This is a genomic window from Modestobacter sp. SYSU DS0904, assembly GCF_054051115.1.
In genome coordinates, this window is the sequence record NZ_JBJHAQ010000002.1 from 167,894 (window position 1) to 223,253 (window position 55,360).

Consider the following 55,360-nt stretch of genomic DNA (forward strand, 5'->3'; position numbering starts at 1 on the left):
CCGCCCGGCAGCCGGCCGTCGGCCCACAGCAGCGCCAGGTGCGAGCGGGGCGCGGTGGCCTCCTCGGGGTCGCCGAGTGCCAGTTGCGTCTGCAGCACGGGGCGCTGCCGGTAGAACGCGCGCAGTCCCTGGGTGTCGGCGGCCGGGAGTTCGCCGTCGTCGGAGTGCCACACCCGCAGCACGTCGGTGGGGGTGTGCAGGATCAGCCCGCTCATCGGCAGCCCGAGGTTGTCGGTGCCCAGGTCGAGCAGGTCGAGCTGGCCGCTCAGCGGACCGTCGTCCAGGTGCGCGCCGAAGGGCCGCAGCCGCTCCATCGCCTCCCGGCGGACCAGCTGGTGGTCCAGGTGCCGGTCGGCCGAGGGCTGCCACCCGTGCTCGGCGTGGATGCGCCGGCTGACCGTGATGCCGGCGGAGAGCGCCTCCTGGACCGCGATCAGGAGCGGGCGCAGCCGGGCGACCACGGTGTGCGGCCGGCTGTCGTCCTCGGGCGAACTGGCCGGTGCCGGTGCCGGTGCCGGTGCGGTGGCGTCGGGGGAGGTCTCCACACCCCGAGTCTGCCGTCGGGGGGTGACAGGACCGAGGATCACCGCCGTGAGCGCCCCCGCCGAGTCGTCGTCCCGTCCGGTCACCGTCGTCACCGGGGGAGGGCGCGGCATCGGTGCCGCGGTCGTCGCCCGGCTGGTGCGCGACGGGCACGACGTCGCCGTCGGGTACCGGGCCGACCCGCGCAGCGCCGAGCAGGTGGTCGCCGGTGCACGCTCGGCCGGGGCGCGGGCGGTCGCCGTCCGGGCCGATGTGAGCGACCCGGACGACGTGGACGCGCTGTTCGCCGCGGCGGCCGACGAGCTGGGTCCGGTCACCGGGGTGGTCGCCAATGCCGGGGTGACCGCGCACCTCGGCGACCTGGCCGACACCCCGGTGGACGTCGTCCGGCAGGTCCTGGACGTCAACCTGCTCGGTGTCGTGCTCTGCGCCCGGCGTGCCGCCCAGGTCATGTCCCGGCGGCGGGGCGGGCCGGGTGGCGCGATGGTCGCCGTCTCGTCCAGTGCGGCGACCCTCGGGTCGCCGCACGAGTACGTGCACTACGCCGCGGCGAAGGCCGGGGGGGACGCGCTGGTCGTCGGCTGGCGAAGGAGCTGGCGGACGACGGCGTGCGGGTCAACGCGGTCGCGCCCGGGCTGGTGGAGACCGGCATCCACGCCGGTGCGGGCGATCCCGGCCGGCCCGCACGGGTGGTCGGCCGGGTGCCGCTCGGGCGGGCCGGCCGGCCCGACGAGATCGCCCCGGCGGTCGCCTGGCTGCTCTCGCCGGAGGCGTCCTACTGCACCGGTGCGGTGCTGCGGGTGGCCGGCGGGCTGTAGGTCCGCGGGCAGCGGAGCTGCCCTCGGACAGAACTGTCGTACCCCGTACGTATGTTCGAGTCGTGCCGGAGACGCCGTCCCACCCCCACTCGGGTGACCTGTGCATCGACCTGGTGTGGGAGCCCACCCTGGTCGCTCCGCGGGTGCCGGTGTCGTGGCTGCCGGAGGAGGAGCTGGCCGCGGAGCTGCAGCGGGTGCAGCAGCGTCGGGCTGTCGAGGCCGCGTACGAGGCGGAGCTGATCCTGGCCCTGGCTGCCGATCGTCCCGCGTCAGCGGATCCGCCGCCCGACTCTCGCGGTGCGCGGCGGGCGGGGTGGACCGCACAGCCGGCCGAGGGGGAGGTGAGTGAGTTCTTCACCGCCGAGCTGGCCACCGTGCTCAACGTCGGCCGCGGGACGGCGGCGATCCGGTTGACCCGCGCTGTGGTGTGGCGGGACAAGCTGCCCGCCACCTTCGCCGCCCTGAAAGCCGGAGACCTCGACGAGCGGCGGGCCCAGGAGCTGGCCGATGCGGTGAAGAACACCAGCGCCGACGTCGCCGGCCGCGTCGAGGACGCCCTGCTCGGGGAGGCGACCGACCTGTCGGTGACCAAGGTCGGGAAGCGGGCGGCGGAGCTCGTGCTGCGCTTCGACGCCGCCGCCGCCGACGAAGCTCGGGCGGAGGCGGAGAAGGCCGCCGACGTACACCTCTACCCGTCCCCGGCGGACGGGCGGGCGGTGCTGGCCGTGGACCTGCCCGCCGATGAGGCCGCGGAGTGCCATGACCTGCTCGACCAGCTCGCCCGGATGCTCAAGGCCGACGGCGACGACCGGCCCATCGGCTACCTGCGCACGCTGGTGCACTCGGCGTTGATCCGCCGCCCCGCCGACAACGGGCTGCCTCTGGTGGCCGCCAACCTGACGATCACCGCCGCACTGGAGGCCTTGGAGGGCGGGGCCACGCCGGGTGAGGTGAACGGGCTGCCGATCACCGCCGCGCACCTGCGCGACCTGCTCGCCCGGGTCGGGGCCCTGGGCCTCACCGCGCCGGACGGCGGATCACTGACGTTCGCCATCACCGGCCCGGACGGGGAACTGCTGGCCACCGTCACCCTCGCCGAGCTGGCGCGGCTGGCCAAGCGCGGCTGTGCCGAGCACCCCGACGAGACGTGCGGATGCGCGGTGCTGGGGTCGCCGCCGGCGACCGAGCGCTACGAGCCCACCGCGCGACAGCGTGCCTTCGTCACCACCCGCGACCGGCGCTGCCGGTTCCCCAACTGCGGTCAACGCGTGGGCTGGGCCGACCTCGACCACGTCATCCCGCATTCCTGCGGCGGTGCGACCGACTGCGCCAATCTCTGCTGCCTGTGCCGGTCGCATCACCGGCTCAAGACCCATGCCCCCGGCTGGCGATTCGAGATGGACCCCGACGGCACCCTGCACGTGACCACCCCGTCCGGGGTCACCCGCACCACCCGACCACCCGGCCTCCGTCCAGCCGGCGGACCCGAACCACTCGAGGCCCGACCACCTGACGGCCCCGAACCGGCCTGCGGACCCGAACCACCACCTGCCGACACCGCCGCCGACCCGCCACCGTTCTGACGCGGCGGGGTAGCTGGTCGGCGGGTGCTGGTCAGCGGGCGGTCCGACCGTCCAGTCGGTGTGACTGGCGTGGCGGGAGTGGTGGTTCGGCGATCCGTGGTGCGCTCGAGTCCCGGCACGGTCTGCTCGTGCCGATAAGGGCAGTGTGATCCGTCAGGATGTCCCGCAGGGCTCGCCGCGGAGCCCGCAGTGGTTCGACCCCGAGCACCAGGCCGACATCCTCGCGGCGTTCGATCATCACCTGGCCTCGGGGCTGCACGAGCGCACTCCCTTCTGTCCGCGCCCCGAGCGCGTGCTGGAACTGGGTCAGCTCGCTGCCGCCAGCGCACTCCCTGCCCGCGCCGCTCTCCTCCGGTGGGGCGCCCTGCCCGCGTCGGTGCGCAGCCACCTGCTCACCGGTTGGTACGGCGCCCGCGTCGCTCGCCGCTCCGCCGCCTGACCGATCCGCCGCCTGACCGATCCGCCGCCCGGGGCCATCGGCGCCGCCGTCGCCGCGGATCTGCTCGGCAGGCTCAGCCCTGTTCGGTCGGCGTGAACCGGGCGAGCGCGTCCACCGCCGGGCAGGTGTAGTACGCGCCGGTCAGCGGGGTGAGGAAGCCGGTCAGCCCGTCCCGCACGCCGTCGGTCGCCCCGGCCATCCGGCGCAGCATCTCGTGCAGCCGCCAGCGGTCGCGAGCGAACCCGACGAACGCCGTCCCGTGGTCGGTGACCCCGCCGTAGGCGACGTTGCGGCGGAAGATCTGCTGCTCCGCACCGTCCACCTCGAGGCTCGTGCGGGCGACGTGCGCGCTGGACAGCATCTCGTCGGCGGGCAGCTCCACGCTGTCGGCCTTGGTGCGGCCCATGGTCATCTCCTGGCCGTACGTGCCCAGCGACTCCCAGGCCGCACTGTCGTGCCGCCACAGCTGGTAGAGCACGGTGCTCGCCCCGGCGCCGGGCTCCCCGGCCGGGACGGCGGCGACCTCCGCGGCGGTGAGCAGCGTGGGGTTCTCGGTGCCGTCGATGAACCCGGTGAGGTCGCGGTCGTGCTGGTAGAGCCAGCCGGTGACCTCCCCGGCCACCGTCGCGATGCCCGTCAGCGCGGCGAGCACCGCACGGGCGTTGTCGAACACCGCCGTCCGGTCGCCGCCGGCCACCCACACCCAGGCGTCGTGCTGGGTCGCCGGCATCCGATAGCGCCCGGCCCCCACGATCGGCTCGTCGAACCCCGCGGCGTCGGCCGGTGCATCGGCCGGGGCGACAGCGGCCCACAGCTCGGGCCGGAAGCCGACGACCACGTTCACGCCGCCGGTCGTGGAGAGCGGACCGGTCGACCCGGCCACCCCGCGGACCAGGTCCTCCGCGGGGCAGCCGGGCTCCAGGTCGAGCTCGAGGTAGCAGTACTCGGGGGTGCCGAGCGCGAAGATGCCGGGCTGGGTGGTCACGCGAGGCACCTCCTCGAGCGCGTCAGTCGGTCGGCGGCTCGTCCTTGCCGGCCTCCTCGAGCGCGTCGGCCTCCTCCTTGGTCTTGTGCACGGCCTTGTCGGCGTGCTCCGGCGGCCCGTAGACGGTGTAGAGCACCAGCGGGTTGACCCCGTCGTTGATGAAGTTGTGCTTCTTGCCGGCCGGCACGACGACCAGGTCACCCTGGGCGACCTTCTTCTCCTGGCCGCCGACCTTCGCCTTCGCGGTGCCGCTGACGAAGGTCAGGATCTGGTCGACGTCGTGCACCTCCTCGCCGATCTCCCCGCCCGGCGGGATCGTCATGATCACCAGCTGGGTGTGCTCGCCGGTCCACAGCACGCGGCGGAAGTCGGCACTCTGCTCGGCGACGGTGGCGATGGTGAAGTGCTCCATGGGCGCCGTTCCTCCCTGTCCCTCGATCTGCTGGCCGGCGCGCGCCGGCCTCGATGATCAGTCAAGAGCAGGTCGCCCGACGGCGCGATCCGAAGCACCCGTCCCCGAGCACGCCGTGCCGGAGCCGCCCGTCCCGGAGCCCCGTTCGAGAGGTTCAGGTCACGGCGCCGCCCGGGGGTCACGGAGGAGGCGAGGGCGTCGACGGCGGCTGCCCCGTCCGGGGGATCCAGCGCCGGTGGAGGTGGACCCGGGACCTCCGGCTCTGTGCGACCGGTGGCCCGTAGGCCAGGCTGGGGGCGAGCAGCCCGGTCATCGATGACCGGGCACGGGAAGCACGGGCACGGATCAGGAGGACGCGGTGACGGAGCAGGGCGGCACGAGGGACGCGCTCGCGGCAGAGGTCGACGAGGCGATGGCCGAGGCAGCGGGAGAGGCCGTGCCCGGGGCGGTCGGCGGTGGGGTCGTCGTCGGTCACGACGGCTCCGGGTGCGCCCAGGAGGCGCTGCTGTGGGCGGCCGGCCTGGCCGAGCGGGCCGGGTGGCCGCTGCACGTCGTCCGCGCCTGGCGGATCGCCACCGCACCCCAGCCGGCCAGCTGGTCGCCGGGCTACGTCCCGCCGATGAGCGACTACGAGAAGGCCGTCCAGGCCGACCTGGAGGCCGACGTCGTCTCGGCGCTCGGCCAGGAGCGTGCCGCGGGCGTCACCTGCCACGTCGCGCACACCGCCCCGGTGAAGGCGCTCATCGCCGCCGCCGGGCAGGCCGACGTGCTGGTGGTGGGCGCCCGCGGCCGCGGTGGCTTCGCCGGCCTGCTGCTGGGCTCGACCAGCGACCAGGTCACCCGGCACGCCCCCTGCCCGGTCACCGTGGTCCGGAGCGACAGCAAGAACTGAGCAGCTCACCCCGGCGGCGCGCGGTCGGGCCCCTGGGTGTCCACTGACGGGGTGCCCGCCCCCGACCGCGTCCCGCCGTCCTTCCTGCAGGCCCACACCCGGGTCGAGCGGCCCACCCTGGTGCCCGAGGTGCAGCTGCACGTCGCCGACGACGTGGTCGCCCTGTGGGAGGCGATGGAGACCGAGGCCGGCGGGGCCGGCCAGGACCCACCGTTCTGGGCCGCGGCCTGGCCGGGCGGCCAGGCGCTGGCCCGGCACGTGCTCGACCGCCCGGAGCTCGTGGCCGGCAAGCGGGTGCTGGACCTCGGCGCCGGGAGCGGGCTGGTCGCCGTGGCGGCGCTGCAGGCCGGCGCCGCGCACGTCGTGGCCAGCGACGTCGACCCGTACTCGCACACCGCGATCGCGCTGAACGCCGAGCTCAACGGGGTGACCGGGATCGAGGTGGTGGGCGACGTGCTGGACGACGACGGGCCCGACGTGGACGTCGTCCTGGCCGGCGACGTCTGCTACGACCGCGACATGACCGCCCGGGTGCTGCCGTACCTGGGCGCCCACTGGCTGCGCGGGGCCACCGTGCTGCTCGGGGACCCCGGACGCGCCTACGTGCCGCGCGAGGGGCTGCTGGCGGCCGCCGTCCACGACGTCCCGGACGCCGACGGTGGCGAGGTCCGCCGGACGACGGTCTGGCGCCTGCCCTGACCCCGCCCGGCCCGCGCCCCGTCACGCACCTCATGGGACCGATGGGGCCTGCGGGACGGATCACACGGCGCTGACCAGGGGCCTCGCCGCAGAAGCCGACGAACTGGCCGCCGAGCATTGTCACGAGGTCGTAACGAGCTCTACCGTGGTCGAGTCCGGCCGGACGTCACGTCCCCATCCGGGGAGCCCGCGCCGGGTGCCGCCGAGTCGCTCTCCGCAGCGATCCGGGGACCCACCGCAGCACTGGGGTGAATCCCGCCCGGGCACGCGCCCGGCCGGGTAGGGCGTCTTCCCGCCCGAATCCGTCAGCTAACCCGGTAGGCGGCCACGGAAGAGCCCGGGAGCCCCCTCCTTCATGTCCCCCCGCACCACCCTGCACGACCACGCCGGCCCCGACCTCCCCGCCGACGGCGACCTGCCCACCGCGGTCCTCCCCGTCGGCGGCGAGGAGACCCCCCGCCGGTCCCGCCGCCTGGCGCCCCCGGCCGGCCTGCGTCGTCCGGCGATGTACCTGGCCGCCGCCGCGGTCGGTGCGGTCGTGGTCAACGTCGTCGTGAGCGGGCAGACCGACGCCCAGGCCACCGCGGCGCCCGAGCCGATGAGCATCGCCACCCAGCTCGGCCTCACCGCCCAGCACGCCGGCACCGTCGTCGCCGAGGGTGAGGTCGGCAACCGGCTGGGCGAGCTGGTGGCCGACCGCAGCCAGCGCCAGGAGGCCGAGGCGGCCGCCCAGCAGGCGCAGGCCGCCGCCGACCAGGCGGCGCGTGACGCGATCGCCGCCGAGGAGGCCCGGCTCGCCGAGGAGGCCCGCAAGGCCGAGGAGGCCCGGCTCGCCGAGGAGGCGCGCCTGGCGGAGGAGGCCCGCCAGGCGGCGGCCGCCCGCAAGGCCGAGCAGGCCGCCGCGGCGGCCCCGCGGGCACCGGCCGCCCCGCGTTCCTCGAGCGGTTCCTCGGGTGGGGGAGCCCCTGCCCCGGCCGCCGCCGCGCCGGCCGGCTCGTTCCAGAGCTACGCGCTGTCCAAGCTCGGCGGCGACTCCGGCCAGTTCTCCTGCCTGGAGAAGCTGTGGGGCAAGGAGAGCGGCTGGAACCCCAACGCGCAGAACCCGCGCAGCACCGCCTACGGCATCCCGCAGTTCCTGGACTCCACCTGGAAGGGCACCGGGATCGCCAAGACCTCCGACGGCTACCGGCAGATCGACGCCGGCCTGATCTACATCGAGAACCGGTACGGCTCGCCGTGCGGCGCCTGGTCGCAGTCGCAGTCCGCCGGCTGGTACTGAGCCGACCCGCGCCGGTGGACCCAGCAGTGACCAGCACGGCAGCGATCCGCACCGCACTGGTCTGCACCGCACCGATCTGCACGCCGGCGATCCGTACCGCACACTGATCGACCCGGCACCGACGAGGAGGGGCCGCCCGCACCGGGCGGCCCCTCCTCGCGTGCCGAACACGCCACCCTGCCCCGATGTCACCCCCATCGGTCAGGATCACCGGGTGGACCACCCAGACCAGGAGGGCTGAACCGTGGGCAAGCACCGGGCACCCGAGCCCGCGGCCTCGGACTTCGACGCCGCGACGGCGGCGTTGGCCGACGTCACCGGCGACTACCTCGTCGACACCGCGCACACCCGCATCGGCGTCCGCGCCCGGCACGCGATGGTGACGACGGTGCGCGGCGCGTTCACCGACTTCGCCGGCACCGCGCACCTCGACACCGGCGACCCGACCGCGAGCACCGTCTCGCTGCGCATCCGCACCGCGAGCATCGACACCGGCGCCCCCGACCGTGACGCGCACCTGCGCTCGGCGGACTTCCTGGCCGTCGAGCAGTTCCCGGAGATGCGCTTCGACTCCACCGCGGTGCGGCAGGTCGACGACGACGTCTACCGGGTCACCGGCGACCTGACCATCAAGGACGTCACCCGCTCCGTCGACATCGACTTCACCCTCACCGGCTCGGCGCTGGACCCCTTCGGCAACACCCGGGTCGGCTTCGAGGGCGCGCTGGCGATCAAGCGCAGCGACTGGGAGCTCACCTGGAACGCCGTCCTGGAGACCGGTGGCGTGCTGGTCAGCGACCGGATCCAGGTGGAGTTCGACGTCTCGGCGATCCGGACCGGCTGACCGGCGCGGTCCCGGCTCCCTCGGCGCCCACCCCTCCGGGAGACGGAAGGCGGTGTGTTCCAGACCACTGCCGCCCGCTACGGTGGCACTGAGTGCCAGCGGCAGGGCCGTGGGCACCGGGGGACGACGGCGTCTCCCGGTCCGAGCAGCAGGGGAGTGCGCAGATGGCGAACGCGTGGTTCGAGACGGTGGCCGAGGCGCAGCGCCGGGCGAAGCGACGGTTGCCGAAGGGCGTCTACGGGGCGCTGGTCGCCGGCTCCGAGCGGGGGCTGACGGTCGACGACAACCTGGCTGCCTTCGCCGAGCTGGGCTTCGCCCCGCACACCGCCGGGCTGGCCAACGGCCGGCAGATGGACACCCACGTCATGGGCCAGGACCTCTCCCTGCCGGTGCTCATCAGCCCGACCGGCGTGCAGGCCGTCCACCCCGACGGGGAGGTCGCGGTCGCGCGCGCGGCGGCGGCCCGCGGCACGGCCATCGGGCTGTCCTCGATGGCGAGCAAGCCGATGGAGGAGGTCATCGCCGCCAACCCGAAGACCTTCTTCCAGCTGTACTGGGTCGGCGACCGCGACCTGATGGCCGCCAAGGTCGAGCGGGCACGACGGGCCGGCGCGGCCGGGCTGATCGCCACGCTGGACTGGTCCTTCTCCTACGGTCGCGACTGGGGCAGCCCGTTCATCCCGGAGCGGATCAACCTGGAGGCGGTGCGGCGGTACGCCCCGCAGGTGGCGCTCAAGCCGAGCTGGCTGTGGGACTTCGCCAAGACCAAGCAGCTGCCCGACCTCACCGTGCCCAACATGGTCGCCAACCCCGGCGACCCGGCGCCCACCTTCTTCGAGGCGTACGGCATGTGGATGCAGTCGCCGATGCCGACCTGGGAGGACGTCGCCTGGCTCCGTGAGCTGTGGGGCGACGACCGGCCGTTCATGCTCAAGGGCGTCATGCGCGTCGACGACGCCAAGCGGGCCGTCGACGCCGGTGTCTCCGCCATCTCGGTCTCCAACCACGGCGGCAACAACCTCGACGGCACCCCGGCCTCCATCCGCGCGCTGCCGGCGATCGCCGAGGCGGTCGGCGACCAGGTCGAGGTGCTGCTGGACGGCGGGATCCGGCGCGGTGGCGACGTCGCCAAGGCGCTCGCCCTGGGCGCCAAGGCCGTGATGATCGGCCGTGCCTACCTGTGGGGCCTGGCGGCCAACGGGCAGGCCGGGGTGGAGAACGTGCTCGACGTGCTCCGCGACGGCCTCGGCTCGGCGATGGTCGGCCTCGGCCGGGACTCGGTCGCCGAGCTCTGCCGGGACGACGTCGTCGTCCCGCCCGGCTTCGAGCGGTACCTCGGCGTCGACCAGGTCGCTGATGCGCCGGTGGAGAGCGTTCCCTCGCAGCACCGGCCCACCCGGGGGTGACCCGGGCCGGCGCCCGGCGATGAGTGCCGGGCGCCGGTGACCTGCCGGCGGCATGACCTACCGACGGCGGGGACCTACCGACGGCGGGGACCTGCCGGCGGCGGTGACCTGCCGGCGGCGATGACTTCCGGGCGGCTCGGCGGTCTGGGTGGGCACGAGACCCACCCGGTCGCCGAGGAGGCCGCCCATGTGCCCGCTGTCCCGCTTCGTGACGCTGTGGTCGCTGCTGGAGCGGCGGGTGGCCGACGGCCGGCTGCCCGGGTACTCCGCCGCGGTGCGGTACCGCGGCACCACCGAGCTGCGCGCCGGCGGCTGTCTGGTCCGCGGCGGCAGCGAGCCGGTCGGCCCCGACTCGCTGTTCCGGCTCGCCTCGCTGTCCAAGCCCTACGCCGGTGCGCTGACCCTGGCCCTCGCCGAGGACGGCGTGCTCGGCCCGGCCGACCCGGTGGCCCGGTGGCTGCCCGAGCTGGCCGGCCCCCGGGTGCTGGCCACACCCGGAGGGCCGCTGGCGGAGACGGTGCCGGCGGCCCGGGAGATCACCGTGCGCGACCTGCTCACCAACACCGCCGGGTTCGGCGCGCTGTTCGACGGCAGCCCGCTGGACGTCGCGACGGTCGAGCGCGGGCTCGGCGCCGGGCCGTTCTCGCCGCAGCTGCCGCCCGAGGAGTACCTCGCCCGGCTCGGAGAGCTGCCGTTGGCCGCGCAGCCGGGGGAGCGGTGGCTCTATCAGGCGTGCACCGACGTCCTCTCGGTGCTGCTCGCCCGGGCCACCGGGCGGCCGCTGGGTGCCCTGCTCACCGAGCGGGTCACCGGCCCGCTGGGGCTCGGCTCGACGGGCTTCTGGGCCCGCGATCCCCGGCGGCTCACCGCCGCCTACCTCCCCGAGGGCGACCGGCTCACCCTGCTCGACCCACCCGACGGGATCGCCGCCCGGTCGCCGGTCTTCGAGGGGCTGGCCGCCGGGCTGGTCGCCACCGCCGGGGACGTGCTGGCCTTCCTCGCGGCGCTCGCCGACGGCGGGGGACCGGTGCTGGCCCCCGGCTCGGTCGCGCAGCTGACCACCCCGTCGCTGACCGAGCGGCAGCGGGCGACCGCCGGGGCGTTCCTGCCCGCCGGCGTGTCCTGGGGGCTGCAGACCGGGGTCCGGGTGGACGACGGCGTGCCCGGCGGCTGGGGCTGGGACGGCGGCACCGGGACCACCGGCTGGGCCGACCCCGCCCGGGACCTGGTGGCCGTGCTGCTGACCACCCGCGGCTACGGCGGGCCGGACGACGATCCCGGCTGGTTCTGGCCGGAGCTGCACCGCTGCCTGTGACACCCGCTGACTGTGCCCCCGCTGCCCGTGAGGCCCAGCCCGCCTGTGCCTCAGCCGCGGCGCATCCGGCCCAGCAGGCCACCCGCGCCGCCGAGGGTCCGGGCGGCCAGCTGCAGCAGCGGGCCGCCCGGGATGCCGGGCGCGGACTCGACGATCGGGGCCAGCCGCATCAGCCCGGGCAGCTGGTGCACCCGCAGCCGCCGGCGGGCCAGCGCCGTCACCGGGTTCGCCCGGCCGGAGGCGGCGTCCAGCAGCAGGTCCGCCGGCGCCTCGACCGCGGTGCCGGTCACCCGTCCCGGGGGCAGGCGCGTCACGGTCCAGCCGTCGCCGGCCGCGGTGAACCGCCAGCCGCCGTCCGGCGTGGCCAGCGTGGCGCCGGCGGTGATGCCCCCGGCCGCGGCGAGCGCGCCGGTGACGTCGGCGAGCGCGGCCAGGCCGGTCTGCAGGGTCTCCGGCGGCGGGGCGGGCGCGCCGGCGGAGGCGAGGTCCAGGCCGTGCACGGCCAGCTCGTAGGCCTGCCCGAGGACGACGCTGAGCAGCGGCAGCCGCCCCACGGTGGAGACCGTCGGGGCGGTGTCCAGCTCGGCCGGCTCCTCGGCCAGGTAGCGCACCGTCGCCGCCCGGGCCGCCTGGAGCGCGGCGAGCACCTCGGCCCGGTCCGCGTCCCGGTGCACGGTGGTCACCCGGGCGTTGACCAGGTCCGGGTCCGCCGGGGTGCCCGCGGCGCCGGACCGGGCGCCGGCGACCAGGTCGTCCAGCGCGGTGTGGTCCGCCCACACGCCCAGGTGCGTGCAGACCTCCTGGGCGCGCCAGCCCGGCAACCGGGTGCGGCGGTGCAGGTCGACGGACCCGGCCTGGGCCAGGAAGCCGTCCCAGGCGCCCAGCACCAGCCGGCCGACCTCGTCCCGTCCGGCGTCGGCCATCCCGTGCGCAGCGGTCATGGCCGGCCCCTACCCGGGGGTCCCGCGGTCCAGGCGCCGGTCAGGCGGGCCGGAACCGGGCCGACAGCGGCTCGACGAACCGCGCCAGCAGCGGGCCGGCGACCGCCAGCACGAGCACGTACCCGGTGGCCAGCGGCCCGACGTCGGTCAGCCCGGCGGTCACCGCCAGCCCGGCGATCACCACCGAGAACTCCCCGCGCGCCACCAGCGCCGCCCCGGCGCGCAACCGGCCGGGCGCCGCCACGCCGTCGCGGCGGGCGGCGAACCAGCCGGTGCCCAGCTTGGTGGCCGTGCTGACCAGGGCCAGCAACAGCACCGCGGGCAGCACGGGCAGGACGGCGCCCGGGTCGGTCGACAGCCCGAAGGCGACGAAGAAGGTCGCGGCGAACAGGTCCCGCAGTGGGGAGAGCACCGCGCGGGCCCGTTCGGCCAGCGAGGCCGGGATGGCGATGCCCACCAGGAACGCGCCGACCGCGGCCGAGGCGCCCAGCGCCTGCGCGGCCCCGGCGACCAGCAGGGTCAGGCCGAACAGCCGCAGCAGCACCTGCTCGTCGTCCGGGTGGTCGAGCACCCGGCCCAGCCGGTGCCCGTGCCGGCTGGCGGCCAGCAGCACCAGCAGCACGGCGCCGCCGGCCAGCGCGATCCCGGCGACGGCCTGCAGCGGGCCGCCGCCGGCCAGCGCCACCACCAGCAGCGGGAGGAACAGCGCCATCGCGACGTCCTCCAGGACCAGCACCGACAGCACCGCGGGGGTCTCCCGGTTGCCGAGCCGGCCCAGGTCGCCCAGCAGCCGGGCGACGATCCCCGACGAGGAGATCCAGGTGACGCCGGCCATCGCCAGCGCCCCCTGCCAGGGCAGCCCGAGCAGCAGGCCGGCGATGAAGCCCGGCGGCGCGTTGAGCAGCAGGTCGACCAGGCCGGAGGGTCCGTGCCGGCGCAGCGAGCCGAACAGCTCGGTGGCCGAGAACTCCAGCCCGAGCGCCAGCAGCAGCAGGACGACGCCGATCTCGGCGGCCGCCTCCAGGAACGGCTCGGCGGTGGTCAGCGGGGCGACCCCGCCCTCCCCGAGGGCGAGCGAGGCCAGCAGCACGAACGGGATGGGCGAGAGCCCGAGCCGGCGGGCGAGCAGCCCCAGCACCGACAACCCGAGGAACAGCAGGCCGAGCTCGACCAGCAGCGCCGCGACGTGCTCCACCGGCGGCTACGAGGACTGGCCGGTGAGCAGCGCGGCGAACGTGGCCAGGCCGGCCCCCGAGCCGATCGCCACCAGCACGTCGCCCACCTGCAGCAGCTGCTCCGGCCCGGGCGCGGTGACCACGTCACTGCCGCGGACCAGCGCCACGATCGAGCAGCCGGTCCGCGTGCGGGCGCGGGTGTCGCCCATCGGCCGGCCGGCGAACGGCGACCCGGCGGGCAGGGTGACCCGGGTGGACTCCAGCCCGGGCACCTCCCGGGAGAGGTCGGCGAAGCGCTGGGTCACCCGGGGCGCGCCGAGCACCTCGGCGACCGCGGCCACCTCGTCGGCCTCCAGCTGGAGCACCTCGCGGGCCTGGTCGGGGTCGCGCCGGTCGTAGAAGACCAGCTCCACCGAGCCCTCGCGGCGGACCACGATGCCGACCGGCTGGCCGGCCCGGGTGGTCAGCTCGTACCGGACACCGACGCCGGGCAGCAGCGTCTCGACGAACTCCACAGGGCTCACCGTCACCGCCCCATCGTGGCAGCCGGGGGTCAGCGCCCGGCGGAGGGCTGCAGCGCCAGCACGGTGCGCAGCGCCGCCACCAGGGCCAGCGGCTGGTCGAGCATCGGGTGGTGCCCGGCGTCGGGCAGCTCGACCACCGGCAGCGGCCCCGGGGTGAGCCCGGCCATCTCGGTGCTCATCGCCGGGGTGACCAGCCCGTGCGCGCAGCGCAGCAGGGTGGCCGGTCGGTGCAGCCGGGGGAGCAGGTCGCGCAGCCGCAGCCGGGTGCCGAAGAAGTCCGGGTCGAAGGCCCAGGTCCACCCGCCGTCGACGGGGCGCAGCGAGCCGCGGGCGACGTGGTCGCGGACCCAGGGCAGGTACACCTCCTGCGGCGGGAGGGTGCGGAACCGCGCCATCGCCTCGTCCAGCGTGGGGTGCACCTTGTGCGGACGGCGCCGCTCGCGCAACCGGGTCTCGTCCGGGGGTGCGTCGTTGAGCGGGGAGTCGACGATCACGACCCCGCCCACCTCGGCCGGGTGCTCGACCGCGGCGGTGACCGCGACCCAGCCGCCCATGCTGTGCCCGATCACCACCGGTCGGTCCAGCCCGGCGCTCGCGGCGACCGCCACCACCTCGCGGGCCCACACCAGCGGGTCGTAGTCGGTGCGGTGGTCGCTGTCGCCGTGCCCGGTGAGGTCGAGGGCGACCACCCGGTGCCCGGTCGGCTGCGGGGTGACCAGCTGGGGGGCGATGTGGTCCCACCAGCCCGAGTGGGCGGCGCCGCCGTGCACCAGCGCCACACCCGGGGCGCCGACCGGGCCCCAGGTCCGGTAGTGCACCCGGGCGCCGGCGACGACGACGTCCCGGTGCTCCGGCTGCTGGGCGAGGGCCTGGGTGAACCACGTCGGCGGGGTCATCCCCGGATCCTGCCCGACGGCGGCAGCTCGTGGAGAACGGGCTGGGAGCTGCCTCCGGCGCGCGGAGACAGCTCCCAGCCCGATGTCGAGCCGCGGTGACGGGCTCAGCGGCCCTTCAGCAGCTCTTCGAACGACGTCGTCGGGTCGGCGAACGGGTCGGCCGGGCGGGTGGCCACCGGGCGGCCGGCGACCAGGCCGGCGAGCTCGCCGGCGGCCCGCTCGACCCGCTCGGCCAGCGACCGGTCGATGCCGCCGCCGGCCCAGTCCTCCGACGCGGCGAAGACGCCGGTGGGCGCCGGGACCGCCCGCAGGTAGGCGAACAGCGGCCGCAGCGCGTACTCCACGACCAGCGAGTGCCGCGCCGTGCCGGCGGTCGCCCCGAGCAGCACCGGCTTCCCGGTCAGCGCGTCCTTGTCCAGCACGTCGAAGAACGTCTTGAACAGCCCGGAGTAGCTGGCCGAGAAGACCGGGGTGACCGCGATCAGCCCGTCGGCGCCGGTGACGGTGTCGACCGCCGCCTGCAGCTCGCGGTTGGCGAAGCCGGTGGTCAGGTTGTCGGCCAGGTCGCGGGCGTGGCCGCGCAGCTCGACGAGCTCCACGGTGGCGTCGTCGCCGCGGGCGCGCAGCGCCTCGACCGTGGCGGTGGTCAGCCGGTCGGCCAGCAGCCGGGTCGAGCTGGGGGTGCTCAGCCCGGCGCTGACGACGGCGATGGTGCGGGTGGTCATCGTGCCGGCACCTCCTGGACCTGGCCGGTGACGTCGTCGCCGGCGGACACCGTCGCGTCGGTGCCCCCGCCGGCGGCGGCGACCAGCGAGGCGTGGGTCGGCGCGTCCGGCACGTGCGCCGGCTTCAGCGCGGCGAACTCGCGCCGCAGCACCGGCACGACCTCCTCGCCCAGGATGTCCAGCTGCTCGAGCACCGTCTTCAGCGGCAGCCCGGCGTGGTCGATGAGGAACAGCTGGCGCTGGTAGTCACCGACGTAGTCGCGGAAGCCGAGGGTCCGCTCGATCACCTGCTCCGGGGAGCCGACGGTCAGCGGGGTCTGCGAGCTGAACTCCTCCAGCGACGGGCCACCGCCGTAGACCGGGGCCTTGTCGAAGTAGGGGCGGAACTCCCGGACGGCGTCCTGGCTGTTCCGGCGCATGAACACCTGCCCGCCCAGCCCGACGATCGCCTGGTCGGCGCTGCCGTGGCCGTAGTGCTCGAACCGGCGGCGGTAGAACTCCACCATCTGCTGGGTGTGGGACGCCGGCCAGAAGATGTGGTTGTGGAAGAAGCCGTCGCCGTAGAACGCGGCCTGCTCGGCGATCTGCGGGCTTCGGATCGACCCGTGCCACACGAACGGCGGGACGCCGTCCAGCGGGCGCGGGGTGGCGGTGAAGCCCTGCAGCGGGGTGCGGAACCGGCCCTCCCAGTTGACGACGTCCTCGCGCCACAGCCGGCGCAGCAGCTGGTAGTTCTCCACCGCCAGCGGGATGCCGTCCCGGATGTCCTTGCCGAACCACGGGTACACCGGGCCGGTGTTGCCCCGGCCCATCATCAGGTCGACGCGGCCGTCGGCGACGTGCTGCAGGGTGGCGAAGTCCTCGGCGATCTTCACCGGGTCGGTGGTGGTGATCAGCGTCGTGGACGTCGACAGGACCAGCTTCTCGGTCTTCGCCGCGATGTAACCCAGCGTGGTGGTGGGGGAGGAGACCACGAACGGCGGGTTGTGGTGCTGACCCTGGGCGAAGACGTCGAGCCCGACCTCCTCCGCCTTGAGCGCGATCGCGATCAGCGACTTGACCCGCTCGGCCTCGGTGGGTGTGCGACCCGTCGTCGGGTCGGGCGTGACGTCGCCGACCGTGAAGACCCCGAACTGCATGGCGTGCTCCCCTCGTCTGAGCCGCACTGGTTGAGAGTGCAACTACTGGCCGGTGGAACCGTACCCGGGCACCGGGCATTCCCGTCGGGCCCGGGACCAAGGACCCTCCTGCGGGGGACCTGTCGCACCCCGAGCCGGCGGCCGACCTGGGACCGTGGAGGGATGCCGACTCTCCTCTGGGTGCTGATCGTCCTCGTGGTGTGGATCGCCGCCGGTGTCGCCGCGGTGGTGGTGCTCGGCCGGCAGGGGCATCGGACGGGGCGCTGGTGGCTGCTGGGCGTGGTCCTCGGCCCGCTGTTCCTCCCGATCGCCGCCGAGCGGGGGAAGCACGGCGTGGTCGTGCTGGACCGCCGGAGCGCCCGCGGGGGTGACCCGGGGAGCCGGGGCGACGGGCGGACCGTCCTGGTCGCGGTCGACGGGTCGCCGGAGTCCGACCAGGCGGTCCGGGACGCGGCCCGGCTGCTCGGCGGCGCGGAGACCCGGTTCGTGCTGGTCACCGTCGTCGACCCCGATGCCGCGGAGTTCGACGACGCCGACGTCCGCGCCGCCGCGCACGACCTGCTGGCCGAGCGGGCCCGCTGGCTGGGCACCGACACCGAGCCGGTGCTCGAGATCGGCTGCGGCCAGCCGAGCCGGGTGCTGGTCGACGTGGCCCGGACCGAGGGCGCGGACCTGCTCATGCTCGGCCGCCGGGGCCGCGGCCTGTCGCAGCGGGTGCTCGGCAGCGTGGCCGAGCAGGTCGCCCGGCAGGCGACGACGCCGGTGCTGCTGGCCGGCCCCCCGGCCGCGGGACCGCGGCCGGGGGGCGACCACGAGGCTCGGGCCGGCCGGTCGGCGGCCCGGTAGCCGGGTGGATCAGGCCAGCGGGTCGACCGTGGGGTGCTCGTCGACGGTGCGGGCGAGCCGGGACAGCGCCCAGTCGCCGTCGCCGAGCAGGTGGTCGATCGCGGTGAGCCGGCTGGTGTAGTGGCCCACCGTGTACTCGGCGGTGACGCCGATCCCGCCGTGCAGCTGGATCGCCTCCTTGCCGATGTGCCGGGAGGCCCGGCTGGTCTGCAGCCGGGCCCGGTCGGCCGCGGCCACCACGTCGCCGTCGGCGTCCACCACCAGCGTCGCCCACATGACCGTGCTGCGGGCCAGCTCCAGGGAGACGTACATGTCCGCCGCCCGGAAGGTCAGCGCCTGGAACTTGCTCAGCGGGACGCCGAACTGCCGGCGCGTCCTGAGGTACTCCGCGGTCGTGGTCAGCGCGGTCTCCATGGCACCGAGCGCCTCGTGGCCGTAGGCCACCCGGGCCCGGGCCAGCGCCTTCGCCACGACGGCGGACGAGTCGCCGGCGCCCTCGCCCAGCGGCTGGGCCGGGGTGCCGGCGAAGGCGACCCTGGCCGAGCGGGTGCCGTCGTGGTTGCGGTGGGCGGTGCGGGTCAGGCCCTCGGCGTCGCCCTGGACCAGGAACAGCCGGGTGTCGCCGGGGGCGTCCCCTGACGAGACCAGGGCGCTGACCACCAGCAGGTCGGCGCGTGCGCCGTTCGGCACCGGCTCCTTCACCCCCGACAGCGTCCAGGCGCCGCCGGCCTCGGTCGCGGTGACCGACCGGGCCACCGGCTCCCAGCGGGTCCCGATCTCGGCGTGGGCGAAGGCGGGGACCAGGGCACCCTCGGCGAGCGCGCCGAGCACCGCGGCGCGCTGGGCGTCGGTGCCGAGGTCGGCCACCAGTCCGCCGGCGAGGACGACGGCCTCCACGAAGGGCTCGGGGGCGAGCACCCGGCCGATCTCCTCGGCGACGATCGACACCTCGACCGGGCCGGCGCCCATCCCGCCGTCGGCCTCGGCGAACGGGAGCCCGAGGACACCCATCTCCGCCAGCCGGCTCCAGGTCTTCTCGTCGAAGCCGGGTTCGCCGGCGACCGCGGCACGGCGCTGCTCGCCGTCGCCGTACGCGCGGGCCAGCAGTGCGCGCACCGCCTCGCGGAGGCCGTCCTGCTCGTCGTCGTAGCTGAAGTCCATCTCTCAGATCACAACCCCAGGATCGAGCCGGCGATGATGGTGCGCTGCACTTCGTTCGAGCCCCCGTAGATGGAGACCTTGCGGTTGTTCAGGTAGCTCGGCGTGGCCACCTGCGCCCACTCGGGGACGTCGGAGTCCGCGCCGGGGAACGAGGCGACCGACAGCGGGCCGGCGACGTCCACCAGGAGCTCGGTGGCCGCCTGCTGCAGCTCCGAACCGCGCAACTTGAGCACCGAGGACGCCGGGTGCGGGCGGCCGTCGGCGGAGTTGGCCACCACCCGCAGCGCGGTCAGCTCCAGCGCCAGCAGCTCGTTCTCCAGCTCGGCGATCCGGGCCCGGAACCAGGGGTCGTCCGCGAGCGGGGCGCCGTGCGCGGTGATCTGCCGGGCGTGCTGCTTGGCCTCGACCAGCATCCGCTTGGTCGAGCCGATCCGGGCGATGCCGACCCGCTCGTTGCCGAGCAGGAACTTGGCGTAGTCCCAGCCGCGGTTCTCCTCGCCGACCAGGTTCTCCGCGGGCACCCGGACGTCTTCGAAGAAGACCTCGTTGACCTCGAACCCGCCGTCGAGCAGCTCGATCGGCCGGAGCGTCACGCCGGGGGTGTCCATCGGGAACAGCAGCAGCGAGATGCCGCGCTGCTTCCTCTCGGCGGTGGGGTCGGTGCGCACCAGGCAGAAGATCCAGTCGGCGTGCTGCCCGAACGTCGTCCAGGTCTTCTGGCCGTTCACCACCCAGTCGTCGCCGTCGCGGACGGCGGTGGTGCGCAGCGAGGCCAGGTCGGAGCCCGCGTCGGGCTCGGAGAAGCCCTGGCACCACCAGATGTCCAGGTTGGCCGTGGCGGGCAGGAACCGCTCCTTCTGCGCCTGCGACCCGAAGGTGGCGATGACCGGGCCGATCATGCTGGCGTTGAAGGCCAGCGGCTCGGGCACGTTGGCCAGCTGCATCTCCTCCCGCCAGATGTGGCGCTGCAGCGGCGTCCAGTCCCGGCCGCCCCACTCCACCGGCCAGTGCGGCACGGCCAGCCCCGCGGCGTTGAGGACCTGCTGGGCCTCGACGAACTGGTCCTTGGTCAGCTCGTGGTGGGCCGCGACCGCGTCCCGGATCGGCTGCGGCACCGAGGTGGTGAAGAAGGTCCGCAGCTGGTCCCGGAAGGCCACGTCCTCCGGCGACAGGTGCAAGCGCATGGGGGCCCCATTCCCGACGGCGGCTCTGCCGTCTGTGACGTGGCTCCCAACATCCCACACCGGCTACCGGTCGGTAACCCGGGGTCTCCCGGTGCGCTCCGGGTGGGCGACCGCGCGTCCGCCGGTGGCGGTGACGGCCCGTGCACGGGCGCCCGGGCACCCCGCCCGAAGGGGGGAACCGGCCCCGCATCCGCTGGAGCACGGGCCGCGGGTGGTCGACGGTGAGGGGAGGACGCGGTACCGCGTCCGGGGGCGGAGCAGGGGGACCACGTGGCAGCCAGAGCAGCGGTGGCGGGGGAGCAGCCCTCACCGGAGGTGGTCGCCGCCGTCTTCCACGGGGTGTCGGTCAGCTCCTCCAGCGCCATCCTGGTCGTGGAGCGCACCGGCGGCGTCGCCCGCGTGGCCTGGAGCAACGAGAAGGCCGTCGCGATCCTCGGCTACGCCCAGGAGGACCTGCGGGCGCTCCCGGTCGACCAGCTGCTGCCCACCCTCCGCGGCGGCGAGCTCCGCCTGCTGCTGCGCCGGGAACGCGCCGTCGTCATGACCCTGTCGGTGCGCTGCGCCAGCGGCGAGTCGCTGGACTGCTCGGTCTCCACCGTGCCGGCACCCGGCGGACGGCGCTGGACCCTGCGGCTGGCGGCCACCACCAACGAGCAGGAACGGGCGCTGCGGGCCACGGCCGATGCCCACGAGCGACGCTTCGCCACCCTCACCGAGCGCTCCCCGATCCCCACCCTCCTCTCCGAGCAGGGCATGCGGCTGGCCCACGTCAACGACGCGTTCTGCGCGCTGGCCGGTCACCAGGCCGAGGAGCTGCTGGGCACCGGCTGGCTGGACGTCGTCCACCCCGAGGACCTCGACGAGGTGATCGAGCAGGCCACCACGGTGCTGCTCGGTGGCGACGGGAGCGAGGGGGACGGCATCGAGGGGGAGGCGCAGGCCCGGCTGGTCCGCCCGGACGGCACCGAGCTCACCACCGTCATCCGCTTCGCGCACCTGTTCACCCCCGGGGTGGGCGCGGGTTTCGTCGGCACCATCGAGGACATCACCGAGCGGCTGGCCTTCGAGGCCCGGCTGGCCCACCAGGCCAACCACGACCCGCTGACCGGGCTGCCCAACCGGACCCTGCTCGCCGACCACGTGAGCACCTGGTTCGTGCCCGGCGCCGGTGGCCTGGCCTGCATCTTCCTCGACCTGGACAACTTCAAGGTCGTCAACGACTCCCTCGGCCACGCCGCCGGCGACGAGCTGCTGGTCGAGGTCGCCTCCCGGCTGCGGGCCACCGTGCGCCCCGGGGACCTGGTCGCCCGCTTCGGGGGCGACGAGTTCGTCATCGTCTGCCAGCAGGTCAGCGAGGCCGATGCGGTCGCCCTGGCCGAGCGCATCGGGGCGCAGCTGCGCCGGCCGGTCCGCCTGGGCGGGGTGGACCTGCGGCCGCAGGCCAGCGTCGGGGTGACCGTGCAGACCGCCGAGCACCAGGCGGCCGAGGAGCTGATCCGCGACTGCGACATCGCCATGTACCAGGCGAAGTCCTCGGGCAAGGGCCGGATCACCGTGCTGGACTCCGACGCCCGCGCGCAGGCGCGGGACAAGCTGCGGCTGGTCGCCGAGCTGCGGTCGGCGATCGAACGGCGCGAGATCACCCTGATGTACCAGCCGATCTTCGACGCCGTCGTCGGCACCGCGACGTCGGTCGAGTCGCTGGCCCGGTGGCAGCACGCCGAGCGCGGGGCGATCAGCCCCGGCGTCTTCGTGTCGCTGGCCGAGGAGAGCGGCCTGGTGGCCGGCCTCGGCTTGCTGGTGCTGGACGAGACCTGCCGGCAGCTGGCCGAGTGGGACCGGGAGCTGGGCGCCGCCGCCCCGCGCCGGGCGCACGTGAACGTCTCCGCCCTCCAGCTGGACGGCAACCTGCACGGCCACGTGGCCTCCGCGCTGCGCCGGCACCGGCTGTCGGCCGACCGGCTGTCGATCGAGATCACCGAGTCGGCGCTGATGAAGGACCCGGCCTCGGCCCGCGCGGTGCTGCAGGACCTCCGCGACCTGGGGTGCCAGATCTCCATCGACGACTTCGGCACCGGCTACTCCTCGCTGGCCTACCTCCGGCACCTGCCGGTCGACTGCCTCAAGGTCGACCGGTCCTTCGTCGCCGAGCTCGCCGACGGGCACGCCGAGATCACCTCCGCGGTGATCGCGCTCGCGCACAACCTGGGGCTGTGCACCGTCGCCGAGGGCGTGGAGACCCCGGCGCAGGCCCGGCTGCTGGCCGAGCTCGGCGCCACCTACCTGCAGGGGTTCAGCCTGGCCGCCCCCCTGGCCGGCGCCGAGGCGACCGCCTGGTTCGCCGCGGCCGCCCAGCGGTGACCGCGTCGCCCGGGCCCGGCCCGCGCCCGGCCCGCCCTCCCCGCCTCACCGGCCTTCCCCGATCCACCAGACCTGGAGTCGTCGTGACCACCCCCCTCGCCGCCGCGCCGACGTTCGACCTCGAGCGCGTGCTGGCCAGCATCGACACGATGGCCGCCCAGCGCCCGGTCGCCGCGCAGATCCTGTCGGTGGCCAACTCCGACGAGGCCAGCGCCGCGGAGCTCTCCCGCATCCTCAGCGCCGACGTGGCGCTCGCCGGCCGGGTGATGAAACTGGCCAACTCCGCCTTCTACGGGATGCGCGGCCGGGTCACCTCGCTGCAGTTCGCGGTCACCGTGATCGGCTTCGCCACCGTGCGCACCATGGCCACCGTCGCGCTCACCGACCTCGACGACGAGTCGCGCCTGCCCGAGGACTTCTGGGAGCTGAGCACAACCGTGGCGCTGGCCGCCTCCACGCTCGCCCCGCGGTTCGCCGAACGGCCGCAGGACGCGCTGTGCCAGGGGCTGCTCGCCCAGATGGGCGTGGCCCTGCTGCACCACAACGACCCGGAGGGCTATGCGGAGCTGTGGGCGACCCACCGCTGCTTCGCCCGCCGGCGTGCCGCGGAGGTCCAGCGGTACGGCATCTCCGCGCTGCGGCTGACCGCGGTGGCGCTGGAGCAGTGGGGCTTCCCGCCGGAGATGGTCACCCCGCTCAAGCAGGTCGACGACCTCGGCTCGTTCGCCGGGGCGCTGCTGCGGGCCGCCTTCGAGGTCGGCGCGCGGCTCACCGACGACGACCACGAGGAGCAGAGCATCACCGGGCTGACCTGCGGGCAGCTGCGGGACCGCGACGTGCTGCCGATCCTGTCCCAGGTGCGCACCGACGCCGAGGAGCTGCGCAGCGCGCTGCTCAGCTAGGAGGGTCTCCCTTCAGCACCTCTGCTGGCGGACCACCAGCCGGCGACGTGGCGGTCGGACGTGGCGGCCACTGGTCGTCCGTGCGGTCGGGGCCGGCCGCCGCCCGGTGCGCGCCGAGCAGCCGGGTGGCCTCCTTCGCGATCGACACCGGATCACGCTCGGGGTCGAGCGGGATCGTCAGGTGGTCGAGCAGGATGCCGTTCACCAGGTGGTGCAGGAGGAGGACCACCGGCCGCCCGCCCACGAGGCCGCGGTCGTCGTGGAACGTGACGTCGTCGTCCAGACCCCGGCGCAGGAAGGGCGCGAGGGCCGCGAAGACGTCGGGCGACCGGGAGGCCTCGAGCCGCAGCTCGATGAGGGCGCGTGCCAGGTCGGGATCGGCGGTGAGGCGCTCGACGACGTAGCCCACGTACTCCGCCAACGCGTCCCGGTCCGGCACCCGCTCGAGCTGCGCCAGTCGCGCGGTGTCCGGTGCGAGCCGGTCGAAGATGCGCTGGGCCATCGCGAGCAGCAGGGCCGCGCGGGTCGGGAAGTAGTTGGCGCAGGTGCCCAGGGGCACCTCCGCGCGCGCGTCGACGGCCCGGTGGGTGAGGGCGCGGCTGCCGTCGCGGCCGAGGATCTGCAGCGCGGCGTCGGTGACGCCCGACCGGCGGCGGGGGTTCGACACCATGGCGCCACGCTACCCGAACCACTACAGCTGCTGTACGTTGCCGGAACCAGCACACCCGTCGTGATCGGAGCGTGCCGTGCGCCAGCTCGTGTACTACGTCGCCAGCTCGATCGACGGCTTCATCGCCGACCCGACGGGCGACTTCTCGCACTTCCCGGTGCGGCCGGAGACCCTGTCGAGCCTCTTCACCCGCTACCCCGAGACCTGCCCCGCGCACCTGCGCGACGCGCTCGGCGTGACGGCGGCACCCCGCCGCTTCGACACCGTCCTGATGGGACGCCGGACCCACGCGCCGGCCCTGGCGGCGGGCCTGACCGACGGCGCCTACCCCCAGCTGCGGCAGATCGTCGCCAGCCATCGCGCCCTCGACCACTCGTCCGCGGTCGAGGTCGTGGCCGGCGACATCGCCACCCGGGTGGCGGAGCTGAAGAACGAGCCCGGCCGGGACATCTGGTTGTGCGGCGGCGGGGACCTCGCCGGCCAGCTCGTCGACCTCGTCGACGAGATCCAGCTGAAGATCAACCCGGTGCTGCTCGGCGACGGCATCCCGCTGTTCCGGGGCGGCGGGCACCCCCGCCACCTGCGGGCCGTCGACGTCGAGCAGCTGCCCGGCGGGGTCGTCCTCGCGACCTACGCGGCGCGCTGACCGACGTCCCGGTCGGTGGTGCCGGCGGCCGCCCCCGGCACGCGTCGCCGGCCGGGGGGACAGTGGAGGCGTGTACGACTCTGGTTCCTTCGATGCCGACTTCATGGCCCTGCTCGCCCGCGAGGTGCTGCGCGAGCGCGCCGCCTCGCTGATCGCGGAGGCCTGCGCCTGGGCGGTGGGCCTGTCCGACCAGCCGCACCACCTGCGCGTGCGCGGCCGGGTGGTGAACACCGGGCTGACCATCGGCGCCCGCGCCGTCACCGGGCAGCCGCTCTCCGGTGAGGAGGACGGCCGGCTGGAGCTGGGCGACGCCCACCCGGGCAGCTTCCAGGACGCGCTGAACGCGGTGACCGCCGACGGCACGCTCGTCGCCGAGCGGTTCGACCGGGAGGTGATCGAGCCGTTCGCCCTGGAGACCTGCGTGCTCGCCGCCGAACGGGCCCGGGACACCCGGGCCGCGGCGTGGGCCGAGCTGCTCGACGAGCTCGGCGAGGACGGCCGGGACCTGGTCGAGGTGGTGCGCGTGGGGGAGTGGGAGGCGCCGCTGCGGATCGACGCCGAGCACCTCGTGCTCGCCGCCATCGGCAGCGCGCCGCTGGTGCAGGTGGAGGCCGAGGGGCTGCCGCTGTCGCTGGTGCGGGCCGCGGAGGCGGTCACCCGCGCCGCCGCCCCCGCCCCGCCCGCGCCCGACCCCACCCGGGACGACCTCGCCGGCGCGCTGTTCCTCGCCGAGGCCGCCGTCCGGGAGTCCGGGCTGACCCTGCCGGTGCCGCCCACCCAGGCCGACCGGCTGCTGGAGCTGCTGCTCGCCGAGGGGCTGCTCCCCGAGGAGGTGCCGACGCTGCTCGCCTCGCTGCCGGTCGAGCCGGCCACCGCCGCGGAGGTGCGGGCCACGGTCGCCACCCTCGGGCCCGGGCTCTGAGGCGGTCCGGTTCGTGAGCCGTCCGGTCAGCGGGCCGGCAGCCGCACCACGTCGGCGGTGACGCCACCGGCGTCGTCCAGCCGGGACGGCGCCGGGCTGTCGTAGACGACCAGCAGCCGGGAGTCCTCGCCCGGCAGCAGCCCGATCCCCTCGGCGTGGTCGTCGCCGACGCCGAAGGGCAGGTCCACCTCGCGGATGAGCTGCGCACCGCGCACCACCTGCGCGGTCTCGGCGGCCAGCGCCCCGTGCCAGCGGAACACGTGCACCGGGCCGTCGAGGTCCATCGTCGGGCCGGCCAGCACCAGCAGGTCCGCACCGTGCGGGCAGAGGTCGCGCACGCCGAGCCCGGCCAGGTCCAGCACGTGCTTGCGGTACGGGCGGCCGTCGGCGAACGGCCGCAGCAGCAGGCGCCCGGGCTCCGTGGGGTCCGGCTCCGGGCGCAGCTCCAGGACGACGGCCCACCCGCGCAGCACCGGGCCGCGCAGCCCCAGGTACACCCGCTCGCCGGCCACCGCGATGCCCTCGACGTCCAGCCCGTTGTCCTTGCCCGGGATGGGCAGGAAGGGGGCCAGGTGCTCGTCGTCGGCGAGCAGGTCGCGCAGGTCCGGGCCGCTCGCGCCGAACACCGCGGCCACGTGCCGGGTGCCGTCGACGGTCAGCTCGGGCACCGGGGCCGGCAGGCCGTCGACCTCGGCGACCGGCAGCCGGACGATCACCTGCCGGTTCACCTGCCCGCGCACCTTCGCCAGCCGGCGCAGCGCCTTCTCACCCTCGTGCTCGTCCTTGATCCGCTTGCGCCGCAGGCTGTGCGACCCGACCGCCCACAGGAAGTCCCCGGCGCGCGCCAGCCCCTCGATGTCGGCCTCCTCCGCGGCGTTCCCGGGGAGGTCGACGAGGTCGGCCAGCCGGAACGTCGTCTCCTCGCCGTAGCCGGTCGGGTCCGTGGGGTCGTCGGCGACCAGCCGCTCGATCGTGGCGGTCTCGTCACCGGCCACCCACAGCACCGGGCCGTCGCTGCGGACGGCGGAGAGGTTGGTGTGGGTGGCGGCCTCGCGGGAGGCCGAGCCGAAGGACAGCCGGACGGTGCGCTCGATGCTCACCCCGTCACCCTGGCACGAACACCCCAGCACGGACGGGTGGGAACCCCGGGGGTGCCGGCCGCCGTGGTCAGCGAGGTGCTCGGCCAGGTGCGCGCCAGCAGCTCGGGCTCCGGGCACGGCAGCTCGTACGGGTACGGCAGGCCGCGAAGAAGAAGTCGCTGATCGGCGAGCTCTTCGGCTGAGCGGTTCGCCGTCCCGCCGGCGGGCATGGAGGCCCCGGACGGACGGCGAGCCGAGGGGTGCAGTGGGATGGCGGAGCAGGGCAGCGTGCTGGTGACCGGCGCGGGCGGGGTGATCGGGGCGCACGCCGCGGCGGAGTACGCCCGGCGCCCGGGCTGGCGGGTGCGCGGGGTCAGCCGGCGCGCGCCGCGGGAGGCGGGCTGGGAGCACCTGGCCGTCGACCTCCGCGATCCCGACGCCGCGCGTGCCGGGCTCGCCGCGGCCGGCGACACCACCCACCTGGTCTTCGGCGCCTACGCCGAGCGGCCCACCGCCCGGGAGCTCTCCCAGGTCAACGTCGGGATGCTGCGGCACACCCTCGACGGGCTCGCCGCCGCCGGGGCCCCGCTGGAGCACGTGACGCTGTACCAGGGGGGCAAGGCCTACGGCGCGCACATGGGGTTCTTCAACACCCCGGCCAAGGAGACCGACCCGCGGATCGTCCAGCCGAACTTCTACTACGACCAGGAGGACCTGCTCCGCGAGGTCGCCGCCGAGCGCGGCATCCGGCTGACGGTCCTGCGCCCCGAGGGCGTCATCGGCTACGCCGTCGGCAACCCGATGAACCTGCTCATGGTGATCGCCGTCTACGCCGCGATCAGCAAGGAGCTCGGCCAGCCGCTGCGCTTCCCGGGCAGCCTCGCCGCCTACGACGCCCTCTACCAGGTCACCGACGCCGAGCTGCTCGCCCGGGCGACCGTGTGGGCCGGCGGCGAGCCGGCCGCCGACGGCGAGGTCTACAACGTCACCAACGGCGACCAGCTGCGCTGGCGGCACCTGTTCCCGGCCTTCGCGCGGCACTTCGGGATGGCCGCCGCCGAGCCCCAGCCGGTGCCGCTGGCCGAGGCGATGGCCGACCGCCGTGACGTGTGGGAGCGGCTGGTGGCCCGGCACGACCTGGTGCCGACCCCGTACGAGGACCTGGTCGGCTGGGAGTTCGGCGAGTTCATCTTCACCAGCGGCTTCGACAACGTCAGCTCCACGATCAAGCTGCGCCGGGCCGGGTTCGCCGACTGCCTGGACACCGAGGACCGCTTCACCGAGCTGTTCGACCAGCTCGCCGCCCGGAGGGTCATCCCGCCGCTGGGCTGAGCAGCGTGGGTCGCCCGGCCGCGACCGCCCGATCCGGGTGATCACCGGGGGAGCGGCGGGTAGGGGCCCGGGCATGCCCACCTACCGAGTGCACGAGGCCGGCGTCCGGCACGCCCAGCAGCTCATCGACGCCGGGGAGTACGACGACAGCACCGAGTGGTCCGACGCCGCGCCGTCGACCGAGGAGCGCAACGCCGAGATCGAGGACGAGGGCCGGGAGGAGTGGAGCCGCTGGTACCTCGCCGAGGACACCGACGCCGGCGAGGGGACCAAGGGCCGGTTCCGGTTCCCCTACGGCGACTTCTCGACGGTCAACCGGGCGGCGCTGATCCACGCCGAGCAGCGGGCGTCGCAGAACGACCACGAGGAGATCCGCCGAGCGGCGAAGGACCTGCTCGACCGGCTGGACGCCAAGCGTTCCTGAGACAGCACGCCGACCCGGGACGGATGTCGTAGCCGCCGCTGCCGGCTCGATCCGCCCCGTGCGGCCACCGTCGGTGGCGCGCAGACTGCTGGGACGCCGGGGCACGGACGCCCGCGGCGCGACGGTCCGCGGGCGCACCGGCGCGGCCGCCGACGCCCGGCCCGGTGCGGGGAGCGCACATGAGAGCAACCGCCGCCGTCGTCGAGGCGCCGGACGCGCCGTTCGCCATCCGGGACGTCGAGCTGGACGAGCCCGGCCCGGGTGAGGTGCTGGTGCAGGTCACCGCGACCGGCTTCTGCCACACCGACGGGCTGGCCCGGGAGGGCCACATGCCGTTCCCGCTGCCCGGGGTGCTGGGGCACGAGGGCGCCGGGACCGTCGTCGCCGTCGGTGACGGGGTCACCAACGTGCGCGAGGGCCAGGCCGTCGTCATGGGCTGGCCGTGGTGCGGGCACTGCCGCAACTGCCTGGACGGTGAGCCGCGGTACTGCCTGAACCTGGGTGAGCTGTGCTTCAGCGGTCACCGGCCGGTGGGCACCTCCGGCGTGCGCGCCGCCGGCGGCGACCCGCTGGCCGGGGCGTTCTTCGGCCAGTCCTCGTTCGCCACCCACTCGCTGGCCACGGCGACCTCGCTGGTGCCGATCCCCGACGGCCTGCCGGTCGACCTCATGGGGCCGCTGGCCTGCGGGCTGGCGACCGGCGCCGGCGCGGTCTTCCACACCGCCCGCCCGATGCCCGGCTCCGCGCTGGTGGTCTACGGGGCCGGCACGGTGGGGCTGGCGGCGGTCATGGCCGCCCGCAACTCCGCGGCGACCACCATCATCGCCGTCGACCGGCACGAGTCCCGGCTGCAGTTGGCCCGCGAGCTGGGCGCCACCGAGGTGGTCAACGCCGGCGACACCGACCCCGTGCAGGCGATCGCCGACATCTGCGGCGGACCGGCCGACTTCGCCCTGGAGTGCACCGGCATCCTGCCGGTCGTCCGGCAGGCCATCGACTCGGTCGGGATGCGCGGGAAGGCCATCCTGATCGGCGGCGCGCCGGCCGGCGCGGAGTTCAGCGCCGACCACATGAGCACGCTGTGGGGCAAGTCGATCGTCGGCACCCTGGGCGGCAGCGGTCGCAGCGAGCCGCTGATCGGTGCGCTGATGGACCTGTACGCCACCGGCCGGTTCCCGATCGACCGGCTCGTGGAGCGGTTCCCGCTGGAGCGGATCGGCGACGCGATGGAGGCCTCCTACAGCGGCGCCGTCGTCAAGCCGGTCATCACCATGCCGCAGGGCTGAGCCGGGAGCCGGCGGGCGGTCGCACGGGCGGGATCCGTGCGACGTCCGCCGGCCACCCCTTCCCGGCCGGTCGGGCCTACCGTCACGTCCACGGACCCACAGCGCCGGAAGGGGAACGCACGTGCCACGGACCTTGGTGCTCGCCAACCAGACCCTGGGTGGGGAACGACTCCTCGCCGCGGTGCAGGAGCGGCTCGCCGCCGGACCGCACCAGTTCCACGTCGTCGTCCCCGCGACCCCGCTGCACGACCAGGACGGTGCGCTCGGTGGCGGCCCCTCGTCGGAGGAGCGGGCCTACGCGCTGGCCAGCCAGCGGCTGGACCGCGCGCTCACCCAGATCCGGGAGCTCGGCGGCGAGGCCGAGGGCGAGGTGGGCGACCCGGACGCGATGGAGTCGCTGCACCTGGCGCTGGGCCGCTTCCCCGCCGACGAGGTGATCGTGTCCACCCTGCCGCTGGGCATCTCCCGCTGGCTGCGCGGCAACCTGCCGGCCAAGATCGAGAAGGCCTCCGGTCTTCCGGTCGTCCACCTCGTCGACGACGGGCCGCGCGCGGGCTGACCGCCCCGACCGGAGTCGGGGCGGTCAGCTGCCGCTCAGCGGTGGACCGGCACCCGGGCGCTGCGCGGGGAGTCGCTGCGGGCGCCCAGCCGGTCCACCGGGCCGCTGACCTTCCGCGAGCCCTTGACCGAGGCGAACGACGTCTCGTAGCCGACCGTCGCCTGCGGGTCCAGGCGCGGGTCGACGGCCAGCCCCTTGTCCCCGTTGCTCTGGATGAACCAGAAGTCGGCCTGCACCCGCTCCGGCGTCACGTCCAGGACGACGAAGCCGTGCCCGATGCCCTCCAGGTAGCGCACCCAGGGGTTGGCGGCTTGGAAGGCGGCGGTGGTGGCGGTCGCGGCGGCGGCCGAGCCGACGGCCTCCTTGAACCCGTTGCTGGTCACCGACGGGCAGACGAACTCCACGCCCACCGAGTTGCCGTCGGCCGGGTAGCCGGCGAAGTCGACGGGCAGGTCGTTGGCCCACGAGGAGTGGATGTCGCCGGTGAGCACCACCGGGTCGGTGCCGGCGGCGGCCATCGCGTCGAGCACCGCACGCTGGTCGGCCTGGTAGCCGTCCCACTGGTCGGTGTTGAACACCGACTGGGGCACCACGCCGGTGCGGGGCACGGCGAACACCCGGGCGAACACCGTCTGGTTGCCCACCAGGTGCCAGTCGGTCCGCCCGGTGCGGATGCCCGTCGTGAGCCAGTCCAGCTGCGGCGGCTCGGGCAGGTGCCGGCGCGGGTCGGCCAGCGCCGGGTTGACCGCGCCGTCGACGGTGGCCGCCACCTGCTCGCTGCGGTTCTGCCGGGTGTCGATGACCGACAGCTCGGCCAGGTCGCCGAAGCGGAAGCGGCGGAAGAACTGCCGGCCCTTGCTCGCGTGCGGCTGCCAGATCGCGGGCTCGCGGATCGGCATCCACTCCAGGTACGCCTGGAAGGCCTTCGCCCGGCGGAACAGGAAGTCGCCCTCGGGACGGACGCCGTCGGGCTTGCCCGGCTCGGTGTAGGGGGTGGCCGGGTCGTCGTCCCGCTCGTGGTTCTCCGCACCGGAGTCGTAGGCGTCGTTGGTGATCTCGTGGTCGTCGAAGATCACGATCCACGGGTGCTGCTGGTGGGCCCGCTGCAGGTCCGGGTCGGTCTTGTAGAGCGCGTGCCGGATCCGGTAGTCCTCCAGCGTCACCATCTCGTGGACCGGCTCGTGGTCCCGGATGCCGATCAGCGCGTTCGGCCCGTACCGGTCGCCGGAGCCGGCCACCCCGGCCACCCGCGGGGCGTTGCCGTACTCGTAGAGGTAGTCGCCCAGGTGCAGCACGAAGTCCAGGTCGTCGCGGGCGGCGATCCCGCGGTAGGCGGTGAAGTACCCGCCGGTCCAGTTGCTGCAGGAGACGAACGCCATCCGCAGCGCGTGGGTCCGGCCGGGCTCGTCCGGAGCGGTCTGGGTGCGGCCGACCGGGGAGGTCTGCCCGGCGCAGGTGAACCGGTAGAAGTAGCGGGTGTAGGGGGTCAGCCGGTTCACCACGACCTTGACGGTGTGGTCGCGGCTGACGTCGGCGACGACGTTCCCGCTGCGCACGACCTCGGTGAAGGCCTCGTCGGCGGCGACCTCCCAGCGGACCGGGACGGCCGGCCCGCGACGGCTGCCGGGGAGCGACTCGGCGGTGGGCGTCACCCGGGTCCAGATCAGCAGCTCGGTGGCCGTGGGGTCACCGCTGGCGACGCCGAAGCCGAACACGCCGGAGCGGGCGGTCTCGGCGACGGCGGCGCGGGCGGCCTCGGGGGTGAGGCCGGCGAGGGTGAGGGCGGCCGCGGCGGCGGCGCCGCCCTTGAACACGGTGCGGCGGGACAGGGGTGCATCGAGGGGCATGCGGGCACTCTCGGTGACCGCAGCAACCACTCGACGGGCGCCGGGTGAACACCCGACGTCGCCCGGCCGACCGCCGGCCCGCCCGTCCGGCGTGTCGCCCGCCGTGTCGCCCTCGTGTCGCCGTCGTGGTCAGCGCGGCGGCAGCATCGACCCGGTCTCGACGTAGCGGGTGTGCCAGCTCAGCGCCTCGGCCGTCAGGTGCGGGGTGTGCATCCCGAAGGCGCCGCGCTCGGCCCGCTCCAGGTAGTCGGCCAGCATCGGCCGGTAGTCCGGGTGGGCGCAGCGGTCGATGACCAGCTGGGCGCGCCGCCGGGGGGAGAGCCCCCGCAGGTCGGCCAGGCCCTGCTCGGTGACCACGACCGCGACGTCGTGCTCGGTGTGGTCGACGTGGGACACCATCGGCACGATCGAGGAGATCGCCCCGCCCTTGGCCGTCGACGGGCTGACGAAGAACGAGACGTAGGAGTTGCGGGCGAAGTCGCCCGAGCCGCCGATCCCGTTCTGGATGCGGCTGCCCATCAGGTGGGTGGAGTTCACGTTGCCGTACAGGTCGGCCTCGATCATCCCGTTCATCGCCAGCACGCCCAGCCGCCGGATGATCTCGGGGTGGTTGCTGATCTCCTGCGGCCGCAGCAGGATCCGGTCACGGAACTCGTCCACGTGCGCGGTGAAGTCGGCGATCGCGGTCGGGCTCAGCGAGAACGCCGTCGCCGAGGCGAAGGACAGCGTGCCGGACCGGAGCAGGTCCAGCATGCCGTCCTGGATCACCTCGGTGTAGGCGGTCAGCTGCTCGAACCGGGACTCCTGCAGGCCGGCGAGCACGGCGTTGGCGACGTTCCCGACGCCGGACTGCAGCGGCAGCAGGTCCGCCGGCAGCCGGCCGCGGGACACCTCGTGCTCGAGGTACTCGATCAGGTGGCCGGCGATCGCCCGGGCCGTCTCGTCGGGCGCCGCGAACGGAGTGTTCCGGTCGGGGGCGTCGGTCTGCACGACCGCGACCACCTTGTCCGGGTCGACCCGCAGGTGCGGCACCCCGATCCGGTCACCGGGCCGGACCAGCTGCACCGGGCTGCGGTTCGGCGGCAGGGCGGTGCCGTAGTAGACGTCGTGCATCCCGGCCAGCCCGGCCGGCTGCCACGCGTTGACCTCCAGCACCACCCGCTCGGCCAGGTCCAGCCAGGTCTTGTTGTTCCCCACCGACGACGAGGGGACCAGCAGGCCGTCCTCGGTGATCGCGCTGACCTCGACCACGGCGACGTCCAGCGGCCCGAGGAACCCCTCCCAGGCCAGCTGCGCCACGTGCGAGAGGTGCACGTCGACGTACTCGGTCTCCCCGCGGTTGATCTTCTCCCGCAGCACCGGGTCGGACTGGTAGGGCAGCCGCAGGCCGATCCCGTCCGCGGCGGCCAGCGCACCGTCGACGTCCGGCGCGGTGGAGGCGCCGGTCCACAGGTCGACCTGGAACGGGTCGCCGGCGGCGTGCGCCTCGGTGATCCGGCGGGCCAGCACCCCGGGCACCGCCTTCGGGTGGCCGGCGCCGGTGAACCCGCTCATCCCGACGGTGTCGCCGGGCCGGATGGCGGCGGCGGCCTCCTCGGCCGGCACCACCTTCCGGGCCAGTCCGGCGTGCTGGATCCGTCCGGCGTCCATCCGACCTCCGCGCTCCGGTGGCCGCCGGTCCGCGGCCGTCGTCCGCCGACGCTACGGGCGGGACGTTGGTCCCGCCCGCTGCGGGCCCGGTGGCCCGGACGGCGGTTTCACCCGCGCGCCCGGGGGCAGGTGCAGGGCGCCCCGGTGCCCGTCCGGACCGCCCGAGCGCCCTGTGCCGAGCGCCGCCGTCCGGACCCGCACCCCAGCCGCGACGACGGGAGCCCCCCTCATGGCCATCGCCACCATCGACCCGACCACCGGGCAGACGCTGAAGACCTTCGACCCGCTGTCGGACGAGGCGCTGGAGGACAAGCTGGCCCGCGCCGCCGCGGCGGCCCGCAGCTACCGGCTGACCCCGGTCGAGGACCGGGTGCGCTGGCTGCGCGCGGCGGCGGACGCCCTGGACGCCGACGCCGACGACGTCGCCGAGCTGATGACCACCGAGATGGGCAAGACGCTCGCGGCGGCGAAGGCGGAGATCGGCAAGTGCGCCGCCGCGCTGCGCTGGTACGCCGAGCACGGCCCCGCCCTGCTCGAGCCCCAGCCCCGGGACGCCGACGCGGTGGGCGCCGAGCAGGCCTACGTGGTGCACCAGCCGATCGGCGTCGTGCTGGCGGTCATGCCGTGGAACTTCCCGCTCTGGCAGGCGATGCGGTTCGCCGCCCCGGCGCTGATGGCCGGCAACGTCGGGCTGCTCAAGCACGCCAGCAACGTGCCGCAGACCGCGCTCTACCTGGAGGAGCTGTTCCGCAAGGCCGGGTTCCCGGCCGACGTGTTCCAGACCCTGCTCATCGGGTCGGGCACCATCGAGCGGGTGCTGCGCGACGACCGGGTCGCCGCGGCCACGCTCACCGGCAGCGCCCCGGCCGGCCAGTCGGTGGCCTCGATCGCCGGCGACGCGCTGAAGAAGACCGTGCTGGAGCTGGGCGGCTCCGACCCGTTCATCGTGATGCCCTCGGCCGACCTGGACCGGGCCGCCGACGTCGCCGTCACCGCCCGCTGCCAGAACAACGGGCAGAGCTGCATCGCGGCCAAGCGGTTCTTCGTGCACCGCGACGTCGCCGAGGAGTTCACCCGGCTGTTCGCCGAGAAGCTCGCCGCGCTGCCGGTCGGTGACCCCCGCGACCCGGAGACCAAGGTCGGGCCGCTGGCCACCGAGTCCGGCCGGGACGACGTGGAGTCCTATGTCCGGGACGCGGTGGAGAAGGGGGCGACGGTCGTCGTCGGCGGGGAGCGGCCGGACCGGCCCGGCTGGTTCTACCCGCCGACCCTGCTCACCGGCATCACGCGGGAGATGAAGGTCTACGACGAGGAGGTGTTCGGTCCGGTGGCCGCGCTGTTCACCGTCGACAGCCTCGACGAGGCGATCGAGATCGCCAACAGCCACCCCTACGGGCTCGGCTCCAACCTGTGGAGCGAGGACGAGGGTGAGCGGGCGCAGTTCGTCCGCGACATCGCCGCCGGCATGGCGTTCGTCAACGGGATGACCACCAGCTACCCGGAGCTGCCCTTCGGCGGGGTGAAGCAGAGCGGCTACGGTCGCGAGCTCACCGAGCTCGGCATGCGTGAGTTCATGAACGCCAAGACCGTCTGGATCGGACCGCGCAGCGACCAGCAGGCCCAGGGCGACACCGCGACCGCCTCGGAGTAGCCCGCCCCTCGTTTCGCCGAAGTGGCCACTTGGGCGAAACGGTCGTGCCCCGCCTTCTCGCCATTGTGGCCACTTGGGCGAAAGGGTCGCGCCCCACCTTCTCGCAATTGTGGCCACTTGGGCGAGCCGGGGGAGAGATCAGGCCGGGCGGGGTGGGGCGCCGACGCCGGCGACGGCGCCGCGCAGGCACTCGGGCAGCACCGCCGCCCCGTCGTCGCGCACCCAGTCGACCAGCGCGGCGGTGCGCTCGGGGCTCTGCGTCTCTGACAGCCAGAGCGCCGGCCCGGCCGCGCGGGCGTCGGGCGCCCGCCGGGCCACACCCACCACCGACGCCCGGTCGCAGGCGCCGACGCAGTCCGCGGTCACCAGCACGGCTCCCGACGTCGACCGGACGGCGGCGGCCAGCTGCTGCATCCCGTCGCCGGTGCCGGCCAGCCGGCGCAGCGCCGCGCACCGGTGGTCGGTGCAGACCGCGACGAGCGGCCCCCCGCGGTCCGGGCTCACCGCAGGAGACCCCGTCGGGCGGCGGCCACCAGCCGGCGGGGGACCAGCCGCGCCTCGCCGTCGACCTGGATGCGCGCCAGCTGGACCGGCGTCGCCTTCCACTGCGACCGGCGGGAACGGGTGTTGGACCGCGACGTCCTCCGCTTCGGGACCGCCACCGGTCAGCCCTGCTTCCGGGCGCCGCGGGCGCGCGAGCCGTACCGCTGGTTGAACCGCTCGACCCGGCCGGCGGTGTCCATCACCCGCTGGTTGCCGGTCCAGAACGGGTGCGACGCCGCGCTGATGTCCACGGTCACCAGCGGCAGGATCTCGCCGTCCAACTCGATGGTCTGGCTGCTGGAGACGGTGGAGCGGGTGCGGTAGGTCGCCCCGCTGGCGGTGTCCCGGAAGACGACCGTGCGGTACTCGGGGTGGATGCCGTCCTTCATCAGGGGTGTTCCTCTCGGTCGCTGAGCTGCAGGTCTGCGGGCGAGGAGGCCTCGCAGGGGTCCTCGTGCCGCTCCCCGAAGGGGTCGGGCCAGGTGGCCCAGAGGTCGGGGCCGGCGGCCAGCTCCGCGTCGGTGAGCAGCGCGGCGAACAACGTGGTGGTGATCGCCATCGGGGACTGCCGGTGGGTGAGCACGACCAGCTGGACGTCGCGGTCGCCGAAGACCGGGTCCCAGCGCAGCGCGGCCGCCGCGGCCCGCTGCGGGTCGACCTGTGCCCACAGCTCCGGGTCCTCGCCGAGCGTGTCCAGCCACGGGCCGGCGTCCCCGACCCGCAGCCCACCGCCGGCGGACTCCAGCCAGACCGCCCGGTCGTGCTGGGTGGCCAGCCAGAGCCGGCCGCGGGTGCGGACGACCCCGTCCAGGAGCACGTCGAGGGCCTCGTGCAGCCGCTCGGGGTGGAACGGGCGGTCGGCGGCGAACCGCACCAGGCCGACACCGGCGTCCTCGTCCAGCGGCGGCTGACCGGCCAGCAGCGGGTCGTGCGGTGAGGAGACCCGGCCCCGGCGGGCGTCCCGGGGGAGCGCGGTGAGCAGCTCGTCGGGGTGGACGGCGCCCAGCGGGGCGCGCGGTGCCCCGGGCAGCAACCGGTCCAGGACGGCGTGCAGCCGGACCGCCGACCACGGGTCGGCCGGTTCCCCGGCGAGCAGCACGGCATCGGCGAAGCCGGTCTGGTCGACCGCGACCTGGGCCAGGGTGCGCTCGTCGTCCGCGGCGGCCGCGAGCCCGACGTCGGCGAGGCACTGGTCGCCGGTGGCGGCGTCGAACCAGGTGGCGGCGTCGAGCACGGCGAGCACCCCGGCGACCTGGACGTGGTCCCCGGCGGTCTCCGGTGCGCCCGCCGGTTCGTCGTCGAGGACGACGTTCCCGATCGACCAGCACAGGTGCTCGGGCGCCAGCGCCGGGTCCAGCTGGAGCACGACGCGGCTGACGTCGGCCCGCCTGCCCAGGGTGCGCAGCAGCGGCAGCAGGTCCAGCCGCAGCGTGCACGACAGGCAGCCGTGCGCCAGCTCGATCACGGCGGTGTGCTCGGTGATCCCACCGGGCCCGGACTCGCGCAACGTGCGGACGACGACGCCGGAGTCCAGCCGCGAGACGTCGTGGTGGACGGCGACGGTGCCCGGCCGGTCCAGCAGCGCAGTCGCGACCTGCGCGGTGAGGCCGGGGACCAGGCCGGTGACGAGCACCAGATCGGTGCGGGCTGCGGTCATGCCGACACCGTAACCGCAAACGGGAATCATTCCCAGTATGGTGTCGGCCGACGCGACGTCCCGACCCGAGGAGTTCCCATGTCCGACTGCTGCCAGCCCACCGGCTGCACCGCAGGACCCGCGCCGGTGGTCGACGCCTCCGCGCTGCTGCCCGGCGCCGTCGACCGCCGCAACCGGGCCGAGCGACGGCGTGATGCGGGGAAGGGCAAGCGCTGACGGCCCGCGCCCTCTGCTCGCCGTCCGCCGACTCCCGCCCCCGGTCTCGCCGAAGTGCCCACTTCGGCGAGTCGGTGGGGCGCGACCTTTTTGCCCGAGTGGCCACTTCGGCGAGTCGGTGGGGTGCGACCTTTTCGCCCGAGTGGCCACTTCGGCGAAACGGGGCGGGCGCGTCGGTCTTGGCAGGGGCATACCGGGTATGCATACTCCGTATCCATGTCCATCCGACACGGTCTGCTGGCGTTGCTGGAGCGCGGACCCAGCCACGGTTACCAGCTCCGCGCCCAGTTCGACTCGGCCACCGGGGCGACCTGGCCGCTGAACGTCGGGCAGGTCTACACGACCCTCGACCGCCTGGAGCGCGACGGCCTCGTCGACCAGGACGGGGCCCCGGACGGCGACGGGCGGATCGCCTACCGGATCACCGACGCCGGCCGGGCGGAGGTCCGCGCCTGGTTCGGCTCGCCCGTCGGGTCCAGGACCGCCCCCCGGGACGAGCTGGCGATCAAGCTGGCGCTGGCGGTCACCACCCCGGGCGTCGACGTGCTCGCCGTCGTGCAGACCCAGCGCTCCGCCACCATGGCCTCGCTCCAGGAGCTCACCCGGCTCAAGGCGCGTGAGGCCGCCGACGACCTCGCCTGGTCCCTGGTGCTGGACTCGCTGGTCTTCCGTGCCGAGGCCGAGATCCGCTGGCTCGACCACTGCGAGGCGCGGGTGGCCCGCGCTGCCGCACAGCGTCCGGTGGTCGCGCCCGCCGCCCCGGTGCCGACTCCCGAGGCGGTCCAGATCGGGAAGCGGGGACGGCGGTGAGCGCCCCGCTCCTGGAGCTCCGCGGGGTCACCCGCGAGCACCGGCAGGGCGACCTGTCGGTGCACGCCCTGCGCGGCGTGGACCTCTCCGTGGCACCCGGTGAGCTGGTCGCCGTCATGGGCGCCTCCGGCTCGGGCAAGTCCACGCTGCTGCACATCGCCGGCGGCCTGGACGTGCCCACCACCGGGCAGGTCCTCGTCGAGGGCCAGGACCTCACCAGCCTCTCCGCCGCCGCGCTGGCCGCCGTCCGCCGACGCAGCGTCGGCTACGTCTTCCAGGACCTCAACCTCATCCCCGCCCTGACGGCGGTGGAGAACGTCGCGCTGCCCCGGGAGCTGGACGGCGTCCGCGGCCGGCAGGCGCGGGCCGAGGCGCGCGCCGCGCTCGACGAGGTGGGCATCGGCGAGCTCGCCGACCGGTTCCCCGACGACATGTCCGGCGGGCAGCAGCAGCGGGTGGCGATCGCCCGCGCGCTGGTGGGGCCGCGCCGGCTGCTGCTGGCCGACGAGCCCACCGGCGCGCTGGACTCCGCGACCGGGGAGGAGGTGCTCCGCCTGCTGCGCGCCCGCTGCAGCGCCGGGGCGGCCGGCGTGCTGGTCACCCACGAGGCCCGGCACGCGGCCTGGGCCGACCGGGTGCTCTTCCTGCGCGACGGCGTCGTGGTCGACACCAGCGGCCCGGTCACCGGCGCGGAGTCGTTGCTCCCGGCGGGCGGCAGCGCGTGACCGCGTGGCTGGTGCACTGGCGGCTGGCGCTGCGCATCGCCCGGCGGGACGCGCTCCGCGCGCGCGGGCGCAGTGCGCTCGTGCTGCTGATGGTCGGCCTGCCGGTGCTCGCCATCGTGGGCGGGGACACGCTGTACCGGACGGCGGAGACCAGCGCCGTGGAGCAGCTGCCGACCACGCTCGGTGCCGCCGACGCCCGGATCGAGGGCGTCGCCCGCAGCCAGCTCTGGGCCGTCCTCCGGCGCCGCCCCCGCGGCGCCTCCGCACCCACCGAGCACGAGCGGCCCCGTGCAGGCGAGGGCGAGAGCGGCGAGTCGGTGGTGGCGCGGACGCGGGGCGGTGGGCATGCGTCGATGGTGGAGCTAATGACAATCATTGTCAAAAGACGTCGCCGTCCGGCCTCGCCGCGCCCCGGTGCCGGACCAGGCGGGCGGAGTTGACCGCGACCGCGACCGACGACGCGTTGTGCAGCACCGCCGCCAGCACGGGGGAGAGCGCGCCGCCGCCGGCGACCGCCAGCCCCACCCCGTTCACCGCGATGGACATGCCGTAGTTCTGCCGCACCACGCGCAGCGTCTGCCCGCCCAGCTCGCGCAGGTCCAGCAGGTGTCGCAGGTCGTCGCCGACCAGCGCCACGTCGGCGGTCTCCACCGCGACGTCGGTGCCGGAGACGCCCATCGCGATGCCGATGTCGGCGGCCGCCAGCGCGGGGGCGTCGTTGGTGCCGTCGCCGATCATCGCCACGGTGTGACCCTCGGCCTGCAGCGCCGCGACCACGTCCTGCTTGTGCTCGGGCAGCACCTCGGCCCGCCACTCGGTCACGCCGAGCTCGGCGGCGACGGCGGCGGCCGTGCTCTCGTGGTCGCCGGTGAGCATCACGATCCGCCGCACCCCGGTGGCCCGCAGCGTCTCCAGCACCTCCCGGGACTCCGGGCGCACCTCGTCGCGCAGGCTCACCAGGCCGACCAGCTCGCCGTCGACCGCGAGCAGCAGCGGGGTCTCCGCCGCGGTGCGCAGCCGGTCCAGCCAGGCCTGGGCGTCGTCCCCGACGGCCACCCCCTCGCTGGCCATCAGCGGCTCGCTGCCCAGCAGCAGCACCCGCCCGTCGGCCTGGGTGCGCATGCCCAGGCCGAGCAGCACCTCGCACTCCTCGTGCGGCGGGATGAACACGTGCCGCTCCTCGGTGGAGCGGATCACCGCCTGGGCCAGCGGGTGGCGGGAGTGCACCTCGGAGCTGGCGGCGTACCCGAGCACCTGCTCCGGGGTCCAGCCGTCGGCGAAGGAGACGACGTTGGTGACCACCGGCCGGCCGATGGTCAGGGTGCCGGTCTTGTCGAAGACCACGGCGTCCACCCGGCCGGCGGCCTCCAGGTGCGCGCCGCCCTTGATCAGCAGCCCGCGGGAGGCGCCGTTGCCGATCGCGGCGCTGACCGCGGTGGGGGTGGCGAGCCCGACCGCGCAGGGGCAGGCGACCAGCAGCATGGTCATCGCCCGGCGCACGTCCCGGGTGACCAGCCAGGTCAGCCCGGCCAGCGCGAACGAGGCGGGCACGAACCGGCGGGAGAAGTTCTCGCCCACCGTCTGGATCGGCGCCCGGTCGTCGCCGGCCTGCTCGACCCGGGCGATGATCCGGCCGATGGCGGTGTCCGACCCGGTGGCCGAGGCGCGCACCACGAGCCGGCCGCGCAGGTTCACCGAGCCGGCGTGCACCGTCGACCCGGCGGTGACCGAGACCGGCAGCGGCTCCCCGGTGATCGCGGCCTGGTCGACCACGCCGGTGCCCTCGACGACGACGCCGTCCACCGGCAGCGTCGCCTGGTCGTGCACGACCACCAGGTCGCCGACCCGCAGCCGGGCCAGGTCGACCTGCCGCTCGACGTCGGGCTCGCCGTCCTCACCGGGCACGATCACCCAGGCGGTGGTCTCGGTGCCGGCCAGCAGCGCGGAGATCGCCCGGCGGGTGCGGCGCAGGGTCACCGACTGCAGCCACTCGCCGATGTTGAGCAGCCACAGCACGGTCAGCGCGACCACGTTCTCCCGCAGCAGCAGGCTGGCCACGGTGGCGGCGGTGACCAGCGCGTCGGTGCCGGCGGACCGCTTGCCGGCCAGTGCGCCCGCGGCGCCCTTGACGAACGGGTAGCCGGTGAAGACGGTGACCACGGTGGCGAGGAACCGGCTGCGGCCGGTGAGCACCGGCGGGCGCCGCAGCCCGTAGCGGCGGAGGCCGAGCAGGGCCAGGGCGGCGCCGCCGACGGCGATCCGCACCAGCTCACCGTTGGCGACGTCGGCCGAACGCGGCGGCCGGGCCACCTCCGCGCGCGCCGGCAGCGCCACCGCCGAGGCGGCCACCCGCAGCACCTCGGCCCGCGGGTCGGCGTCGGGGTCGGCGTCGGGATCCAGCCAGACCAGCACCTGCCCGGTGACCGGGTAGGCGTGCGCGGTGCGGACGCCGTCCACCGCGTCGAGCAGGTCCTCCAGCGCGACCGCGCGTGCGGGCGCGCCGGTCAGCGCGGGGACGGCGAGCCGCAGCCGGCCACCGGCGTCGCTGACCAGCCGGACGGTGCCGGTCGCCGTCTCCACCGGTCAGTGCTGGTGGTCGTGGCCGCCGGAGCGGTCGGCCGGCGGGGGCACCTGCTCGCCGAGGTCGGCGTAGGCCTGGGCGCGCACGTCGCCGGCGGCCAGCCGGGCCTTCTCCACGCCCACCTCGGCCCGGCGCGCGCCGCGGATGCCCAGCTTGGTCGCCCCGACCGCCAGTCGCCGCGGCAGGCTGCCGGCCTCACCTCGCTCGGCGGCGCGGACCACGACCACGCCGACCACGCCGGTGAGCACCGTCCCCCCGGCCTTGCGGAGCAGGCGGGCGGCGCCCGCGGTGCGGTTCTTCGACGACGCGTCGGACACGGAGGTTCTCCTCGGGGGTCGGGGTGAGAGGCTGCTGCCCGGTACAAGCTAACGGGAACCGTTCCCGCATCGCGCGGTGTGGCGGGGAGGGGTCAGTGATCAGCGAACTGCTCCGGACGCCTCCGGCGCACCAGGCGCCGCAGCGCAGTCGAAGCGTACGTAGCGGCGACCTGCTCGGGCTCGGCGTGCTGGTGACCGTCCTCATCCACTTCGCCGCCCCCGGACTGCTGACCTCACCGGCGCTCCTCGCGTGGAGCACCGTGTTCGTCGCGATCTGCCTGCGGGCGCTGCCGTTCCTGGTGCTCGGCGTGCTGCTGTCCGCGGCGATCAGCACGCTGGTCCCCGCGTCGTTCCTCACCCGCGCGCTGCCGCGGCGGCCGGCGCTGGCGGTGCCGGTGGCCGGGGCGGCCGGGATGGTGCTGCCGGGGTGTGAGTGCGCGTCGGTGCCGGTCGCCGGCAGCCTGGTCGGCCGCGGCGTCCCGCAGGCCGCGGCGCTGGCGTTCCTGCTGCCGCCCCGGCGATCAACCCGGTGGTGCTGGTGGCCACCGCGGTCGCCTTCCCCGGGCAGCCGGAAATGGTCGCTGCTCGGTTCGCCGCCTCGCTGCTGGTGGCGGTGCTGATGGGCTGGCTGTGGACGGCGTTCGCCCGCCCCGGCTGGCTGCGGGCGCCCCGCAACGCGCCACCCGACCCCGGGGCCGGCCGCGGCGACGCGTTCCGCCGCGCGGCGCAGCACGACCTGGTGCACGCCGGTGGCTTCCTCGTCGTCGGCGGGCTGACCGCGGCCACCCTGAACACCCTCGTGCCGCGCGCCTGGCTGGAGACCGTGGCCGGGTCCGCCGTCCTCTCGGTGCTGGTGCTCGCGGCGCTGGCCGTGGTGCTGGCCATCTGCTCGGAGGCCGACGCGTTCGTCGCGGCCAGCCTCACCTCGTTCTCGCTCACCTCGCGGCTGGTCTTCCTCGTCGTCGGCCCGGCCGTGGACGTGAAGCTGGTGGCGCTGCAGGTGGGCACCTTCGGCCGGGGCTTCGCGCTGCGCTTCGCGCCGGCCACCCTGCTGGTCGCGGTCGCCGTGGCGCTCGGTGTCGCCGAGGTGCTGCTGTGAGCGCCCGCCCGGACCGGCCCACCCAGCAGGTCCTCCTGCTGCTGCTCGGCCTGGTCGTGCTGGTCGTCGCGCTCACCGACCAGCACCTGGCCTACGGGCGCGCCGGTTTCCAGCCCTTCCTCGCCGGGGCCGGGGTGCTGCTGGTCGCCGTCGGCGCGCTGGGGCTGCTGCGCGACCGGGGACGCCGCGCGGAGCACCCCGGGCCGGGCGTGGGCTGGTTGCTGGCCGCGCCGGTCGCCGTGCTGGTGGTCGTCGCCCCGCCCGCGCTGGCGCCTTCTCGGTGGACCGGCTGGCGCCCACCCCGGTCGCGGTGGCGACCGCGCCGGCCACCGGGATGGCCCGGACGACCCCGGGACCGACCACCGCACCATGACGCTGCTGCAGTACACGATCTGGTCGCAGGCCGACCCGGCGGCGCTGGCCGAGCGCCGGGTGCGGCTGGTCGGCTTCGTCGTGCCCCGCGACGACGGCGGGCGGGACGACGGCACCTGGGACATCGCCCGGCTGTCGATCAACTGCTGCGCCGCCGACGCCACGGCGCTGCGGGTGCACGTGGTCGGGGGTCCGCCCGGGCTGGTCGCCGACCAGTGGGTGGAGGTCGTCGGCACGGCGGGCCGCCGGGATCCCGGCGGCCCGCCGGTGCTGCGCGCCGCCTCGGTGGAACCGATCCCCGCACCGGCCGAGCCCTACGGCTGACCCCCCGTCCTCGCCGAAGTGGCCACTCGGGCGAGACGGTCGTGGGCAACACACTCGCCGAAGTGGCCACTCGGGCGAGACGGTCGTGGGCAACACACTCGCGAAGTGGCCACTCGGGCGAGACGGTCGTGGGCAACACACTCGCCGAAGTGGCCACCTCGGCGCCGGACGGGGTCGGGACGTCAGGCGTTCCAGTGCCCCGGCCGGGGCAGCTCCGCCGGGACGACGGTGGCGCCGTCGCCCCGCGCGGCGGTCAGCTGCGGCACGGTGAGGAAGAGGGCACCGGTCAGGTCGGCACCCCGCAGGTCCGCGGCCCGCAGGTCGGCGCCGAGCAGGTCGGCCTGCCGGAGGTCGGCCCCGCGCAGGTCGGCGCCGATCAGGTAGGCCCCGCGCAGCGACGCGCCCCGCAGCCGGGTGCGGCGGAGGTCCCGGCCGAGCAGGTCCGCGCCCGCCCGGTCCCTGCCCCGCCCGGGCACGGCCGCGCGCACCTGCTCGCTCACCCGGCCGAGCAGCGCGCCGGCGGCGGCCCGCACGCCGGGGACGTCGACGTCCGCGAACCCCGGCGCAGGCGTGCTGGTCAGCGTCTCGACCCGGGCACGCAGCGCCACGACGTCGGCGTGCAGCGGGCCGGCCGGCACCAGCAGCGCGGCCTCCACCAGGTACCAGAGCACCTCGGTGAGCTGCCGCATCACCGGGAGGACGGCGAACACCTCGGCGGTCGTCGCCGGGTCCGCCCGCCAGTCGCGGCCCGCGCCGGTCAGCGCGGTCACCCGCTGGCCGGCGCCGAAGCAGTCGAAGACGACACAACCGGGCATGCCCCGATCGCGCAGCTGGGCGTGGATGCCGCAGCGGGTGTCGGCCCGCAGGTGCCGGCAGGGCGTGCCGGCCGGTTTGTCGAAGGCGAAGTCGGCCGAGGCGGTGAACGCCGGCGCGACGCAGCAGAGCGCCACGCACCGGTCGCAGTCGGCGCGGAGGTCGGCGCGCAGCTCGGCCAGCCCGGGCGTGGGGGACAGGGGCACGGGCGGGCCCTCCGGAGGATCGGGGACGGCCGGAACGACCGCCCCGGGCAGCGTAGGTGGCCGGGTCGGGCACGGCAGATGGTGACTCCGATCACACCAGGCGACGGCGCGCGCCCCGGCCCCGGATCACCGTTGAGCACTGCTGCCGGAGGCGGGAACCTCGCCGCGCCACAGGAGTTGCACGGCAGCTCCACAGCAGATCCGGAGGACGCGATGAGGCGTTTCAGCAGGACCGCGGCGGCACTCGCCGGGGCAGCGCTCGTGGTGGTGCCGGCGACGGCAGCCCAGGCGGGTGGCGGGCACGGCGGTGGGCACGGGGGCGGGCACGGCGGGGGGCACGGCGGCCACGGGGACGACGCCGTCACCACCGTCGCCGAGGGGCTGGACGGCCCCCGGCAGGTCAGCGGGTACCGCGGCGACCGGCTCGTCGTCGCCGAGTCCGACAGCGGCGAGGTGTCCTCGGTGGACCTGGACGACGGGGAGGTGCGGACGCTGCTGTCCGGGCTGTTCCAGCCGCAGGGCGTCGACTACTCCCGCGGCAAGCTGTACGTCGCCGTCGGGGAGGAGCCTCCGCCGCCGCCCGAGGGCGAGGGCCCGCCGCCGCCACCCGAGGGTGAGGGGCCCCCGCCGTCGCCGTTCCCGCCCCCGCCGCCGGACGCCGCCCGCTCCGCGCTGCTGGTCGCGACCCCCCACGGGGAGATCCTGGCGACCATCGACCTGCTGGCGTACGAACTGGCGGAGAACCCCGACGGTCAGGTCCAGTTCGTCGACGGGCGGCCGGTGGACGCCCTCTCCAACCCCTACGCGGTGCTGGCCCAGAAGAAGCGGGTGCTGGTTGCCGACGCCGGGGCGAACGCCGTGCTGTCGGTGGACCGGCGCACCGGTGAGGTGAGCACCTTCTTCGTGCCGCCGGTGATCTCACCGGAGGAGGTGCCGGGCTGTGCCGAGGTGGAGAACGCCCCCGGGACCACCGGCTGCGACCCGGTGCCCACCGGTCTCGCCGAGGGGCCGCACGGGAAGGTCTACGTGAGCACGCTGGGCGCCGAGGTGCCCGGCGCCGGGCGGGTCTACGTGCTCGACCGGCACGGTGAGGTGGTCGACGTCATCGAGGACCTGCCCGGCCTGACCGGGGTGGCCGTCGACCACCACGGCACGGTCTACGCCTCGGACCTCTTCGAGGGAGCCCCGGAAGGGGAGGAGCCCCCGGCGGACTTCGACCCGGCGACGGTGGGGCAGGTCCTCCGGATCGACCGGGACGGCAGCCGCAGCGCCACCCAGGTCACCATGCCCACCGGCCTGGTGGTCGACGACGGCGAGCTGTACGCCTCGGCCTGGAGCGTCGCGGCCTTCCTGGGCCTGCCGCCCGGCTCCGGACAGGTCGTCCGGGTGGGCGCCGACACGTTCACCCCGGCCGGCTGACCGGAGGGCGGGGCCGTGCCCAGTGCGGGTGCGGCCCCGCCGTCCGGCAGCGCCCGGGGTCGGCCGATGCGCCCGGGATCAGCCGATGCGGCAGGCGCAGCCGCGGTCCAGTGCCCCAGCGGCGGTGGCCCGGCAGAACCGGGCTCCGATCGGGTCGTGGGCGTCCATCGGGTGGGCGCAGGCGGGGCAGCCGAGCTCCTCGCCGGACCGGACGGCGGGGGCCAGCAGGGCGGGAACGGCGGGCGGGAGGTACACGGGTGCGGTCATGGCAGGAGCCTGACTCCGCCGACGGCGCGGCGGTGGTGCCCCGGGAGGGGATCGCCGTCCCGGACGGTTGTCCTGGACCGGCGAGGTGACCGTGCGCCCGACGCTACGCCCGGTGCGCGGCCCGGGCCGGCCCGCAGAGCCGGACCGGCGGCGCGCGCCCCGGGGGAAGACCACGTCGGCGCGGCCGATCGGGCGTAGCGTCTGCGGTCTGGAGCCGACGGTTCCCGATGAGGGAGTGGTCATGGTCGACAAGAACGCGTCCAAGAAGTCCGGCAGCAGCATCAAGGAGAAGCGGGCCGCCAAGAAGGCGGCCGAGGAGAGCACCTCCGGCATGGAGAAGCTCACGCACGGCAAGAAGTGAGCCCCCGCCCCGCCCCGTAGCCGGCGGCGGGGCGGATCAGGCCCGCCGCCGGGCGACCAGCTCGCGCAGGACGGCGACCACCAGTTCGTGGTCGGCGACCTGCGGCAGCCCGGACACCACGACGACGCCGACCGGGCCGACGTCGCGCACCAGCACCGGGAACGCCCCGCCGTGGGCCACGTACTGCTGCGGGTCCAGCCCGAACTCCTCCTCGAACGTCGTCCCGGCCTCGCGGGAGCGCTGGCCGACGTAGAGCGAGCTGTGCCCGAAGCGGTGCACGGTGGCGGCCTTGCGCGCGATCCAGGCGTCGTTGTCCGGGTGCGCCCCGGTCATCGCGGCGTGGAAGAGCTGGTGGCCGTTGCGGCTGACGTCCACCGCGACCGGCAGGTGCTCGGCGCGTGCCCGGGTGACCAGGGCGAGGCCGAGCTCCCAGGCGTCGTCGTTGCTGAACCGGGTGAACTGCAGCTCCTGCTCCTCGGCGAGCAGCTGGGCGCAGGAGGGGAAGGCGTCGGCCATGGGTCGTTCCTACCCGACGCCCGGGGGCGCCGGCTGCGTGGGTGGTCACCCGGCCGGTGCCGTCAGGAAGCCGGTGTCGTCAGCCGGCGGTGTGGTCAGCCGGCGGTGTGGTCAGCCCGCCAGGGTCGTCGCCAGCAGCAGCACGCCCGAGGCGGCGCACAGCGCCAGCGCCAGTCGCCGGACGACGTCGATGCCCAGCCGGCGCCGGACCGGCCGGGCGAGCAGGTACCCCACGATCACGAACGGCAGCAGGGCGACCCCGCTCAGGGCCGCCCGTCCGGTGAGCTCGCCGCCGGTGGCCAGCAGCGCGAGCGACACCACCGACGTGACCACGAAGAACAGCGCGAGGTTCGCCCGCTGGGCCGCCGCACCGGGTGGCCGGTAGGTCACCACCATCGGCGGCCCGGGCGCCGCGGCCACGGTGGAGAGCACGCCCGCGGTCAGGCCGGCCCACCGCAGCGCCCGCGGCCCCGAGGGCAGCTGCAGGCCCACCGCGGAGACGGCGCAGGCGAGCAGGACCAGGGCCCCGATCGTCAGCGCGAGGACCGTGTCGTCCACCGCCCGCAGCAGCAGCACGCCGCCCAGCGCGCCGGGGATGCTCGCCAGCGCGGCTCCCCGGAGCACGCGCGGCTCCCACGCTGCGCGTTCGGACCACGCGACGGTCACGGTGACGAGGAGCCCGACCAGCAGGAGCGGACCGGGCACGAGGTCGGGCCGGATGAGCAGGACCAGCGGCCCGGCCACGATGCCGAACCCGACACCCGCGGTCGCCTGGGCCACCGTGGCCACCACGACGACCAGGCCGCTGAGCAGCCAGACGGTCACGTCCCGGCCCCCGCGCTCAGACCTCGGTCACGTCGAAGGTGCGGGTGGGGTTGACGTACTCGTCCTGGGCGGCCACCAGGAGGATCTCGCGCGAGCCGGCGTCGGCGGTGCGCTGGAGCAGCCCGAACACGGAGGCCGCAGCCCGGCCCAGCGACTCGGCGGCCGAGCGGGTCTCCAGCCAGTGGGCGAGGAAGAGCGCGGCGATCGCGTCGCCGGCGCCGTTCACCGAGACGCCGAGCCGGGGGGTGCGCACCCGGAAGTGCTGCCCGCCCGCCGAGGCGAGCAGGTCGACGGCGTCGTCGGGGGTGTCCTCGGCGACGAGCGAGGTGGTCAGCACCACGCGGGGGCCCAGCGCCTGCACGGCGGTCACCGCGTCCTTGACCGAGGCAAGCGACCGGGTCTCGGACTGGGCGAGCAGGTCCAGCTCGTAGTGGTTGGGCGTGACGATGTCCGCGGCCGGGACGGCGACCTCGCGCAGGAACTCCGGGATGCCCGGCCGGACGAAGACGCCGCGCCCGACGTCACCGATGACCGGGTCGCAGCACCAGATCGCGTCGGGGTTGGCGGCCCGGACCTTGGCGACCGAGCCGAGCACGGCGTGCCCGATGTCGGCCGACCCCAGGTAGCCCGAGAGCACCGCGTCGCAGCTGCCCAGCACGCCGCGGTCCTCGATGCCCTGCACCACCTCGTCGACGGCCTGCCCGTCGAAGAGCCGGCCGGTCCAGGCGCCGTAGCCGGTGTGGTTGGAGAACTGGACGGTGTGCACCGGCCAGACCTCGATGCCCAGCCGTTGCAGCGGGAAGACCGCCGAGGCGTTGCCGGCGTGGCCGTACGCCACGTGCGACTGGATGGACAGCACGTTCACCATGCCCAGCTCACCATGGGGCAACGTTCGCACACGGGCCACGGGGCGGGTCAGCCGCGCGGCTGGACCTCCGCCATCGGGCCCCAGCCGGCGAGGTCGGCGGAGTCGACGTACATGATCGACGGGGTGCCGGCGACCCAGTCGGGCATCTCGCCGATCGCCTTCCGGAAGTGCGCGGAGGAGGTGTGCGTGGCGCCGGCCTCCGCGTCGGTGAAGCCCTCCACGAGCACGTAGCTGGCCGGCTCGTCGACGCTGCGCGACCACTCGAACATGACGTTGCCGGGCTCGGCGCGCACCGCGGCGGTGAACTCGGCGACCAGCTCGGGCCAGCGGTCGGCGAGCTCGGGGCGGACGGGGAACTTCACGACGATCAGGATCACCGGCCCAGGCTAGCCAGCGGGTCGGTCGCCCGCCGCGTCGTCCCGGGCGGCCGAGAGCCGCTCGAAGACCGCGGCCAGCGCGGTCTGCTCCTCGGGGCCGAGCAGGTCGACGAAGTGCGCGCGGACGGTGCGCACGTGCCCCGGCGCGGCGCGGGTGAGCGCCGCCCGGCCGTCGGCGGTGAGGTGGACCATCGTGCCGCGGGCGTCGTCCGGGCACTGGCCGCGGGTGAGCAGGCCGCGCTTCTCCATCCGGCGCAGCTGGTGGGCCAGCCGGCTGGAGTCCCAGCCGATCTCCCGGCCGAGCTCCCGGGCCCGCACCGCGTCCTCGGGCGCCTCGGACAGCGAGGCGAGCACCGCGTACTCCGCGGTGGAGAGCCCCTCGGCGGTCAGCTGCTGGTCGACGGCGACGTCCACCGCGCGGCCCAGCGCCAGGAAGGCCCGCCACACCCGCTCCTCGCGCTCGTCCAGCCACGCCACGTCGTCCATGGCGCGAGGGTAACCGGCGCTTGCCTGACGTGTCAGGAAAAACGCGTACGGTGGTGCGCCGACCACCCGCACGAGAGAGAGGAAGCCCCGTGGCCTTCGAGTTGGGCATCATCACCTTCGGCGAGGTGACCCCGGACCTGTCGACCGGCGAGACGCCGTCGCCGGCGACCCGTGTCCGCGAGACGATCGAGCAGGCGGTCCTGGCCGACCAGGTCGGGCTGGACGTCTTCGGGGTGGGGGAGCACCACCGCTCGGACTTCATCGCCTCCTCGCCGGTGCCGCTGTTGTCCGCCGCCGCCGCGCGGACCGAGCGGATCCGGCTGACCAGCGCGGTGACCGTGCTGAGCTCGGACGACCCGGTCCGGGTGTTCCAGGACTTCGCCACGCTCGACCTGATCTCCGGCGGGCGGGCCGAGCTCATCGCCGGCCGCGGCTCCTACACCGAGTCCTTCCCGCTGTTCGGCTACTCGCTGGCGGACTACGCGGAGCTGTTCGCCGAGAAGCTCGACCTGCTGCTGGCGATCCGCGGCACCAACCCGGTCACCTGGTCCGGCCGGCACCGGCCGCCGCTGGTGGCCGCCGACGTCGCGCCGCGGCCGCTGCAGGAGGAACTCCCGATCTGGGTGGGCGTCGGGGGCACGCCGTCCTCGGCGGTGCGCGCCGGGATGCTCGGGCTGCCGATGGCGCTGGCCATCCTGCTCGGCCCGGTGAACGCGCACGTGCCGACCGTCGGGTACTACCGGCAGGCGGCGGCCGAGGCCGGGCACGACCCGGCGACCCTGCCGATCAGCATCAACACCCACGGCTACGTCGGCCGGACCAGCCAGGCGGCGCGGGACACGATGTTCCCGTACTTCTCGGTCGGCATGCGGGAGAACAACCACCAGCGCGGCCACGGGTTCGACCTGCCGCGCCGGGCCTTCGACGCGCAGGCCACCCCCGGCGGCGGCCTCGTCGTCGGCAGCCCGCAGGAGGTCATCGACAAGATCGCCACCTTCGCCGAGCTGTACGGCGTCACCCGCGCCAACGTCCAGCTGGGCTTCGGCGGCGTGCCGCAGCGGGAGCACCTGGCCGCGATCGAGCTGTTCGGCACCGAGGTCGCCCCGGTGCTGCGCCGGGAGGTCCGGGCGCCCGTGGGGGCCGGGGCGTGAGCCGGCCGCTGCAGGTCGTCGTCGTCAACGGCAGCCCGCGCGCCGAGGGGTCGAAGACGATGGGCCTCGCCGGGGTGGTCACCGACACCCTGGCCGACCTGATGCCGATCGAGGTGCGGCGGGTCGACGTGTACGGGCTGGGTGCCGGCTTCACCGGCGCGGTCACCCGCGACGACGTCCCCGCCGACGTCGAGGAGGCGCTGCGGCTGGTCGAGACCGCCGACCTGCTGATCCCCGCCGTGCCGGTCTACCGCGCCAGCTACCCGGGCATGTTCAAGCACCTGTTCGACCTGGTCGACCAGTACGCGCTGGCCAACAAGCCGGTGCTGCTGGTGGCCACCGGCGGCAGCGACCGGCACGCCCTGGTGCTGGAGCACCAGCTGCGGCCGCTGTTCGGCTTCTTCCAGGCGCTCACCGTGCCGGTCGCGTTCTACGCCGGCGCCGGCTCCTTCGACGGCGCGCTGGTGCTCGACCCGGAGGTCTACAGCCGGGTGGAGATCGGCCTGGCCGACGTCGCCGACCTGCTGCGTGCCCGGGCGGCGCGGGCGCCGGCGGCCGGCTGAGGGCAGCCCCGCCCTGCGCCGGAGTGCGGCACGGGGCGGGGCGCGACCGTCAGTGCGAGCGGTGCGTCTGGTCGGAGGGCTCTCCGAAGACGCCACCGCGGGCACCGTGCGTGGAGTGCGACTTGTACTCGGTGTACGTGTAGGGGTTGTCCAGCACGTCGTCGCGGGGCAGGTCCGGGTTCATGCCCGAGGCCCAGACCTCCTCACCCAGGGCCGAGCGCAGGTGCTCCACGGTCGACTCGACGGTGCGGCGCACCGCACCCAGGTCGGCACCGACCAGGCGGTGCGCCGACTTCACCACCCGGCCGTCGACCAGCACGGTGTGCACGTCGCCGCGCTGGGCCTGGAAGGCCACGTGGCCGTAGGGGTTCAGCATCGGGAAGGACACCGGGGACGAGTCGTTCTTGATCAGCACGACGTCGGCCTTCTTGCCCACCTCGAGGCTGCCCAGGTCGTCGCGGCCCAGCGCCCTGGCGCCGCCCCGGGTGGCCCAGTCGACGACCTGCTCGGCGCGCAGGTGCACGTGGGTGACGGTCTCGCCCTTCGCGTGCGCCTCCAGGTGCTCGCGCGAGCGGTCCGCGCCCAGCGTCGTCCGCATCGCGGAGAACAGGTCACCGCTCCACCACACGCTGGTGTCCATCGACAGCGACACCGGGATGTCGTGCCGGCGCACCTGCCAGGTGGGCGGGTAGCCCTGCCCGGCGCTCTGCTCGGACTCGGTGGAGACCGAGATCGAGCCGCCGGTCGCGGCGATGCGGTGGTAGGAGTCGGTGGTCAGGGTGGCGGCGTGCACGTAGACCGTCTCCGGGGTCATGAAGTCGTTCTCGTGCATGAGCCGGATGCCGTCGTCGTTCGTCGCGCCCCACACGCCGGCGTGCGTGGTCACCGGCAGGCCGAGCTCGCGGGCGACCTCGAAGGCCGCCTTCTCCGGGAAGGTCGGGTCGCCGGTGACGTCGAAGGCCAGCTGCAGGCCCAGTCGGCCCTCGTCGCGGCGGCGGGTGAGGAAGCCCTGCACGGCCGGGTCGGCGGTCCACTCCCACGGCCCGGCCTGGATGTTGCCGTAGGCGAGCACGAACCGGCCGGGGACGGCGAGCAGCGCGTCGGCGGCCGCCTCGGCGTGGTCGACCGTCTGCAGGCCGTGCGACCAGTCGACCGTGGTGGTGACGCCGGCCTCCAGCGCGTCCCAGGCCGAGACCAGGTTGCCCGCGTGCACGTCCTCCGGGCGGAACGCCTTCCCGTGCTCGAGGTAGTACCAGACGAAGTACTGGGTGAGCGTCCAGTCGGCGCCGTACCCGCGCATCGCGGTCTGCCACATGTGCCGGTGGGTGTCGATCATGCCGGGCATGACGATGCCGCCGGTGGCATCGACCTCCAGCGTCCCGGCGGGCACCTCGAGGGCGGGGCCCACGGCGGCGATGCGGTCGTCGACGACGAGCACGTCGGCGTCGGTCAGCACGGTGTGCGCGTCGTCCATGGTGAGCACGGTGCCGCCGCGCAGCACGACGGGTCGGCCGGCCGGCTGGTCCACGACCACGGCGTCGGGATCGGACACGGTTCCTCCAGGGGATCCAGGCTTACGGACGGGCGTCCGCTGAACGGTCACCACGGTGGTGCCCACCTTGTTCGTGGCCCCCGCCACATGTCAAGGGGAGAGTGTCCGCCTCGCGCGTGCACGGTGAGGGTCTGTCGCTGGGGTTGACACCGGGGGTGGCGCCGTCCAAGACTCCGGACGTCCGCCGGACGGCCGTCCGCATGGCGGCCCTCACCGTCGAGGAGTGCCTGTCCCGATGCCCGAGCACCCCGGATCGCCCGGCGCAGCCCCCCGCCCCACCCCGCAGCAGGGCCCGCTCAGCGGCCTGCTGGTCGCCGACTTCTCCCGGATCCTGGCCGGCCCCTACTCGACCATGCTGCTGGCCGACCTGGGTGCGGAGGTGGTCAAGGTCGAGGGCCCCAACGGCGACGACACCCGCACCTGGCAGCCGCCGGTCCGCGACGGTGTCTCCACCTACTACCTGGGCGTCAACCGCAACAAGCGGTCGATCGCGCTGGACCTCAAGGACCCCGACGACGTCGCCGTGGCGCGCGAGCTGGCCCGGCGCGCCGACGTCCTCGTGGAGAACTTCAAGTCCGGTGGCCTGGGCCGGTTCGGCCTGGACTACGCGACCGTCAGCGCGACCAACCCGGCGATCATCTACGCGTCGATCACCGGCTTCGGCAGCCAGCCCGGTGGCGCCGAGCTGCCCGGCTACGACCTCATCGTGCAGGCGATCTCCGGCCTGATGAGCCTCACCGGCGACCCGGACGGCGACCCCTACCGGGCCGGCATCTCGGTGTTCGACGTGATGGCCGGGCTGCACGCCACCATCGGCGTCCTCTCCGCGCTCAACGCCCGGCACGAGACCGGCCGGGGCCAGCACGTCGAGGTGAACCTGCTGTCCTCGGCGCTGTCCGGGCTGGTCAACCACGCCAGCGCGGTGGTGGCCGGCGAGGTGGTGCCGTTCCGGATGGGCAACAGCCACCCGAGCCTGTTCCCCTACGAGCCGCTGCCCTGCTCCGACGGCGACCTGATCATCACCGCCGGCAACAACGGGCAGTTCCGCAAGCTGGTCGAGGTGCTCGGGGTGCCCGAGCTCGCCGACGACCCGCGGTTCAGCCGCAACGAGGACCGCACCGCCAACCGGGACGAGCTGCGCCCGCTGCTGGTCGAGCGGCTGCGCACCCGCACCAAGGACGAGTGGTTCGCCGACATCATCGCCGCGGGCGTGCCGTGTGGTCCCATCAACACCGTGGACCAGGGAGTCGCGTTCGCCGAGCGGATCGGGCTGGACCCCGTCGTCACCGTCGGGGACGGCGGCTCGGGGGTCCCCTCGGTGCGCAACCCGATCACCTTCTCCGAGACCCCGGCCGACTACCGGCTGCCCCCGCCCGGGCTCGACGAGCACGGCGCGGAGCTGCGGCGCTGGCTGAGCGAGCCCGAGGAGGAGGCCCGATGAGCGACCGGCCGGAGTACCCGACCGCGCTGGGGGCCTCGAGCCTGGAGTCGATCACCCTGCTCGGCACCGACCTGGCCCGCGACGTGATGGGCTCGGTCGGCTTCGGCGAGCTGGCGTTCTGGCTGGCCACCCAGCGGCGGCCCACGCCGGGGGAGACCCGGGTGTTCGAGTCGGTGCTGGCCGCCCTCGCCGATCACGGGTTCACCCCGACGGCGATCGTCACCCGGCTCACCTGGCTGTCCGCGCCCGACTCGGTGCAGGGCGCGCTCGCCGCCGGCCTGCTCGGTGGTGGCTCGCGCTTCCTCGGCGTCACCGAGGACTGCGGCCGCTTCCTGCACGACGTGCTCACCGGCGTGGACGGCGAGCTGCCCACCGACGACGACGGCTGGGACGCCCTGGCCCTGGAGACCGTCACCGCGCAGCGCGCCGCCCGGCGGTTCGTGCCGGGGCTGGGCCACCACGTGCACAAGCAGGGCGACCCGCGCACCCCCCGGCTGTTCGAGATCGCCGCGGAGGAGGGGCTCTACGGCCCCCACCTGTCGCTGTTCGCCGCCATCGGCCGGGTGCACCCCCAGGTGCTCGGCCGGACGCTGCCGCTCAACGGCGCCGGCGTCTGCGGCGCCGCGCTGGCCGACCTCGGCCTGCCGCTGGAGCTGCTGCGCGGCTTCGCCCTGCTGGCCCGCACCGCCGGGCTCATCGGCCAGCTCGCCGAGGAGCTGCGGCACCCGGTGGCCAA

At 75.1% G+C, this 55,360-nt stretch carries 57 protein-coding genes, 2 pseudogenes and 1 riboswitch (2 of these 60 cut by a window edge); of the genes and pseudogenes, 30 read left to right on the plus strand and 29 right to left on the minus strand.

Annotation, left to right across the window (positions count from 1 at the left end):
• Positions 1-545, minus strand: partial view of a hypothetical protein gene (locus ACI79U_RS02010; RefSeq protein WP_457064568.1) — the 5' portion only. It extends 115 nt beyond the left edge of the window; 545 of the gene's 660 nt are visible here — the first part of the coding sequence; its start codon is at positions 543-545; its stop codon lies beyond the left edge, outside the window.
• Between the two features lie 136 nt (positions 546-681).
• Here ACI79U_RS02010 and ACI79U_RS02015 point away from each other — a divergent pair.
• The 3 genes and pseudogenes from ACI79U_RS02015 (at position 682) to ACI79U_RS02025 (ending at position 3,383) form a co-directional block, all read left to right on the plus strand.
• Positions 682-1,361 (plus strand): annotated as a pseudogene (locus tag ACI79U_RS02015) (SDR family oxidoreductase).
• Positions 1,362-1,423: 62 nt separating this feature from the next.
• Entirely contained in the window at positions 1,424-2,944 is a 1,521-nt protein-coding gene (locus ACI79U_RS02020) for a DUF222 domain-containing protein (protein ID WP_457064570.1), read from the plus strand.
• 145 nt (positions 2,945-3,089) lie between these two features.
• Positions 3,090-3,383, plus strand: coding sequence for a hypothetical protein (locus ACI79U_RS02025; RefSeq protein WP_457064572.1), 294 nt, complete (start codon positions 3,090-3,092; stop codon positions 3,381-3,383).
• 73 nt (positions 3,384-3,456) lie between these two features.
• Here ACI79U_RS02025 and ACI79U_RS02030 read toward each other — a convergent pair whose 3' ends face one another.
• Positions 3,457-4,368, minus strand: coding sequence for a Dyp-type peroxidase (locus tag ACI79U_RS02030; protein ID WP_457064574.1), 912 nt, complete (start codon positions 4,366-4,368; stop codon positions 3,457-3,459).
• A gap of 22 nt (positions 4,369-4,390) precedes the next feature.
• Complete coding sequence (locus ACI79U_RS02035) at positions 4,391-4,780, minus strand: cupin domain-containing protein (protein WP_457064576.1); 390 nt, start codon at positions 4,778-4,780, stop codon at positions 4,391-4,393.
• A gap of 358 nt (positions 4,781-5,138) precedes the next feature.
• On the opposite strand from ACI79U_RS02035, the gene ACI79U_RS02040 reads away from it, so the two are divergent.
• The 6 genes from ACI79U_RS02040 to ACI79U_RS02065 all read left to right on the plus strand — a co-directional run bounded on the left by ACI79U_RS02040 (position 5,139) and on the right by ACI79U_RS02065 (position 11,215).
• The gene (locus tag ACI79U_RS02040) at positions 5,139-5,672 is read left to right on the plus strand and encodes a universal stress protein (protein WP_457064578.1); all 534 of its coding nucleotides are present in this window, start codon (positions 5,139-5,141) and stop codon (positions 5,670-5,672) included.
• A 51-nt stretch (positions 5,673-5,723) separates the two neighbouring features.
• Entirely contained in the window at positions 5,724-6,371 is a 648-nt protein-coding gene (locus tag ACI79U_RS02045) for a class I SAM-dependent methyltransferase (protein ID WP_457064580.1), read from the plus strand.
• Positions 6,372-6,571: 200 nt separating this feature from the next.
• Positions 6,572-6,706: riboswitch (cyclic di-AMP (ydaO/yuaA leader) on the plus strand.
• Positions 6,707-6,726: 20 nt separating this feature from the next.
• On the plus strand, positions 6,727-7,650 hold the full coding sequence (locus ACI79U_RS02050) for an aggregation-promoting factor C-terminal-like domain-containing protein (protein ID WP_457064582.1): 924 nt from the start codon (positions 6,727-6,729) through the stop codon (positions 7,648-7,650).
• Positions 7,651-7,894: 244 nt separating this feature from the next.
• On the plus strand, positions 7,895-8,494 hold the full coding sequence (locus tag ACI79U_RS02055) for a YceI family protein (RefSeq protein WP_457064584.1): 600 nt from the start codon (positions 7,895-7,897) through the stop codon (positions 8,492-8,494).
• A 164-nt stretch (positions 8,495-8,658) separates the two neighbouring features.
• The gene (gene mftD, locus ACI79U_RS02060) at positions 8,659-9,900 is read left to right on the plus strand and encodes a pre-mycofactocin synthase MftD (RefSeq protein WP_457064586.1); all 1,242 of its coding nucleotides are present in this window, start codon (positions 8,659-8,661) and stop codon (positions 9,898-9,900) included.
• 187 nt (positions 9,901-10,087) lie between these two features.
• Entirely contained in the window at positions 10,088-11,215 is a 1,128-nt protein-coding gene (locus ACI79U_RS02065; RefSeq protein WP_457064588.1) for a serine hydrolase domain-containing protein, read from the plus strand.
• Positions 11,216-11,265: 50 nt separating this feature from the next.
• Here the strand turns inward: ACI79U_RS02065 and ACI79U_RS02070 are convergent, their stop codons facing one another.
• The 6 genes from ACI79U_RS02070 to ACI79U_RS02095 form a co-directional block, all read right to left on the minus strand.
• Positions 11,266-12,156: a maleylpyruvate isomerase family mycothiol-dependent enzyme gene (locus ACI79U_RS02070; RefSeq protein WP_457064590.1), complete on the minus strand. Its 891-nt coding sequence runs from the start codon at positions 12,154-12,156 to the stop codon at positions 11,266-11,268.
• Between the two features lie 40 nt (positions 12,157-12,196).
• Positions 12,197-13,351, minus strand: a complete 1,155-nt coding sequence (locus ACI79U_RS02075) for a cation:proton antiporter (protein ID WP_457064592.1) — start codon at positions 13,349-13,351, stop codon at positions 12,197-12,199.
• 6 nt (positions 13,352-13,357) lie between these two features.
• Positions 13,358-13,861, minus strand: coding sequence for a cation:proton antiporter regulatory subunit (locus tag ACI79U_RS02080; protein ID WP_457064594.1), 504 nt, complete (start codon positions 13,859-13,861; stop codon positions 13,358-13,360).
• A 23-nt stretch (positions 13,862-13,884) separates the two neighbouring features.
• Positions 13,885-14,751 carry an alpha/beta fold hydrolase gene (locus ACI79U_RS02085; protein WP_457064596.1) on the minus strand — a complete coding sequence of 289 codons (867 nt, stop codon included), beginning with the start codon at positions 14,749-14,751 and terminating at the stop codon, positions 13,885-13,887.
• Positions 14,752-14,855: 104 nt separating this feature from the next.
• Entirely contained in the window at positions 14,856-15,476 is a 621-nt protein-coding gene (locus tag ACI79U_RS02090) for an FMN reductase (protein ID WP_457064598.1), read from the minus strand.
• On the minus strand, positions 15,473-16,615 hold the full coding sequence (locus ACI79U_RS02095) for an LLM class flavin-dependent oxidoreductase (RefSeq protein ID WP_457064600.1): 1,143 nt from the start codon (positions 16,613-16,615) through the stop codon (positions 15,473-15,475). The genes ACI79U_RS02090 and ACI79U_RS02095 overlap by 4 nt, the downstream gene beginning before the upstream one ends.
• A 162-nt stretch (positions 16,616-16,777) precedes the next feature.
• Here ACI79U_RS02095 and ACI79U_RS02100 point away from each other — a divergent pair, with 162 nt between their 5' ends.
• Positions 16,778-17,461, plus strand: coding sequence for a universal stress protein (locus tag ACI79U_RS02100; protein ID WP_457064602.1), 684 nt, complete (start codon positions 16,778-16,780; stop codon positions 17,459-17,461).
• A gap of 9 nt (positions 17,462-17,470) precedes the next feature.
• Here ACI79U_RS02100 and ACI79U_RS02105 read toward each other — a convergent pair whose 3' ends face one another.
• Both ACI79U_RS02105 and ACI79U_RS02110 read right to left on the minus strand, forming a co-directional pair.
• Positions 17,471-18,622 carry an acyl-CoA dehydrogenase family protein gene (locus tag ACI79U_RS02105; protein ID WP_457064604.1) on the minus strand — a complete coding sequence of 384 codons (1,152 nt, stop codon included), beginning with the start codon at positions 18,620-18,622 and terminating at the stop codon, positions 17,471-17,473.
• An 8-nt stretch (positions 18,623-18,630) separates the two neighbouring features.
• Positions 18,631-19,806, minus strand: coding sequence for an acyl-CoA dehydrogenase family protein (locus ACI79U_RS02110; RefSeq protein WP_457064606.1), 1,176 nt, complete (start codon positions 19,804-19,806; stop codon positions 18,631-18,633).
• A 270-nt stretch (positions 19,807-20,076) separates the two neighbouring features.
• Between ACI79U_RS02110 and ACI79U_RS02115 the strand changes: the two genes are divergently transcribed.
• A complete protein-coding gene (locus tag ACI79U_RS02115) occupies positions 20,077-22,167 on the plus strand; it encodes a putative bifunctional diguanylate cyclase/phosphodiesterase (RefSeq protein ID WP_457064608.1) in 2,091 nt (696 codons plus the stop codon).
• Positions 22,168-22,250: 83 nt separating this feature from the next.
• The gene (locus ACI79U_RS02120) at positions 22,251-23,069 is read left to right on the plus strand and encodes an HDOD domain-containing protein (protein ID WP_457064610.1); all 819 of its coding nucleotides are present in this window, start codon (positions 22,251-22,253) and stop codon (positions 23,067-23,069) included.
• On the opposite strand, the gene ACI79U_RS02125 is transcribed toward ACI79U_RS02120, so the two are convergent.
• Positions 23,062-23,739 carry a TetR/AcrR family transcriptional regulator gene (locus tag ACI79U_RS02125; RefSeq protein WP_457064612.1) on the minus strand — a complete coding sequence of 226 codons (678 nt, stop codon included), beginning with the start codon at positions 23,737-23,739 and terminating at the stop codon, positions 23,062-23,064. The genes ACI79U_RS02120 and ACI79U_RS02125 overlap by 8 nt on opposite strands.
• Before the next feature lie 76 nt (positions 23,740-23,815).
• Here ACI79U_RS02125 and ACI79U_RS02130 point away from each other — a divergent pair, with 76 nt between their 5' ends.
• Positions 23,816-24,385, plus strand: coding sequence for a dihydrofolate reductase family protein (locus ACI79U_RS02130; RefSeq protein WP_457064614.1), 570 nt, complete (start codon positions 23,816-23,818; stop codon positions 24,383-24,385).
• A 70-nt stretch (positions 24,386-24,455) separates the two neighbouring features.
• Positions 24,456-25,307, plus strand: coding sequence for a hypothetical protein (locus ACI79U_RS02135; RefSeq protein ID WP_457064616.1), 852 nt, complete (start codon positions 24,456-24,458; stop codon positions 25,305-25,307).
• A 26-nt stretch (positions 25,308-25,333) separates the two neighbouring features.
• On the opposite strand, the gene ACI79U_RS02140 is transcribed toward ACI79U_RS02135, so the two are convergent.
• A complete protein-coding gene (locus tag ACI79U_RS02140; protein ID WP_457064619.1) occupies positions 25,334-26,407 on the minus strand; it encodes a DUF3616 domain-containing protein in 1,074 nt (357 codons plus the stop codon).
• A gap of 249 nt (positions 26,408-26,656) precedes the next feature.
• Between ACI79U_RS02140 and ACI79U_RS02145 the strand changes: the two genes are divergently transcribed.
• The 4 genes from ACI79U_RS02145 (at position 26,657) to ACI79U_RS02160 (ending at position 29,987) form a co-directional block, all read left to right on the plus strand.
• Positions 26,657-27,718: an SDR family oxidoreductase gene (locus ACI79U_RS02145; RefSeq protein WP_457064621.1), complete on the plus strand. Its 1,062-nt coding sequence runs from the start codon at positions 26,657-26,659 to the stop codon at positions 27,716-27,718.
• Positions 27,719-27,791: 73 nt separating this feature from the next.
• Positions 27,792-28,142: a hypothetical protein gene (locus ACI79U_RS02150; protein ID WP_457064623.1), complete on the plus strand. Its 351-nt coding sequence runs from the start codon at positions 27,792-27,794 to the stop codon at positions 28,140-28,142.
• Between the two features lie 179 nt (positions 28,143-28,321).
• A complete protein-coding gene (locus ACI79U_RS02155) occupies positions 28,322-29,428 on the plus strand; it encodes an NAD(P)-dependent alcohol dehydrogenase (RefSeq protein WP_457064625.1) in 1,107 nt (368 codons plus the stop codon).
• 121 nt (positions 29,429-29,549) lie between these two features.
• A complete protein-coding gene (locus ACI79U_RS02160) occupies positions 29,550-29,987 on the plus strand; it encodes a hypothetical protein (RefSeq protein WP_457064627.1) in 438 nt (145 codons plus the stop codon).
• A gap of 35 nt (positions 29,988-30,022) precedes the next feature.
• On the opposite strand, the gene ACI79U_RS02165 is transcribed toward ACI79U_RS02160, so the two are convergent.
• A complete protein-coding gene (locus ACI79U_RS02165; RefSeq protein ID WP_457064629.1) occupies positions 30,023-31,834 on the minus strand; it encodes an alkaline phosphatase D family protein in 1,812 nt (603 codons plus the stop codon).
• 129 nt (positions 31,835-31,963) lie between these two features.
• Complete coding sequence (locus tag ACI79U_RS02170; protein WP_457064631.1) at positions 31,964-33,484, minus strand: acetyl-CoA hydrolase/transferase family protein; 1,521 nt, start codon at positions 33,482-33,484, stop codon at positions 31,964-31,966.
• Positions 33,485-33,713: 229 nt separating this feature from the next.
• On the opposite strand from ACI79U_RS02170, the gene ACI79U_RS02175 reads away from it, so the two are divergent.
• Positions 33,714-35,135 (plus strand): NADP-dependent succinic semialdehyde dehydrogenase, encoded by a 1,422-nt coding sequence (locus ACI79U_RS02175; protein WP_457064633.1) that lies wholly within the window; start codon positions 33,714-33,716, stop codon positions 35,133-35,135.
• Positions 35,136-35,273: 138 nt separating this feature from the next.
• On the opposite strand, the gene ACI79U_RS02180 is transcribed toward ACI79U_RS02175, so the two are convergent.
• The 4 genes from ACI79U_RS02180 to mrf are packed head-to-tail and all read right to left on the minus strand — an operon-like array spanning position 35,274 to position 37,335.
• Positions 35,274-35,639 carry a hypothetical protein gene (locus tag ACI79U_RS02180; RefSeq protein WP_457064635.1) on the minus strand — a complete coding sequence of 122 codons (366 nt, stop codon included), beginning with the start codon at positions 35,637-35,639 and terminating at the stop codon, positions 35,274-35,276.
• Positions 35,636-35,797 carry a 50S ribosomal protein L32 gene (gene rpmF / locus ACI79U_RS02185; RefSeq protein WP_457064637.1) on the minus strand — a complete coding sequence of 54 codons (162 nt, stop codon included), beginning with the start codon at positions 35,795-35,797 and terminating at the stop codon, positions 35,636-35,638. Before rpmF ends, ACI79U_RS02180 begins: the two co-directional genes overlap by 4 nt.
• Before the next feature lie 3 nt (positions 35,798-35,800).
• Entirely contained in the window at positions 35,801-36,067 is a 267-nt protein-coding gene (locus tag ACI79U_RS02190; RefSeq protein ID WP_457064639.1) for a type B 50S ribosomal protein L31, read from the minus strand.
• Positions 36,067-37,335 carry a ribosome hibernation factor-recruiting GTPase MRF gene (gene mrf / locus ACI79U_RS02195; RefSeq protein WP_457064641.1) on the minus strand — a complete coding sequence of 423 codons (1,269 nt, stop codon included), beginning with the start codon at positions 37,333-37,335 and terminating at the stop codon, positions 36,067-36,069. Before mrf ends, ACI79U_RS02190 begins: the two co-directional genes overlap by 1 nt.
• 78 nt (positions 37,336-37,413) lie before the next feature.
• Between mrf and ACI79U_RS02200 the strand changes: the two genes are divergently transcribed.
• The 4 genes from ACI79U_RS02200 to ACI79U_RS02215 all read left to right on the plus strand — a co-directional run bounded on the left by ACI79U_RS02200 (position 37,414) and on the right by ACI79U_RS02215 (position 39,526).
• On the plus strand, positions 37,414-37,551 hold the full coding sequence (locus ACI79U_RS02200; protein WP_457064643.1) for a hypothetical protein: 138 nt from the start codon (positions 37,414-37,416) through the stop codon (positions 37,549-37,551).
• 216 nt (positions 37,552-37,767) lie between these two features.
• Entirely contained in the window at positions 37,768-38,361 is a 594-nt protein-coding gene (locus tag ACI79U_RS02205) for a PadR family transcriptional regulator (RefSeq protein ID WP_457064645.1), read from the plus strand.
• Positions 38,358-39,086 carry an ABC transporter ATP-binding protein gene (locus ACI79U_RS02210; RefSeq protein ID WP_457064647.1) on the plus strand — a complete coding sequence of 243 codons (729 nt, stop codon included), beginning with the start codon at positions 38,358-38,360 and terminating at the stop codon, positions 39,084-39,086. Before ACI79U_RS02205 ends, ACI79U_RS02210 begins: the two co-directional genes overlap by 4 nt.
• Positions 39,083-39,526 carry a hypothetical protein gene (locus tag ACI79U_RS02215; protein ID WP_457064649.1) on the plus strand — a complete coding sequence of 148 codons (444 nt, stop codon included), beginning with the start codon at positions 39,083-39,085 and terminating at the stop codon, positions 39,524-39,526. Before ACI79U_RS02210 ends, ACI79U_RS02215 begins: the two co-directional genes overlap by 4 nt.
• On the opposite strand, the gene ACI79U_RS02220 is transcribed toward ACI79U_RS02215, so the two are convergent.
• Together ACI79U_RS02220 and ACI79U_RS02225 are read right to left on the minus strand one after the other, a co-directional pair.
• Positions 39,465-41,666: a heavy metal translocating P-type ATPase gene (locus ACI79U_RS02220; protein WP_457064651.1), complete on the minus strand. Its 2,202-nt coding sequence runs from the start codon at positions 41,664-41,666 to the stop codon at positions 39,465-39,467. The genes ACI79U_RS02215 and ACI79U_RS02220 overlap by 62 nt on opposite strands.
• Positions 41,667-41,669: 3 nt before the next feature.
• Positions 41,670-41,984 (minus strand): DUF1490 family protein, encoded by a 315-nt coding sequence (locus ACI79U_RS02225; RefSeq protein ID WP_457064653.1) that lies wholly within the window; start codon positions 41,982-41,984, stop codon positions 41,670-41,672.
• A 308-nt stretch (positions 41,985-42,292) separates the two neighbouring features.
• Between ACI79U_RS02225 and ACI79U_RS02230 the strand changes: the two are divergent.
• Both ACI79U_RS02230 and ACI79U_RS02235 read left to right on the plus strand, forming a co-directional pair.
• Positions 42,293-43,083: pseudogene (locus ACI79U_RS02230) on the plus strand (permease).
• Between the two features lie 369 nt (positions 43,084-43,452).
• Entirely contained in the window at positions 43,453-43,779 is a 327-nt protein-coding gene (locus ACI79U_RS02235) for a TIGR03943 family putative permease subunit (protein WP_457064655.1), read from the plus strand.
• Between the two features lie 182 nt (positions 43,780-43,961).
• On the opposite strand, the gene ACI79U_RS02240 is transcribed toward ACI79U_RS02235, so the two are convergent.
• A complete protein-coding gene (locus ACI79U_RS02240) occupies positions 43,962-44,798 on the minus strand; it encodes a pentapeptide repeat-containing protein (protein ID WP_457064657.1) in 837 nt (278 codons plus the stop codon).
• A gap of 213 nt (positions 44,799-45,011) precedes the next feature.
• Here ACI79U_RS02240 and ACI79U_RS02245 point away from each other — a divergent pair, with 213 nt between their 5' ends.
• Positions 45,012-46,217 (plus strand): ScyD/ScyE family protein, encoded by a 1,206-nt coding sequence (locus ACI79U_RS02245; RefSeq protein WP_457064659.1) that lies wholly within the window; start codon positions 45,012-45,014, stop codon positions 46,215-46,217.
• A gap of 78 nt (positions 46,218-46,295) precedes the next feature.
• Here ACI79U_RS02245 and ACI79U_RS02250 read toward each other — a convergent pair whose 3' ends face one another.
• From ACI79U_RS02250 to ACI79U_RS02275, 6 genes are all read right to left on the minus strand, one after another.
• The gene (locus ACI79U_RS02250; RefSeq protein WP_457064661.1) at positions 46,296-46,484 is read right to left on the minus strand and encodes an RGCVC family protein; all 189 of its coding nucleotides are present in this window, start codon (positions 46,482-46,484) and stop codon (positions 46,296-46,298) included.
• 397 nt (positions 46,485-46,881) lie between these two features.
• Positions 46,882-47,361: a heme-degrading domain-containing protein gene (locus ACI79U_RS02255; RefSeq protein ID WP_457064663.1), complete on the minus strand. Its 480-nt coding sequence runs from the start codon at positions 47,359-47,361 to the stop codon at positions 46,882-46,884.
• A 111-nt stretch (positions 47,362-47,472) separates the two neighbouring features.
• A complete protein-coding gene (locus ACI79U_RS02260) occupies positions 47,473-48,186 on the minus strand; it encodes a TSUP family transporter (protein WP_457064665.1) in 714 nt (237 codons plus the stop codon).
• A gap of 16 nt (positions 48,187-48,202) precedes the next feature.
• The gene (gene pdxY, locus ACI79U_RS02265) at positions 48,203-49,054 is read right to left on the minus strand and encodes a pyridoxal kinase PdxY (protein ID WP_457064667.1); all 852 of its coding nucleotides are present in this window, start codon (positions 49,052-49,054) and stop codon (positions 48,203-48,205) included.
• Positions 49,055-49,101: 47 nt separating this feature from the next.
• Positions 49,102-49,431, minus strand: a complete 330-nt coding sequence (locus ACI79U_RS02270) for a putative quinol monooxygenase (protein WP_457064669.1) — start codon at positions 49,429-49,431, stop codon at positions 49,102-49,104.
• A gap of 9 nt (positions 49,432-49,440) precedes the next feature.
• On the minus strand, positions 49,441-49,917 hold the full coding sequence (locus ACI79U_RS02275; RefSeq protein ID WP_457064671.1) for a MarR family winged helix-turn-helix transcriptional regulator: 477 nt from the start codon (positions 49,915-49,917) through the stop codon (positions 49,441-49,443).
• 89 nt (positions 49,918-50,006) lie between these two features.
• On the opposite strand from ACI79U_RS02275, the gene ACI79U_RS02280 reads away from it, so the two are divergent.
• Complete coding sequence (locus tag ACI79U_RS02280; RefSeq protein WP_457064673.1) at positions 50,007-51,068, plus strand: LLM class flavin-dependent oxidoreductase; 1,062 nt, start codon at positions 50,007-50,009, stop codon at positions 51,066-51,068.
• Positions 51,065-51,631 (plus strand): NAD(P)H-dependent oxidoreductase, encoded by a 567-nt coding sequence (locus ACI79U_RS02285; protein WP_457064675.1) that lies wholly within the window; start codon positions 51,065-51,067, stop codon positions 51,629-51,631. The genes ACI79U_RS02280 and ACI79U_RS02285 overlap by 4 nt, the downstream gene beginning before the upstream one ends.
• Before the next feature lie 49 nt (positions 51,632-51,680).
• On the opposite strand, the gene ACI79U_RS02290 is transcribed toward ACI79U_RS02285, so the two are convergent.
• Entirely contained in the window at positions 51,681-53,183 is a 1,503-nt protein-coding gene (locus tag ACI79U_RS02290) for an amidohydrolase family protein (RefSeq protein ID WP_457064678.1), read from the minus strand.
• A gap of 235 nt (positions 53,184-53,418) precedes the next feature.
• Here ACI79U_RS02290 and ACI79U_RS02295 point away from each other — a divergent pair, with 235 nt between their 5' ends.
• Positions 53,419-54,624 (plus strand): CaiB/BaiF CoA transferase family protein, encoded by a 1,206-nt coding sequence (locus ACI79U_RS02295; RefSeq protein ID WP_457064680.1) that lies wholly within the window; start codon positions 53,419-53,421, stop codon positions 54,622-54,624.
• Positions 54,621-55,360: the 5' portion of a citryl-CoA lyase gene (locus ACI79U_RS02300; protein WP_457064682.1), read on the plus strand. Its footprint extends 118 nt past the window's final position; the window shows 740 of its 858 coding nt (coding positions 1-740); it begins with the start codon at positions 54,621-54,623; the stop codon falls past the right edge of the window. The genes ACI79U_RS02295 and ACI79U_RS02300 overlap by 4 nt, the downstream gene beginning before the upstream one ends.

Excerpts from the sequence above, each read along its gene's own strand:
- ACI79U_RS02035 (WP_457064576.1), bottom strand. The coding sequence starts at position 4,780 with ATGGAGCACTTCACCATCGCCACCGTCGCCGAGCAGAGTGCCGACTTC.
- ACI79U_RS02050 (WP_457064582.1), top strand. The coding sequence starts at position 6,727 with ATGTCCCCCCGCACCACCCTGCACGACCACGCCGGCCCCGACCTCCCC.
- mftD (WP_457064586.1), top strand. The coding sequence starts at position 8,659 with ATGGCGAACGCGTGGTTCGAGACGGTGGCCGAGGCGCAGCGCCGGGCG.
- ACI79U_RS02065 (WP_457064588.1), top strand. The coding sequence starts at position 10,088 with ATGTGCCCGCTGTCCCGCTTCGTGACGCTGTGGTCGCTGCTGGAGCGG.
- ACI79U_RS02070 (WP_457064590.1), bottom strand. The coding sequence starts at position 12,156 with ATGACCGCTGCGCACGGGATGGCCGACGCCGGACGGGACGAGGTCGGC.
- ACI79U_RS02085 (WP_457064596.1), bottom strand. The coding sequence starts at position 14,751 with ATGACCCCGCCGACGTGGTTCACCCAGGCCCTCGCCCAGCAGCCGGAG.
- ACI79U_RS02090 (WP_457064598.1), bottom strand. The coding sequence starts at position 15,476 with ATGACCACCCGCACCATCGCCGTCGTCAGCGCCGGGCTGAGCACCCCC.
- ACI79U_RS02095 (WP_457064600.1), bottom strand. The coding sequence starts at position 16,615 with ATGCAGTTCGGGGTCTTCACGGTCGGCGACGTCACGCCCGACCCGACG.
- ACI79U_RS02100 (WP_457064602.1), top strand. The coding sequence starts at position 16,778 with ATGCCGACTCTCCTCTGGGTGCTGATCGTCCTCGTGGTGTGGATCGCC.
- ACI79U_RS02105 (WP_457064604.1), bottom strand. The coding sequence starts at position 18,622 with ATGGACTTCAGCTACGACGACGAGCAGGACGGCCTCCGCGAGGCGGTG.
- ACI79U_RS02110 (WP_457064606.1), bottom strand. The coding sequence starts at position 19,806 with ATGCGCTTGCACCTGTCGCCGGAGGACGTGGCCTTCCGGGACCAGCTG.
- ACI79U_RS02125 (WP_457064612.1), bottom strand. The coding sequence starts at position 23,739 with ATGGTGTCGAACCCCCGCCGCCGGTCGGGCGTCACCGACGCCGCGCTG.
- ACI79U_RS02145 (WP_457064621.1), top strand. The coding sequence starts at position 26,657 with ATGGCGGAGCAGGGCAGCGTGCTGGTGACCGGCGCGGGCGGGGTGATC.
- ACI79U_RS02150 (WP_457064623.1), top strand. The coding sequence starts at position 27,792 with ATGCCCACCTACCGAGTGCACGAGGCCGGCGTCCGGCACGCCCAGCAG.
- ACI79U_RS02155 (WP_457064625.1), top strand. The coding sequence starts at position 28,322 with ATGAGAGCAACCGCCGCCGTCGTCGAGGCGCCGGACGCGCCGTTCGCC.
- ACI79U_RS02165 (WP_457064629.1), bottom strand. The coding sequence starts at position 31,834 with ATGCCCCTCGATGCACCCCTGTCCCGCCGCACCGTGTTCAAGGGCGGC.
- ACI79U_RS02170 (WP_457064631.1), bottom strand. The coding sequence starts at position 33,484 with ATGGACGCCGGACGGATCCAGCACGCCGGACTGGCCCGGAAGGTGGTG.
- ACI79U_RS02175 (WP_457064633.1), top strand. The coding sequence starts at position 33,714 with ATGGCCATCGCCACCATCGACCCGACCACCGGGCAGACGCTGAAGACC.
- ACI79U_RS02190 (WP_457064639.1), bottom strand. The coding sequence starts at position 36,067 with ATGAAGGACGGCATCCACCCCGAGTACCGCACGGTCGTCTTCCGGGAC.
- mrf (WP_457064641.1), bottom strand. The coding sequence starts at position 37,335 with ATGACCGCAGCCCGCACCGATCTGGTGCTCGTCACCGGCCTGGTCCCC.
- ACI79U_RS02200 (WP_457064643.1), top strand. The coding sequence starts at position 37,414 with ATGTCCGACTGCTGCCAGCCCACCGGCTGCACCGCAGGACCCGCGCCG.
- ACI79U_RS02205 (WP_457064645.1), top strand. The coding sequence starts at position 37,768 with ATGTCCATCCGACACGGTCTGCTGGCGTTGCTGGAGCGCGGACCCAGC.
- ACI79U_RS02235 (WP_457064655.1), top strand. The coding sequence starts at position 43,453 with ATGACGCTGCTGCAGTACACGATCTGGTCGCAGGCCGACCCGGCGGCG.
- ACI79U_RS02245 (WP_457064659.1), top strand. The coding sequence starts at position 45,012 with ATGAGGCGTTTCAGCAGGACCGCGGCGGCACTCGCCGGGGCAGCGCTC.
- ACI79U_RS02250 (WP_457064661.1), bottom strand. The coding sequence starts at position 46,484 with ATGACCGCACCCGTGTACCTCCCGCCCGCCGTTCCCGCCCTGCTGGCC.
- ACI79U_RS02255 (WP_457064663.1), bottom strand. The coding sequence starts at position 47,361 with ATGGCCGACGCCTTCCCCTCCTGCGCCCAGCTGCTCGCCGAGGAGCAG.
- pdxY (WP_457064667.1), bottom strand. The coding sequence starts at position 49,054 with ATGGTGAACGTGCTGTCCATCCAGTCGCACGTGGCGTACGGCCACGCC.
- ACI79U_RS02275 (WP_457064671.1), bottom strand. The coding sequence starts at position 49,917 with ATGGACGACGTGGCGTGGCTGGACGAGCGCGAGGAGCGGGTGTGGCGG.
- ACI79U_RS02295 (WP_457064680.1), top strand. The coding sequence starts at position 53,419 with ATGCCCGAGCACCCCGGATCGCCCGGCGCAGCCCCCCGCCCCACCCCG.